This is a genomic window from Flavobacterium sp. CAN_S2 (assembly GCF_015752255.1).
In the GTDB taxonomy this organism is placed as follows: domain Bacteria; phylum Bacteroidota; class Bacteroidia; order Flavobacteriales; family Flavobacteriaceae; genus Flavobacterium.
The window spans coordinates 1,614,801-1,672,471 of sequence record NZ_JADOVA010000001.1; the positions used below are offsets into that span (position 1 = coordinate 1,614,801).

Sequence of the window (57,671 nt, forward strand, 5' to 3'; positions counted from 1 at the left end):
CTGTTTCAGTGGATTATGGATTGGATAATTCAAAAGAGAATCAGACTTATATAAACAATCCCAATGTGTATTGGGATTGTTATTGTGCTTGTTAAGGCTTAAATCAAATAATAGAATAAACTACAAGTTCTAACAATTGCTTATACGGTAACTAAATTCTCAGGCGTAACTACAACGGATTTTCCATTTACAACGATAGCTAATTCTTTATCGCCAACAATTGAGAAAGTAGTTTCATTGTGATTGATTGCTACTTTCAAAATTTGATTTCTGAAATTAATTTTAAACGAGTATCCTTCCCATTCTTTTGGAATTTTTGGAGAGAAATGAAGCGTGTCTTCTTTAACTCTCATTCCGCCAAAACCTTCTACAATACTCATCCAAGTTCCTGCCATAGATGTAATATGACAGCCTTCTTCCACTTCTTTATTGTAATCATCAAGATCCAGACGTGACGTTCTTAAATAGAACGTGTATGCCATATCCATTTTGTCTAATAAAGCGGCTTGAATCGAGTGAACACATGGCGAAAGTGAACTTTCATGAACCGTAAAAGATTCGTAAAATTCAAAGTTGTTTTTTAATTCTTCTTTCGAAAAATGATCTTCAAAGAAATAGAAACATTGTAAAACATCGGCTTGTTTGATGTAAGGCGAACGCAAAATTCTATCCCAAGACCATTTTTGATTGATTGGTCTTTGGCTTTTGTCCAAATCAGCTACGCGAACCAATTCTTTGTCCAAGAAACCGTCTTGTTGCAAATACACGTTATGTTCTTCCGAAAAAGGGAAGTACATATTGTCCGAAACTTTTTTCCAAGATTGTAATTCGGAATCCGATATTTTTACTTTTTCCGTAATTCTTTTGTGGTCTACAGGATATTCCAGAGACACTTTCTGAATTTGTTCGTAGGTATATTCCAAACACCATTTTGCAATATAATTGGTATAGAAATTATTGTTTACGTTGTTCTCGTATTCATTTGGACCCGTAACGCCAAGAATTACGTATTGGTTTAAATTAGTCGAAAAATTAGCTCTTTGATGCCAAAAACGAGCAATTCCTATTAATACTTCCAATCCTTTTTCAGGAATGTAGCTGTAATCTCCAGTGTATCTGTAAAAGTTGTAAATGGCAAATGCAATGGCTCCGTTTCTATGAATTTCTTCAAAAGTAATTTCCCACTCGTTATGACATTCTTCACCGTTCATGGTAACCATTGGATATAAAGCGGCACCGTTAGTAAATCCTAATTTAGCAGCGTTTTCAATGGCTTTGTCCAATTGATTGTAGCGGTACGTCAATAAGTTTCGAGCCACTTCCTGATCTTTCGTCGCCATATAAAACGGAATGCAATAGGCTTCGGTGTCCCAATACGTAGAACCTCCGTACTTTTCGCCAGTGAAACCTTTTGGCCCAATATTTAAACGGGAATCTTTTCCTAAATACGTTTGGTTCAACTGAAAAATATTGAAACGAATTCCTTGTTGTGCTTTTACATCGCCATCAATGGTAATGTCTGACATTTCCCAAATTTTTGCCCAAGCAGCAATTTGGTCCTGTAACATTTGATCATAACCTAATGCTAAAGCGGATTGAATCACTTTTTCGGCAGCAGTAATCGTATTTTCATGGTTTAAAGAAACCGTGTACCCACCAATTTTTTGTATCGATGATTTTTGGCCTTGAGCCACAATTACATCATAGCTAAACTGAATTTTGTCAGCAGTTGCATCAATATTAGAAGGAGAAATTCCTGTTTTTTCACCATTAGTCAAAATGGTGTTTTGCATGAAAGTGGTTGCTTTGAAATGAGTTTTGAACGTTTGAGCAGTTACAAAAGCCTCGTTTCCGGATTTTTTTACGTCAAGCGGTTCCCAAAATTTTTCTTCCCAGTTCGCATCTTCATTGGTTACACCAGCATCAATGTAGGGTTTGTAAATTATTTTGGCATCCTTGTTCAAAGGAGTGATCTCATAATTGATTAGACCAACTTCATCCAAGTTTAACGAAAGGAAGCGACGCACATTTACGGAAATTTCAGTACCGTTTTTTAAAGTCGCTTCAAAAGAACGATGGTACCATCCTTCTTTCATATTTAGTTCACGACGAAAGTTTTTGACATCGGAACAGGTATTCAAATCCAGTTTTTCATCATTGATTTCAATGTCGATTCCAATCCAGTTAGGTGCATTCAAAACTTTGGCAAAATATTCCGGATATCCGTTTTTCCACCAGCCCACTTTGGTTTTATCAGGATAATAAATTCCGGCAATGTAGCTTCCCTGGAATGTTTCACCAGTATAATTTTCTTCAAAATTAGCACGTTGTCCCATGGCACCGTTGCCAATACTGAACAAACTTTCGGATGATTTTACGCTCTCTGCATCAAATCCTTCTTCTATGATGGACCAATTATCCGGTTTTATATAATCTTGATTCATTCTTTACTTTTGTTTAAAGTTTAAAAAGTTTAAGGTTTAGAAGTTTAAAGTTGTTGAAATTTATCACAGTTTTTCTAACCTCTTACTTCTTGTTTCTTTTTATTCTATCTTTTTATTTTCTAATTATTTCTTCTATGAAGTTTGTATCGATGGCTGTAAAATCCTTAAAGATATATTTAGCCTCATGCAAAGTATTTGCTTCACCTATTCCTATGCTGGTCATGTTTCCAATATTTGCCGCTTGAACTCCCGCCACTGAATCTTCAAAAACGATTGAATCCTCCGGTTTTATGTTCAATAACTTTGCAGCCATTAAGAAAACTTCCGGATCCGGTTTGGCATTCGTTACATCATTTCCGTCTACGACAGCATCAAAATAAGATAGCAATCCTGTTTTTTCCAAAATAGGTCTTGCGTTTTTACTGGCTGAACCCAAAGCGATTGGTTGGTTGTTTTCTTTTAAAAACTTTAAAATTTCAAAAACTCCCGGAAGAATCTCGCTTGCATCCATGTCAACTAAATAGGATAAATAGTCCTCATTTTTTTGAACTAACCATCTGTCTTTGTCTTCTTGTGATGCGGTTACTTTTCCTAATTCTAATATGATATCCAAAGAGCGCACGCGGCTGACTCCTTTTAATAATTCATTATGTTCGTGTGTAAATTCGATATTTAATTCAGCAGCGATTTTTTGCCACGCTAAATAATGGTATTTTGCGGTGTCAACAATTACTCCGTCGAGGTCGAATATAAATGCTTTTGTGTTCATTATTATTGTTTTATTACGTCATCAACATCTTTCACTTTAACAACTAAAATTGCAGCAATCAAGAAGCTGACGCCACTGGTCACTAATGCAAATATGGCATTGTCATTGTATACATATTTAACTAATGGTCCGCCAATTAAGGCATTGATAATTTGGGGAATAACGACAAAGAAGTTGAAAATACCCATGTAAACTCCCATTTTCATTGGAGAGATTGATCCGGCTAATATGGCATACGGCATAGATAAAATACTTGCCCAAGCGATTCCAACACCAACCATGGAAAGAATTAACCAGTCTTCATTAGGAACAAAATAGATAGATATTAACCCGATTCCTCCAATAATTAAGGATATAGAGTGTGTTAGTTTTCGACCTATTTTTTTTGCGATATAAGGCAAAGCAAAGGCATAGAATGCCGAAACTAAATTGTAAATTCCAAAAAGGACTCCAACCCAGTCACCAGCGTTTTGGTAAGCTTCACTTTTGCTGTCCGAAATAGGTAAACCATAAATATGATGGGCTATGGCAGGAGTGGTGAAAACCCACATTCCAAAAAGACCAAACCAAGAGAAAAATTGTACCCAGCTTAATTGTCGCATCGTAGTAGGCATTTTTCTGAAATCATCAAAAATGTCCAATAAACTAGATTCTTTTGGATCAGCATCAGTCACTTTAGTTTCCTGATGTGCCATTTCGTCTTCAAATTGTGCTAACTCTTCCGGAGAATATTCTTTGGCAGAAAAAATAGAAACCAGAATAGAAACTACCAGAATAGCCGCTCCTATGACGAAAGATAAAATCAAGTGCATTGGAACCCCGCCATCCTCATCTCTATTTGAAACGCCAAACCAATTCGTTAAAACATAAGGAAGCCAAGACCCGATAACAGCACCAAAACCAATTAATGCGGTTTGTACACTAAATCCAAGAGTTCTTTGGTCGGTTCTTAAGTTGTCTCCCACTAAAGCTCTGAAAGGTTCCATGGCAATGTTGAAAGATGCATCCATAATCATCAGCATTCCGGCACCAACCCATAAGGCAGGTAGAAAAGCGATGAAAATTTCGGCTTGAGGCATTAATATTAATCCAATTGAGGCTAATAAAGCACCTACTAAAAAGAAAGGTTTTCGTCTTCCGAATTTCCCCCACGTTTTGTCGCTGTAATGTCCTATAATGGGCTGAACGATAAGTCCCATAAGAGGGGCAATAATCCAAAACCAGGATAGTTCATGTACATCTGCGCCAAAAATCTGGAGAATTCTGCTGGCATTAGCATTTTGAAGGGCAAAACCCATCTGGATTCCCAAGAAACCGAAACTCATGTTCCAAATTTCCCAGAAACTTAATCTACGCTTTTCCATTATCGTAATTTAAATATTAATACGATAAGCGCTATGCTTATCAAAACTTATCTTATTTTTCGAAGTAAAAGTTAAAGTTTTGAGAGGTAAATATAAAAATATATTTCAAACTTTTGTTTTACGGAAAGAAATTTTGGAGAACTTTTTCTACTACAAGGTTGTAGTAATGAATAATTTAACAAATAATAATTTAATTGGTTGATTCTCTTTCTATCAAATGGGTTTCTATAACTTCGGTTTTGTAGTTTTCATCCTCTTCATCTTCCTCGGATTCGAGTCGGTCAATAAGCATTTTTGCAGCTTTATTTCCCATTTTTATTCCACTCTGACTTACGGTTGTAATAGTAGGAGTAGAATATTTAGAAATTATTCCATCCGTAAAAGCAATAACGGCCAAGTCATTAGGTACATTGAGCCCAATTTTATTAGCGGTTTTGATTATTGTTACTGCAAAAAGTTCATTCACAGCAAAAACAGCATCTATAGCTTTGTCTTCCAATAGTTTTCCAATAGTGATTTCGCAGGTATCTACATCTTCTATTTTGATGATTAGATTCTCATTGAAGGGAATATCGTTGTCCAGCAGTGCTTTGATATAACCATCGGTACGCAATTTTCCTACGCTCACGTAATCAACGGTGGTGACTAATGCGATCTTTTTTCGTCCTTTATCAATCAGGCTTTGTACTGCTTCATAAGCAGCGTATTTATCATCAATAATGACTTTGTCGCAAAGGATATCATTTGTAACTCGGTCAAACATAACAACAGGCATTCCTTGATTGATGACTTCTGTAATATGATGAAAATCGCCTCTGAATTGGGTTTCTTTGGAGAGCGACATGATAAAACCATCGATACTACCGTTGGCCAGCATTTCCATATTTAAGACTTCTTTGTCAAATGAATCGTCTGACAGACAGATGATAACACTATATCCATTTTCATTTGCAACCTGTTCGATTCCATTTATAACTGTCGAGAAAAAATGATGAACAATTTCAGGGATAATAATTCCAATTGTTTTAGTTTTTCTATTTTTTAAACTAAGTGCAATATTGTTTGGTTTATAGTGGTAAAATTTAGCAAATGCCTGCACTTTAAGTCTGGTTTCTTCGCCGATTTCGAGACTGTTTCGTAAGGACTTAGAAACGGTGGAAATGGAAACGTCTAATTCTTTGGCAATTTGTTTAAGCGTTATTTTCCTTTTCATAGTAGTTTTTGGTAAAAATTTATTTCGTAATAAAGGTAAAATTTAATTTTACAAATGGTAATTAAAGTCGTAAAAATTTCAATAAATCAGAAAGTTTTCAACACTATTACGTTTTCGTAACTCAATAAAAAATTGCCTTTGTCGAGCGTGACAAAATTTACATAAATTTAACATTCGAAGTATAAGTTAATGTTAAAAACTCAAAAAAAAATTAAATTAAATTAAACAAAAAGTATGAAAACAATTTATAAAAAGTTGTTAATTTTAGTACTGCTAATCCCTTTTAGTGTTCTGGCTCAGAATACTGTTGGCGGAACGGTTCTTGATAAAGCATCAGGGCAACCAATTCCGGGGGTGAACGTAAATGTACAAGGTGCCGCTAATGGTGTTTCTACTGATTTTGATGGTAAATATCAGTTATCAAATGTAAAAAGAGGAGATAAAATCGTTTTCTCTTACATAGGATATAAGAATACTGTAGTGGATTATGTTGCTCAAAATTCATTAAACGTATCTTTGGAAGAAGATGCTAATCAATTAAAAGAAGTCGTAATTCAAGTGGGTTACGGTACAGTTAAGAAGAAAGATGCTACAGGAGCTGTAACAGTTTTGACTACAAAAGATTTTAATAAAGGGCCTGTAACATCTGCAGATCAAATGATTCAAGGTAAAGTTGCTGGTTTGCAAATCATCAACGGTGGAGGTTCTCCAGGTGAAGGTGCAAGCATAAGAATCAGAAGTGGATCTTCATTATCAGCAAACAATGATCCTTTATATGTAATTGATGGTGTGCCAGTTGCTGCTGGTGGAGTAGAAGGAAGTAGAAATCCATTATCTACGATTAACCAAAATAACATTGAATCTATTTCGGTTTTGAAAGATGCTTCAGCAACTGCAATTTACGGATCTCGTGCATCTAATGGTGTAATTATCATTACTACGAAAAAAGGAAAAGCAGGTGACTTACAAATAAACTACAACGGAAATTTTCAAGTATCTGAAATTACAAACAAAGTAGATGCTTTGTCAAGTACTCAATTTAGAGATTTTGTAACGGCTAACGGAAATGCTGCACAAATAGCTTTAATGGGTGCTGCTGATACAGATTGGCAAAATGAAATCTACAGAACCGCTATTGGTACAGATCATAACATTTCATTAAGTGGTGGTTCTGATAATATAGTATACAGAGCATCTGTAGGATATGCGAATTTAAATGGTATCTTGAAAAGAGATAACATGGAACGTACTACATTATCTGCCGGGGTTACTGGTAACTTCTTAGATAATCATTTAAAAATTGAATTGAATAATAACACGTCTCTTATAAATAGTAATTACAGTAATCGTGGTGCTATTGGTTCAGCGATTCGATTTGACCCAACACAGCCAGTAAGAAATGCTGATGGAACTTTTTTCCAATGGTATACTTCACCAACTGAAATAAACCAATTGTCAGGAAGAAATCCATTGTCTCAAATTGAACAACAAAATAGCTTTGGAACTGCATATAGAAGTATTGGAAACATCCAAACAGAATATAAAATGCATTTTTTACCGGAATTGAAAGCGGTTGCTAATCTTGGTTACGATCAATTAACAGGTAGATCTTTTGGTAATACTGAAGCAAATTTTTTAAATGGGCTTTCAGGTTCTGGATTTAACAATACATACGAAAGAACACAATCTCGTTTCAATAAATTGATGGATTTATTTTTGAATTATAACAAAAAAGTAGAATCAATTAATACCGTTTTTGATGTAACAGGAGGATATTCATACCAAGATTTTAGAGAGTCATTTAATTCTTCGAATTTTAATTTTCAAAGTAAAAATACTACTATTGATCCTAATTTCCCGTCTCGTATCAACTTGCAATCTTTTTTTGCAAGAACAAACATCAGTATTGCTGACAAGTATTTATTGACTTTGTCTTACAGACGTGATGGTACTTCAAGATTTACAGAAGAAAATCGTTGGGCAAATTTCCCTGCTGTTGCTTTAGCTTGGAAATTGAATGAGGAAAACTTCTTGAAAGACGTAACAAGTATATCTACATTGAAACTTCGTGGAGGTTGGGGTATTACTGGACAACAGGATATTGGAATCAGTTATCCTTCAATTCCTTTATATCTTGCTTCTAATAGTGCTGCTCAATACCAGTTTGGAAGTGATTTTTATACTACTTACAGACCACAACCGTATAACAGTAATTTGAAATGGGAACAAACGACTACTGTAAATGCAGGTTTAGATTTTGGATTTGTAAACAATAGAATTACTGGTAGTGTTGATTTATACAAAAGAACTACTGAAGATTTATTATTGTACACGCAAAATCCTTCTTTCTTCGGGTTTTCAAATTTTGACAACTATAACGTAGGAACAATTGAAAATAAGGGTATTGAGATTGCTGGAGAAGTAATTCCAGTTCGTACAGATGATTTTGAATGGAGAGTTGGCGGTAACGTAACATTCCAAGATTCTAAAATTACAAAGTTGACTACTACACAACCAAATACTCCAGGAATTAATGTTGGAGGTTATGAGGGTGCTACTGGAAATTTTATTCAGAATCACCAAGTAGGATATGCGCCAAGTTCATTTTATGTTTATGAGCAAGCGTATGGTGTAAACGGGCAACCTTTAGATGGAGTATTTATCGACAGAAATCAAGATGGAATTGTATCAGAGTTGGATAAATACCGTTTTCACAAACCAGCAGCGGACGTTTTCTACGGATTTAATACTAGCGTAACCTACAAAAACTTTGATATGGGAATGAACTGGAGAGGATCTTGGGGTAACTACAATTACAACAACGTAGATTCAAGTAAAGGTTCTTTCAATAACATTTTAATTAGAAATACAGATTTATCTAATGGTGTTGAAAATCTTTTGGAAACTGGTTTCAGATCAAATGATACCAAACGTTTCGAATCAGATTACTACATTCAAGATGCCTCTTTTATTAGATTGGACAACGTAAGTGTTGGATATACTTTTAATCAAAAAGAGAATGCTTCTTCATTAGTTAAATTGACATTATCAGCGCAAAATGTATTGTTACTAACTAAATATGAAGGATTAGATCCAGAAATTTCTGGAGGTATAGATAGTAATTTATACCCACGACCAATAACTTTCACGTTAGGTTTAAACGTTAATTTCTAATACAAATAAAGAGAAAAATGAAAAAGACAAAAATAAAAGTATTGGGTATTTCTTTGTTACTGTTGGTGATGTTATTCCCATCGTGTACAGATGATTTAAGCCAATCTCCGGAAAGCAATGTTGCTGTTCCTGGAGAAGAATTTTTTAGCACGCCAGAATCGTATAAACAAAATTTAGCGAAACTTTATGCAGGATTTGCTACTTCAGGTCAAACGGCAGCAGGTTCACCTGATATCTCCGGAATTGATGAGGGAGAAAGCCAGTATATTAGAGGTTTCTGGTTAATGCAGGAATTGACAACAGACGAAGCAGTTATTGCATGGAATGACGGAACAATAAAAGACCTACATTCACAAACATGGACTTCTTTAGACCGTTTTATCACAGCAACATTTGCACGTTTTTCGTTCCAAATTGTAAACTGTAATGAGTTTCTAAGACAAACTACTGATGAAAAATTAGCTGCAAGAGGTCTTGATGCTGCTTTGATAGCAGAGATTAAAACCTACAGAGCTGAAGCACGTTTCATTAGAGCATTCACTTATTGGCATTTAATTGACATGTATGGTGGAGGTTCTTTGGTAACTGAAAATTCTCCAACGAGTTTTTACTATCCTGAATATGCTACAAGAGCAGAATTATACAAGTTTGTTGATGAAGAATTAACGGCTATTACTCCAGAATTGAAAGCGCCTAAATCAAATGAGGCGTATCGCGTGGACCAAGCAGCAGCCTGGATGTTACAAGCTAAATTGTACATGAATGCTAAAGTATACATTGGTACTGATAACTATGCAGGAGCATTGCCATTAATCAATAAAGTAATTGGATCAGGTTATGCTTTGCATAATAACTACAACCAATTGTTTTTTGCTGATAATGATAGAAACGGAGCTCAAAACGAATTCATTTTCACAATTGCTTTTGATGGTCTTAGAACGCAAACGTATGGTGGAACTACTTTCTTAACGCATGCACCAGTTGGTGGTTCTATGAAAGCTTCTGAATTTGGAATCAATGGTGGTTGGGCTGGTATCAGAACTACATCAGCATTTGTTGACAAGTTTAGTGCAAATACTACGGATGCAAGGGGTCAATTTTATACCGATGGACAAACTAAGGAAATAGTTGATATTAGTAATTTTACTGATGGTTACGCCATTCAAAAATTTAGAAATATAGATGTAAACGGTGTTCAAGGTTCTGACAAATCAGGAGATTTCTCAGATTCTGATTTTCCAATGTTCCGTTTGGCAGATGCTTATTTAATGTATGCTGAATGTGCGGTAGTTGGTAAAGTAGGAGATCTTGGAACTGCCAGAGGATATGTAAATGCTTTGAGAACCAGAGCAAATGCTTCAACAATATCTTCTCTTACTGCTGATGCTGCAGGTGCAAACTTAATTCTTGACGAAAGAGCAAAAGAACTTCACTGGGAAGGACATAGAAGAACGGATTTAATTCGTTTTGGTAAATTTTCAGGTGGTAGTTATTTATGGCCTTGGAAAGGAAATGTAGCTGGTGGAGCACCAACTCAAGCGTTTAGAAATTTATTTCCTATTCCTGCTACAGCATTGTCATCAAACAGTAAATTACAACAAAACCCTGGATATTAATAACTATAAAAAATAATTAAAAAATGAAAAATATAACGAAATCAGTAATTGCTTTATTTGCGGTACTTGCCTTGTCTTGTAGCGTCGAGGATGTAGAAGATAGACCAGTAATTCAGGGAATTGATACTCCTGAATTAGTTGCGCCAGAAAATGATAAATCATACGTATTATTAGAAGAAAATGCTGATGATGTTGCAGAACGTTTTGTATGGACCAAAGCAACTTATGATGGCGATGTTGAGATAGGATACAAACTTTTAATCGATGTTAAAGGGGGCGATTTTGCTAATGCAATTGAATTAGGAGGAACTTCTGGTGCAACTCAAGTCGAAGTATCTGTAAAAACGTTGAATCAAGCGGTAATTGAATTAGGTGGTACTCCTGATGAGTTAGGCTCTTATGATATCAAAGTAATGTCAAGTTTGGCAGGAATAGAAAAAATGATGTCTGAAACGCCATTAACTATTTTAGTTAATGCTTATACAGGATTAATTCCTTACGAATTCACAGATTGGTATTTTGTAGGTGATGCAACTGCTTCAGGATGGAATAATAACAACAACAACCAACCATTATTTAGAAGTGGAACAAATCCTAATTTATATCAATTCACAGGATTCTTTAAAGCTGGCGCTTTCAAATTGATTTCTACACCTGGACAATGGGCTCCAATGTATGGTAAAGGTGATAATGGAGCTATCGTGGCTAGACCTACAGAAGCTGATCCAGATCCAGCATCTTTTGAGATCGCAACGGAGGGATACTATACTTTCACAATGAATACTGAAACGTTAAAATATACATTAGTAGCTTATAATGCAGCTTCAGCGACAACTTTCACCACGGTAGGTATTATTGGAGATAGCACACCTCTAGGATGGGATGCTTCGACAGCATTAACGCAATCTACATTTAATTCTCATGTTTGGTCATTAAACGTATTGCCGTTGAATGATGGTAAAGCTAAATTTAGAGCAAATAATGCATGGGACGTAAGTTGGGGTGGAAACACTGCTTTTTCTGCATTCCCAAACAACGGAACAAGCTCAGGAGATTTACCAGTTGCTAAATCAAAATATAAAATCTATTTCAATGATTTAGATGGTAGTTATTTGATGATTCCTAATCAAGAATAATTTATTTCAAAAAATTTAAGGGCTATCTGTGGGTAGCCCTTTTTTTTAGTTTTTAATTTAATTAACGCTAAACCATGAAAAAAACTATACTTTATATATTATTTTTTCTCTCTATTGTAGCCACTGCGCAGCAACAGTCGATTCCTTACACAGTGAGTCCGACAACGTTTGAAGAAACAACATCTATTACCATTACGGTCAATGGTGCTTCAGTAAATGAAGGTGCTTGGGGAGTTACCGGAAATGCATTATATATGTGGACCTGGTCTTTTGATATTAATGATGCGAACAGTATTGACTGCCCTACTAATGGCACATGGACCTCATCTAACGAGGCGAATCGTTTTGTCTATAATTCGGCCACAGATACTTATACTAAAACATTCACACCAAATGTTTTCTATAACAGAAACGGAATAGGCAGAATTGGATTTCTTGTAAAAGCTAAGGATGGAACAGGTGATAAAAAATCCCAAGATAATTTTATTGAAGTTGGTGCCTACCAAGTGACACTAAATTTACCAGCAGAAAATGGTTCAACAATTATTGCCTCAGGCGGGAGTTTGAACATTGCAGCTACTAATACAGGTGGAAATGCCAGTTATGTTTTAAAGGCAAATGGGACAACTATAAACACAAATACAGCTACTTCTAGCTACGCTTTTAATCACACAAATATAACAGGGAATCAAAACTACGAATTGCAAGTTACTCAAGGGACAACCGTAATCACTAAAAAGTTTAGTGCTATAGTGAATCCAAATGTGGTTAGTGAAGCTATGCCAGCAGGTTTATTAGACGGAATCAATTATAATTCTGCCGATGCTACAAAAGCAACTTTGGTTTTGGATGCTCCGTTCAAAGATTTTATTTACGTAGCGGGAAGTTTCAACAATTGGCAACCAACAGGTTCTTTTGCCATGAAAAAAGATCCGGCTTCGGGGAAATTTTGGTTAGAATTAACCGGATTGGTTTCAGGAACAAATTATACGTACCAATATTGGGTAGTTGATGCAACACCTATTGCTGGAACGCCTTCTTTAGTAAAAACTGCCGATCCATATTCGACTTTAGTATTGTCTCCTGATGACGATCCTTATATTCCTGCTTCGAGTTATCCAAATCTTCCGGCGTACCCTGCAGGTCAGCAGCGTGAAGTAACGGTTTTGCAAACAGGAAAAACACCTTACGCTTGGAGTAGTGCCACTACAAATTTTGTTAAGCCTGCAAAAGAAAAGCTGGTGGTTTACGAATTGTTAGTACGTGATTTTGATGCTAATAGAAGCTATCAGGACCTAATTGATAAAATCGATTATTTCAAAAACTTGAAAATAAATGCGATTGAGTTAATGCCTGTAATGGAATACGAAGGAAACGAAAGTTGGGGTTACAATACCTCTTTTCACATGGCTTTGGATAAATTCTACGGAACTTCTGATAAGTTAAAAGAATTTGTGGATTTATGCCATCAAAACGGAATTGCTGTAATTCTAGATGTTGCTTTAAATCATGCTTTTGGAAGAAATCCAATGCTTCGTATGTGGATGAATGATCCTGATGGCGACGGCTGGGGTTCTCCATCAACTGAAAATCCTTATTTTAATACAACAGCGATGCACAGTTATAGTGTAGGAGAAGATTTTAATCATCAACAACCAAGAACACAAAACTATGTGCAACGTGTCATTAAACAATGGGTTGAAGAATATAAAATTGATGGTTTCCGTTGGGATTTAACCAAAGGTTTTACACAAAATTGTCCAGCGAACGTAGCAGGCGGTCAAGAAAACTGTACGGGTATCAAACAACAAGATAGAGTAGATGTATTACGAAAGTATGCGGATTATTCTTGGAATTTAGATCCAAATCACTACGTTATTTTCGAACATTTAGGAGTTAATGATGAAGAACAACTATGGGCAAATTACAGATTGAATGAAACGCCAAGTAAAGGGGTGATGATGTGGGGAATAATGACGTTTGATTATAACAACCTTACAAAAGGATATGCGGGTAATATTTCAAGAATGAGTTCATCAAGCCGAGGATTTACTGCGCACCGATTGATGGGGTATGCAGAAAGTCATGATGAGGAGCGCTTAATGTATAATAATTTACAATCTGGAAATAATTCAACTGCAGACCATAATGTAAGAACACTAAATATAGCTTTGTCAAGAATGTCAGCTTTGGGTGCTGTTTCTTTGTTGGTTCCAGGACCAAAAATGATTTGGCAGTTCGGAGAACTAGGATGGGAAAAATCTATTTTTTCTTGTAACAATGGCACCGTGAATTCTCCTTCGGATGCAACATCAGGAGATTGTAAATTAGATACTAAGCCACAACCGCAATGGGCGACTAATTGGCTTGGTGACACCAACAGAAGTAAAATTTATGATGATTGGGCTAAAATGATTACTATGAAGACAATGGAACCTGTGTTTTCAGGAACTGTGACAATAAATAATTCCAGCTCGTTATTTCCAAATATTAAAATTACCAACAGTGCATTAGCATCAACCCAACTGAAAGATGTGTTGATTGTAGCTAATTTTAATGTTATTCCTCAAAACGTTCCTTCAGGATTTCCATACACTGGAACTTGGTACAATTTGATGGATAATACCTCTATCAATGTTATTAGTACATCGGCTGCAATTACGTTACAGCCAGGAGAATTTAAAATCTATGGTAACAAGACAGCATCATTAGCAATAGCGGATTACGAAAAATCACCAACGATTGTGTTGTATCCAAATCCAGCGTCTGATTATTTCACATTGAATGAAACAACTTCTAAAGTGCAGATTTTTTCTATCACTGGACAATTGGTAAAAAGTTTTGATGCTAATAAAACGGCAGGAACTCAATTCTCGATTAGTGATTTGAATCAAGGACTTTACATCGTAAAAGCATTTGATGAAAATAATGAAATGAAAGTATTGAAACTGTTGAAAAATTAAGAATACGTTGAATTAGTGAAAAACGGCTGTCCCTAAAAAGGCAGCCGTTTTTGTATAAAAAAAACTGCTCCAGAAATGAAGCAGTTTTTCAACAACAAATTAAAACTAAAAATTAAATTTTACCGTCTTTGATTTCGTCCACAATTTCAGGATTCAACAACGTTGAGGTATCCCCAAAATTAGAATAATCACCTTCGGCAATCTTACGCAGAATCCTACGCATGATTTTTCCGGAACGAGTTTTTGGTAAACCGGAAACGAACTGGATTTTATCCAATTTTGCAATTGGTCCAATATGATCGGATATGTGTTGGTTAATCTCTTTGCTAAGGTTTTCTCTGTCACGATATTCTCCGGTTTCTTTTAGAATTACAAAACCATACAAAGCATTTCCTTTGATATAATGTGGGAAACCTACAATAGCTGATTCTGCAACTGCAGGATGTTCATTGATGGCATCTTCTATCGGTGCAGTTCCCAAATTGTGTCCGGAAACAATAACCACATCGTCAACACGGCCAGTGATTCTGTAATACCCAACTTCGTCACGCAAAGCACCGTCGCCAGTGAAATATTTACCTGGAAAGGTAGAAAAATAGGTTTCCTTATATCTTTGATGATCGCCCCAAATGGTTCTGGCAATTCCTGGCCAAGGAAATTTAATACATAAACTTCCTGTAACCTGATTGCCTTCGATTTCATTGCGTTTTTCATCCATCAAAACAGGTTGGATTCCCGGTAACGGTAACGAAGCATAAGTAGGTTTTGTTGGAGTTACAAACGCAATTGGCGAAATCATAATTCCTCCGGTTTCGGTTTGCCACCAAGTATCCACAACAGGACATTTCTTGTCTCCTACGTGGTTGTTGTACCAGTGCCAAGCTTCCTCATTGATGGGCTCCCCAACTGATCCAATCACTTTTAAAGAGGTCAATTGGTACCTTTGCACGTATTCGATGCTTTCTTTTGCCAAAGCTCTAATAGCTGTCGGTGCCGTGTAGAACTGGGTAACTTTATGCTTTTCTATGGTTTGCCAAAAACGACTGAAATCCGGATAAGACGGAACGCCTTCGAAAATTACCGTCGTAGCTCCGTTCAATAACGGTCCGTAAAGAATATAAGAATGTCCGGTAATCCAGCCAATATCAGCGGTACACCAGAAAATATCATTGTCTTCATAATTAAAAACGTTCTTAAATGTATAGGCTGAATACACCATATAACCCGCAGTAGTGTGTACCATTCCTTTTGGTTTTCCTGTTGAACCGGAAGTATAAAGGATGAACAAAGGATCTTCGGCATCCATGATTTCTGCCACATTATTATCCGAAGCTTGGTCTAAAAGAGGCTGCAACCATTGGTCACGACCTTCTTTCATGTTAATGTTTGAGTTGATTCTTTTAGCAACTAAAACGTTCTCTACGCAAGGACAATTCAATAAGGCTTCATCAACGATACTTTTCAAATCGATGGTTTTGTTCCCACGATATCCACCATCAGAGGTGATGACCATTTTGCATTCGCTGTCATTGATTCTTGCTGCAACTGCCGAGGCAGAAAATCCTGCAAAAACAACCGAGTGAATGGCTCCAATTCTGGCGCAGGCCAAAGTGGTAATCGCTAATTCAGGAATCATTGGTAAGTAAATACAAACGCGATCTCCTTTTTGTATGCCTTGTTCCTTTAAGACATTCGCCATTTTGCAAACACGTTCGTACAACTCATTGTACGAAATATGCAATGCCTCTTCATTTGGATCATTTGGTTCAAAAATGATAGCTGTTTTATCTCCTTTTTTAGCAAGATGCCTGTCGATACAGTTCTTTACAATGTTTACTTTCGCATTGGTAAACCATTTTATATCGGCTTCAGCCATATTAAAGTCTACAACTTTATCCCATTCTTGGTACCAAGTAAAATTTTCAGACGCCACTTTGTCCCAGAATTTTTTGGGCTCACGAACTGATTTTTTGTAATGTTTAAAGTACTCTTCTAAATTATTAATTTTATAGTAACTCATGATTTTGGTAAATTTTAAATATTATAAACACCTATTTTATACTTTTTTAATGTGGTAACGATTTCCTCCACAATGGTTTCGTCATCAATGGTGGAGGGAATCTGGAATTCCTCGCCATCGGTAATGCTGCGCATCAGTTTTCGGAGGATTTTTCCCGAGCGTGTTTTGGGTAAACGTTGTACAATAACCACATTTCTCAACGAAGCAACTGCGCCAATTTGCTGGCGAACCAGTTTAATGATTTCTTGTTCCAATTGATAATGTTCGATTGCATCTCCTGATTTGGTTACCACCAAAGCCAAAGGGATTTGGCCTTTCAACTCATCTTGAATTCCAATAACGGCGCATTCAGCCACGGAATGGTGGGAAGCAACAACTTCCTCCATTTCTGCCGTTGACAATCGATGTCCCGCTACATTTATCACATCATCCGTTCTTCCGGTGATGAAAATATATCCGTCTTCATCTTTATAGCCTCCATCGCCAGACAAATAATACCCGTCAAATTTGCTGAAATATCCAGCTTTGAAACGGGCTTCGTTTTCCCAAATACCCAACATATTTCCAGGAGGTAAAGGTAATTTTACAACAACCAAACCTTCTTCATTGGCGCTTAATTCGTCGCCGTTTTCATTAAAAATTCGAATATCATATCCGCAAACTGCTTTTGTGGCAGAACCAGATTTTACCGGCAGTTTTTCAATGCCAAGAGAATTGGCAATCATTGGCCAGCCTGATTCTGTTTGCCACCAATGGTCAATTACGGGAATTGGAATGTGTTGTTGGTACCATTCCAATGTGGCATTATCGCAGCGTTCTCCCGCCAAAAATTGGTTTTTAAGAGCGCTCAAATCATATTGTTTGATGAATTCTCCGTCAGGATCTTCTTTTTTGATGGCTCTAATGGCGGTTGGAGCGGTAAACATGGTGCCTACTTTATGTTCTGAAATTATTCTCCAAAACGTACTTGCATCTGGAGTTTTTATCGGTTTGCCTTCAAAAATTATGGTGGTATTTCGGTTTAATAATGGTCCGTAAAGAATGTAGCTGTGCCCAACTGCCCAACCCATATCCGATGCTGCCCAAAAAGTCTCATCTTCCTTTACATTGTAAATGTATTTCATCGAAAATTTCAATGCCACGGCATATCCACCAGTATCTCTAACAATTCCTTTTGGTTTTCCAGTAGTTCCAGATGTGTACAAAATATACAGCGGATGATTAGAATTTACAGGGACACAAGGCGTTTCTTCGGAGCCGTAAACCAACGCATCGTAATCTACATCATATTTCTTAAACGGAATTCTGGCTCCTAATTTTCTATTGAAAACGATTACTTTTTTTGGTCGGTGACTCGCCAATGCAATTGCTTCATCCACCAAAGGTTTGTATGCAATTAGACGGTCGACTTCAATTCCTGACGATGCTGTTATAATCGCTCGGGGTTTGCAATCGTCAATTCTGATGGCCAATTCATGTGGTGCAAAACCTCCAAAAACAACCGAATGAATCACTCCAATTCTCGCGCAAGCCAACATCGCAAAAGCAGTTTGAGGAATCATGGGCATATAAATTATGGCGGTATCGCCTTTCTTTAATCCCAATGATTGCATGCCTCCCGCGAGTTTTGCGACTTCGGTTTTTACTTCCGAAAAAGTATATTTTTTTACGGTTTGTGTCACCGGAGAATCATAAATAAAAGCGACCTGATCTCCATAACCATCTTGAATGTGCTTATCTAACGCCAGATAACAAATGTTCAATTCTCCATCTTTGTACCAAAGCGGATATCCATTTTCATCTTTCGATAAAATTGTCTCCGGTTTATTGTACCACTCAATTGCATCAGCTTGTTCTGCCCAGAATTTTTCTGGATGCGCAATGCTGTCCTCATAAATTTCCTTGTATTCCATTGTGTTGAATTTGTTTCTTATTGAATTAATTCATGAACTTGATCGACTAATTTTTTAACTGAAAAAGGCTTCACAACATATAAATTAGCGCCTAATGAAAGTCCTTTTTCAATATCTTTTTCCTTATTTTTTGCCGAAAGGAAAATGACCTTGCAATGCCGCAGTCGTTCGTCTTTTTTTATTTGTTCCAATGTGGCAAAACCATCCACCATGGGCATCATGACATCCAGAATTATGACATCCGGAAGTTGTTTTTGTAAAATATCCAGTGCTTCCTGGCCGTCACGTGCTATGAAAACTTCAAAATTGTTCTTTTTGAATGTATATTCCAGTGACATTACAATGTTTGGTTCGTCATCTACAATTAAAATCTTTTTCATTTTTTAACTATTTTCTGCTGTATTATAATTGGGTAATGTGAAGATGAGAGTGGCTCCTTCAACCACATTATCTTCAGCCCAAATTTTACCTTTATGATGTTCAATAATTTGTTTACAAATGGCTAAACCCAGTCCGCTTCCTATGGGTTTTTTTACGTTTTGGTTTCGAGATTGATAGAATTTATCAAAAATGGCTTCGAAATCTTCCTTCTTAATTCCCTTCCCGTTGTTGTGTATTTTGACTTCGATATTGTCTTTATTTTCATCAATTGAAATCACTATTTTTCCGTTTGTTTCCGAACAGAATTTTATAGCATTTGAAACTAAATTATGGATGACCTGAACGATTCGCTCTTCGTCATAAAAAGCTTTTATTTCTTTGGATGCATCCTTAAATTCAATGCTGATATTTTTGTTTTTTATTAATTGTTGGAGAGAACCTAATGTGTTTTTAATCGTTTTTGTGATGTTATTTTTAGACAAATAAATCTTCTGTTTTCCAGTTTCAAATTTTTCTAAATCTAAAATTTTATCAATCAAACGGTTCAAACGGTCCGACTCGGAAATGATGTTTTGCAAAAACTGTTTTCTCAGCTCTTCGGGAATGTCGTCATCATCGTGAAGGATTTCGCTTGCGGCACGAATAGCGGTTATTGGCGTTCTTAATTCATGGGTAACGGTATCTAGAAATTCATCTTTTTGAATGTCTTTGTTGACTAATTCCTGATTCGCATTTTTGAGTTGTTCCGATATTTTTTTTAATTCATTCGAAGTGTCCGTCAACTTTTTGTTTATGATGATGTTTTCTTTGGATTCCTCCAAAATGCGCAAGACTTCCGGCAAACTGATTTTGTCTTCTTTGACCACACTCGATATTAATATTTTGGCGGAAGCCGTACCAATGTGTCCCGTCAATAAATTCTCGGCAAACTTTATAAATCGGGCATCGGCAGTGGTAATGTCTTTGTCTATATTATATTTTAAATTAAAAATAGTCAAAGCGCGCTTGGTTCTTTCTTCACCAAGAAATCGCTGCAACACTTTTTGAATATCAGAAATATACGCAGTTCCTTTCCATACAAAAGCGTTTTCGTGATTAGTGATGTATTTGTCAATATCCACAAACATTTCTGCATAATTGCGTTCTCTGTAATTGCCTTTGAAACTCACTGAAACCGCAGCATAACTAAGAATATTTATTAATAAGCTCCAAAAAACAGCGTGCGGGATTGGTTCTAAATAATCCAATCCAAATAGTTGAAAAGGCTTTAGCAATTCAATTCCCCAAGGCCCTTCCTGAATAAACAGGCTGGTTGATTTTGTGATTCCAATAGCGTACGGAATTAACAACGTGTAAAAACAGGTTAAAAACCCAAGAATGATTCCGGTAACCGCACCATATTTAGAACCTCTTTTCCAGAATAATGCACCAAAAAAGGAAGGAGCCAGTTGTGCTATAACGACAAAGGAAACCAGTCCGATGGAAACCAACGAATAATCCAAAATGAATATTCGATAGATGGCATACGCCAAAATGATTAGAGAAAATATTCCAATTTTTCGGCTATTTACAATCCGTTTACTGTTCTTTTTCTGAGAAGAATTTTCAAGTGAACCAATGAAGCCATACGGAATCAGTAAGTTGTTACTCAACATGGTAGCGAGTGCAATTGAAGATACTATAATCATCGAAATGGCTGCCGAAAATCCACCCAGAAAAACCATTACTGTCAATACATTATTGTCAAAAAACTGTGGAATTAATAAGGAATACGTATCTGAATTATGGCCTTTTCCTTCAAAAAGAATATTGCCACCCCAAGCAATTGGAAAAACAAAAAGGTTGAAAAGTAGCAGGTACAACGGAAAAAGCCAAATCGCTGTTCGGATGTGGGTTTCTTTGTTGTTCTCGACAATAGCAGTGTGAAATTGTCTCGGCAAAAGGAAAATAGCAAACATCGATAGAATACAAAGAAAGAACCAGTTGATCCCGTTTGTGATGCCGCCAATTGTATTTTTTTTATCGAAATCTTTAAGGACAGCCGCTTTTTGATAAATGTCATCAAAACCGTCAAAAACAAAATAGGTAACATAAATCCCCACAATCAAAAAGAAAACTAACTTCAAGATAGATTCCATGGCCACGGCGGTTACTATTCCGCGTCTTTTCTCGGAAGCATCCACATATTTGGTACCATAATAAGAAGCAAATAAAGCCAGTGCTATGCAAACATAGGTTGTGGTGTCAGTGAAAATATTAGAACTAGCCTGTGTTTTGGTAACAATATGAAAAGTATCAGAAATTGATTTTAACTGTAAGGAAATGTATGGTAAGATTCCAAAAATACAAATCATAGTTACCACTGCTCCTAAAAATCTACTGTTCCCATATCGTAAAGAAATAAAATCTGCAATGCTGGAAATTTTATTTACTCTCGAAATTCGGATGATTTTTTTGAGAATAATCATCCACGTTGGGATAATTAATATGGGTCCTAAATAAATGGGTAAATAACTCAAACCGGATTCTGCAGCAACACCAATACTTCCGTAATAGGTCCAAGCTGTGCAATATACGGCTAATGAAAAGGAATAGATGTAGGGATTATTTGTCCATTTAGAATGGCTTCTTTTTTCGGACCAATAGGCAATGTAAAAAAGAATTGACAAATAAAGCACCAATATTAATAAGAGTCCAATGCTATTCATAATATCTTTTTATGATTAGGTACGATATGGCGATCGAAAACAGCCATGCCGAGAAGATATAAATGTAGATAATTGGGAATCCAAAAAGTGGTTGCGAACTGTCAAATAACAGCAAGAGTGGCACGTTCAAAGCTAATAACATTAGCATTGAAAGAATAACCAACTTTTGTTCATGTCTCTTTTTCATAAGAAGATGCAGTTTGCTTTGCAGCGGAATGTGCTTTTATTTTTAAAGATTCTGTATATGAATCTCTCTTTTAAAGTAAAAAATAAACAATCTCTGCAAATTCATGCAGAGACTGTCTATTGGAAATTTAATTATTTTTTTTCGTCATAATCTCCCATTAAGGCATAGTAACCAAAGGTTCCTAATCCTAAAACGATTAATGGTGTAAGTATGAACAGGATGATAATCCCGAATACTAGATCCTCTTGTTTTCCTGACATAAATTTTGGTAATCCAAAAGTGAAGATGCAGAAATACGCTGCAGCAGCAGCACAAGCAATCCAAACTAATCCTAAAACTCTTTTTATCTGATTCATATGTTGCTATTTATTGTTTTTTTATCGGTCATATGTAATTCGCATATCATCATTGGTATCTGCGACCCAATTGCCGTCATGCTCATTTCATAGCTGTGTTTTTATACGTGAGCGTTTTTATCTTTATTTTTAATGTAAACCATTCCAACTACAAAACTGACTGCAGCAATAACAATTGGATACCAAAGACCTTCAAGGTAAAACTCCGGATGACCTAAGTCTTTTGCATTGGTTACAAAATAGGTTGAAATAGCTGGAAGTAGTCCTCCAAAAATTCCATTTCCTACGTGGTATGGCAATGACATCGAGGTATATCTAATTTTTACCGGGAACATTTCAACCAAGAATGCTGCAATAGGTCCGTAAACCATCGTCACAAATATTACTTGTACAAATACTAGAAATATCAATGCCCAATTGTCGCTGGAGTTAATTTTAATAGTTGTTTTGGTGTCCACTTTTGGTTTACCATCCACGACTATTACTGCTCCGTTTTCTAAATGTACGGTTTTTATTTCTTGAAAAGTAGTTCCATCCACATACTCTTTGTTGGTCGTATAGATAGAATCCATGGTTTGCTTTTTATTTTCTTTCAATTCAGCAAGTACCGTAGTTTTTTCGACCATTTCGGTTTTGTTTTTTACCGATGTGGTTTCGTACATTTGTTTGTAGATTGGTCTGTATAATAAAATAGCTAATAACATACCGCCCATCATTATGTACTTTCTTCCTACTTTATCACTCAACCAACCAAAGAAGATGAAGAATGGTGTTCCAAGAATTAATGCAATTCCTAGTAGTGTGTCTACTTGAGAAGAGTCTATCGACATTACCGTTTTCAAGAAACTCATCGCGTAAAATTGACCGGTATACCATACAACTCCTTGTCCCATGGTTGCCCCAAATAAAGCCAACAATACAAATTTCAAGTTGTAACGGTTTCCAAAACTTTCCTTTAAAGGATTGGTACTTGTTTTTCCTTCACTTTTCGCTTTAGCAAAAACGGGAGATTCATCCATGTTTTTACGAATCAAATACGAAACCCCTACCATTACGATAGAAACCCAAAACGGAACTCTCCATCCCCATTCGTCAAATTGTTCTGGTGTAAGAATATTTCTTGTGGCTAAAATAACCATCAAAGAGATAAATAAACCCACTGTTGCAGTCGTCTGAATCCAAGAAGTCCAATATCCTCTTTGTCCGACGGGAGCGTGCTCGGCCACATAGGTTGCTGCTCCACCATATTCACCACCCAAAGCAAGACCTTGAAGCAAACGAAGAATTAATACTAATAAAGGCGCCATGAATCCTATGGTTTCATAACTCGGGATACATCCAATCAGGAAGGTTGCACCACCCATTAATAACAACGTAACCATGAAAGTATATTTTCTTCCAATTAAATCTCCTAATCTTCCGAAGAAAAGAGCTCCGAAAGGACGAACTACGAATCCGGCTGCGAATGTTGCCAAAGTCGATAAGAAGGCTGCTGTAGGATTATCCGAAGGAAAAAATTTTGTTGAAATTACAACGGCTAAACTTCCAAAGATGTAGAAATCATACCATTCGATCATTGTACCCATTGAGGATGCGGAAATGACTTTCCAAATTCCTTTTGTTGATTTAGTACTCATAAATTATATTTTTTTAAAATTAGATTATAGATAGATTTGAAGTTGTACTACGAATTCCCCTTTTGATCCTGAGATGTTAGATGGAGTCGTGTAAACGGGTCTTGTTGAATATTGTGCGGTGATTTTAGCATGTTGTCCATCTAAGAAAAAGTTGGTTCCAAGGTCAAATTGAGTGCTGGACTTATCTAAGGCGTCAAAGTTTTTATAGGTAAAAGCTCCAAAAGGTTGTACTCGCACTTTAGGTTTGTCTACTTTGCTAGGTAGTAATATTCCGGCTTGTGTGTACCAGATATTTCCTGATCCAATAGTAGCTTGAGCATTTCCAGGTCCGGCTAATGCTCTGCTTCCTGTAAAGTTTGGGTCAACGGACCCAATATTCATAATGGCTACGTTACGCAAATAGTTTGGACCGAAATCATAATCGTAGAAAACGCTATATCCGGTTACAGCCATTTTGTTTTCTTTTTTTCCAATAGGTAAATCAAGGAAAACATCTGCAGCAAAAAGATTGATGTTGTGCTTGTCAATAGCGTTATTAACAGAAGTTCTGGTAGCCTCTGGCGCAGTATAAAAACCAGCACCAATATTGAATACTTTTTTAGTTCCAAGATAACTTCCTACTTTATAAGGCAATAAATTAGCTTCCTGATCTAAGAATTGGTATTCGAAATAACCGGCTTTTGACCATTTTGTATTTCCGCTGTTATCTACTGCTACAGCATTATCTGCAGATGTTACATTAGCAGGAGCTAAGTTGGTGGCAAAAGGTTTGTTGTAACTCAAACGGTATTCTAATTTACCATATTTTCCTTTTGCAAATAAACCCATTTGTCTGGCAAACTGATCTGAATTTTCAATTAAAGGCCAGTTGAAGATGGGAGCGTCAATTGTCAAAAAGTTTAATGTTGATGCCATTGTAGCTCTTGATAATCCCATGTAATAATGCAATCCTCCACCAAGAGACAAACTGAATTTTTTATCTTTTTCAGGTAATACTAATGCGTATTCATTCCAGGCATCGTGAAAAAATAAACCTGGTTTTTTCCCGGCTCCGTATCCGCCAGTTCCAGAAGTTCCTGCTGCTCCGCCATTTGTAAAAGTTTGGTTATTGATTCCAAAATGAGTTACAATCATGTATCTTTTAGATAATTGAGAGTAGGCAAGAAAACGCAAACGTCGATTCCCAATGTCGGTTCCTGTGGTTGCCGCTTCATTCCCAATCATTGTTCCGGGATTCATTTGGCTGGAACGAAACCATATTTGATTCCATGCAATAAAACGCATGTATTTTGAACCATCTTCGTTCAAATTAAATTTCATTCCGCTACCGTAATCTGTGGAGCCTTGTGAAAATCCTTCTAGAGACAATAAGACTATTGCCGCTGTAAAAAATATTTTTTTCATAAATAGGATTTGGTTATTAAATGGTTAGTTAATAAAGTGCCAAATTCAGATATTTAATTCTAGAAAAAAATTTTGATATATTTTTGTGTAAACTAATATAGCTAATCTTTGAATCGTTCCCATTTTATTAACATAAACTTATCTCCCAGCTCGGTGATAATCATGCCTGCTCCTGAGAGTAATTCTTTGTTTTTTAAATACTCAACTAATTCTAAGTGGCTAAAAATCTTGTAGGTAGGGTGGTAATTAGCGTGAGAAGGTTTTTTTATATTGTAACTCTTTACCCAGTTGCTCACTGTGACATGTGAAACCCCGATAATTCGCTCGATTTCACGAAAACTCAAGCCTTCGAGATACAGTTGCAATGCTTTGGTTACATAGTAATCATCTATCTTTTTGCCGATTTTATTAACTGTAAAAAAATAATTACACTTTTTGCATAGGTACCTTTGTTTACTGTTGATTATACCGCTTTTTATGATGTGATTGCTTTGGCATTTCGGGCAGGTTAAAATCTCCATATATATAAATTTTGCATAAATATAGTAATTTTGCAACTATTGCTATTTTAATTTCGCAAAAAAAGTAGAAAAAAAATGCGAACACTTTATTTTTATTGGATTATCGATGCGTTTTTGGTAAATTAAATTGCTTTGTGAAAAGGCTTAGATTTTTAAATCCATTCGTTATCTGACGAAATAATGCTTTAACAAATTAAGAAGTAAGGTTGTAATCGATCTAAAAGAAAAAGGTTTGGGACTGTCGCATTTGTTCGAAAACTGAAAATAATGTGGGTTTAAAGCTTTCAATACAATTTCAAAATCTGTAATAAATTATTACCAAGCCATATTGAACTATTTTGATAACAGGAGAACAAGTGTATCAGCAGAAATAAAATTCAAGAACTCATTTAAAAGAAAATTAATAAGTTGTGAGTGATCTTTTAATACTGAAATAAAAGCTTTTAGAGCACAATTCAGAGGGGTAAAAAAATAGAATTGTTCCTTTTTAGGCTAACTAATATTTATGCCTAATTTTTACTACTCTACAGGTTTTAGGATTGATCTAGGATTATAATGTTTTAACAAAAGGTATAAAAACAAAAAACCCGAATCCCGAAGCTTCGGGACTATTCGGGTTTTGCGGTACCTCCAGTCCCGACGCTTCGGGAGAACTAGGGACACGTTTTATTTTCTTTTAGATAGAATATCAGTCAGAATAGAGGGGTTACTGATAATTTTTTCGATGAAAACTCTGCTTTTCATTTTTTTTATAAATTTTTCAAGAAAAGTGGCTTCTTCTTTGTTCGAGCAATTAAAGAAAAGAATTAATTCCCAATCATTAGCAATTTTTGTAAATGAGTCTGAGTAGGAATGCTTATTGTGTTTTATAATTCGTTCATCAATGTTGTGTGTTTCTCCGATGTAGAATTTATTAACTAATTTCGAATAAAGAATATAAAGGTAATGCATTTTCAAAAATAGATTAAAAACAAAAAACCCGAATATTTCTATTCGGGTTTTGTGGTACCTCCAGGGATCGAACCAGGGACACATGGATTTTCAGTCCATTGCTCTACCATCTGAGCTAAGGTACCTCGCTATTGCGGGTGCAAATATAGAATGATTTTTAGTTTATCCAAAACATTTTTTAAAAAAAATCAATTCGTACCTTCGCCACATCAAAAAATAAATTATGATTTTAGTTGTAGATGTTGGGAATACCAGAATTAAAGCAGCTGTATTTGAGGGTGCTACCCTTTTTGAAATTTTTGTTTTTTCGAAAATGGAACTTCAAAAAAATATTGAAAATATTTTAGAAAAATTTCAAAATGTAACTGATTTGGTCATTTCCTCTGTTGGTGATGTCGAAAAACAGTCTTTTCTTGATTTTAATAAAGTGTTAAAAGTATATTTCATTTCACATGAAGATTCTTTTCCGTTCCACAATTGCTATGCGACTCCTAAAACGTTGGGAATTGACAGAATGGTTCTTGCTGCAGGAGCGACACTACAGTTTCCGAATCAGAATCGGTTGGTGATAGATGCTGGGACTTGTATTACTTATGATTTTATTGATGAGAAAGATAATTATCTGGGTGGAGCCATTGCGCCAGGATTGCGATTGCGCTACGAAGCCTTAAATAATTACACGGCGAAACTTCCTTTGTTGTCATTGCAAACTCCGGAGGATTTTATTGGCAACTCCACTTCTGAATCAATTCATTCTGGCGTCGTTAACGGTTTCGTGTATGAGATTGACGGTTTTATCGATGAATATAAAGCTAGATTTCCAAATTTTATAATAATTTTAACGGGTGGCGACACAGATTTTTTGGCTAAACGATTAAAAAATACCATATTTGCCAATTCAAATTTTCTTCTGGAAAGTTTGAATCAAACATTTCAATATAAAATCAAAAATGATTAAAAAAATTGTAGTAAGCGCTTGTTTGCTTTTGTCATTAGTATCTTTTGCTCAAGAAGGAACATCTTCGCCTTATTCTTTCTACGGTATAGGTGATGTGAGGTTTAGAGGAACATTGGAAAACCGCTCTATGGGAGAAATCGCTATCGAACAAGATAGCATTCACATGAACTTACAGAATCCGGCGAGTTATGCAAATTTGAAGTTGACAACCTTTACTTTGGGCGGGACTCATGCTACTACAAAATTGAAAACGGACACTGAAACTGCAAATGCTCGTAGAACAACTTTAGATTATCTAGCCGTAGGTTTGCCTTTGGGGAAATGGGGAGTTGGTTTCGGTTTGATTCCATATTCTTCTGTTGGATATAAAATTTCATCCGTTTCAGATGATCCGGCAGTGAATAACAGACGATTTAATGGTTCTGGTGGTATGAATAAAGCTTTTCTTGGTGTAGGATATAAGATTACTCCTAATTTTAATATTGGTGCTGATGTAAGTTATAATTTTGGTAAAATTGAAACCAATAATTTTGAATACATCACTGATATTTCTATTGGTACAAGAGAATTAAATACGGTGGATTTATCTGGGGTAAATTTTAACCTTGGGATGATGTACAAAACTAAAATCAACAAAAAGACCTCTTTTTTTAGTAGCGTAAATTATTCATTAGAAAGCACTTTGAAAACTGAAAATACCAGAAACATTTCAACGGCACTTTATAATTCAAATTTTGATTTATCAATTGTTGATGTTTTAGATGATGTAAAAACCGAGAAAAATTTCAAAATCCCAAGTAAGTACACTGCGCAAGCGGGTATTGGTGAAGCCAGAAAATGGTTAGTTGGAGTAGGGTATACGTTTCAAGGAGCTGGTTTTTTAGATAATAGTTACAATTCACTTGATAATGTAACTTACGAGAAACATTCGAAATACAGCATTGGTGGATATTATATTCCAAATTATAATTCATTTTCAAGTTATGCTAAAAGACTTGTTTACAGAGCTGGTTTCAGATTTGAAAATACCGGTTTAGTAATTAATTCAGAGCCTATTGAGGACATGGCGTTAACAGTAGGATTAGGAATGCCATTGACGGGAACGTTTTCAAATGTAAATATTGGTCTTGAATTTGGTAAAAGAGGAACTACCGCGGCAAACTTAGTGGAAGAAAATTATGCTAACGTTAGTGTAAGTTTCTCACTAAATGAAAGATGGTTTGAAAAACGAAAATTCAACTAGTATATAGATTGTTTGCTACAACTTCTTTGTAAGTTCATTGTATGACTTTATTCAAAAAATATTATTTTAAATGGTTTGTCACGGCTTTTGCTGTGACACTGTTTTTTGGGTGCGAAAGTAATTTTAAAGAAGTACAAAAAATCAATTTTTCTGAATTTGTGCCAAGTAGTGATGCAGACATGGTGAATCTAAAATACACGGATTCAGGACGTATTACGGCTGTTTTGGTAAGTACAAAAATGCTGGATTACGCCAGTGTTGAATTTCCTTTTACAGAATTTCCCAAAGGAATTGATGTGACTTTGTACGATAAAAAAGCAAAAAAAACTTTTATCAAATCAAATTATGCAATCTCTTATAAAGGAACGAATATTATTGATTTGCAAGGTAAAGTGAGAATTTTTACGGAACAAGGACAGACTCTGGAAACAGAACAGTTGTATTTTGATCAAAAAAACGAGTGGTTTTTTACCGAAAGAAGGTTTAAATTGACTGATCCAAAAGGAGTTTCTAATGGACAGGGAATTGATTTCAGTGGGGATTTTAAAGTGATTAACTCTCAAAAAATAACAGGCGAAATAGAATCTGCCGATTAATATAAATACAAAATGAATTACTTAAAATATACACAATACGTTTATCTTATTTTTGGTGCGTATTTCATTTATGATGGTTTTACTAAAGTGAATGAGCCAGCATTAGGAAACCCTTGGTTGAGTTTTATGATTGCAGGATTGGCAGTTTTTATGTTTTTCTTCAGGAGAAAATTTGCTAAAAAATTCGAAGATCGCAACAAAAATTCCTAGTTGATGGAAGTTAGTATTATCATACTATGTCTAATACTAAGTGCTTTTTTTTCAGGAATGGAGATAGCCTTTGTCTCTTCGAATAAAATATATCTTGAAATTGAAAAAAAACAAGATAATTTTCTATCAAAAATACTGACCAAGCTTACTGAGAAACCAACAAATTTCATTGTCACCATGCTTATTGGGAATACCATAGCAATGGTGGTTTACGGTTTTTTTATGGGCGATGTAGTATTACAATGGTGCATTGCTCTGGGATTTCATTTTCCCGATTGGTTAAATCTGCTGTTGCAAATCTTTATTTCGGCACTGATTATTTTGGTTACCGCTGAGTTTTTTCCAAAAGTTTTTTTTCAGATTTATGCCAATTCCCTAATAAAGTTTTTTGCAGTTCCCGCGTACATTTTTTATAAAATTTTCTACTATATCTCTACTTTTTTTATTGTGATTTCCGATTTCATTTTGAGGAAGTTCTTCAAAACCGAGGGAGATACTATTCAGTTGTATTTTAGTAAAATTGAACTTGGAAATTACATTACGGAACAAATGAGCAGTGTGGAGGATAATGAAACCGTAGATTCTGAAATCTTGATGTTTCAAAATGCATTGGAGTTTTCGGGTGTAAAAGCCAGAGATGTAATGAGTCCTCGCACAGAGATAATTGCAGTTGAGGTTTTTGATTCCATTGAAGAACTGAAGCAATTATTTATAGAAACGGGCTATTCTAAAATTGTGGTATATCAGAATTCCCTTGATGATATTGTGGGATATGTACATTCTTTTGATTTGTTTAAAAAACCAAAAAATATCAAAGAAATTGTGATTGCTGTTGAATTTGTGCCTGAAACAATATTCATCAAAGATGCCATGAATTTGCTTACCAAAAAGCGGAAAAGTGTCGCTGTTGTTTTAGATGAATATGGCGGAACTTCAGGAATTATTACGATTGAAGATATTGTAGAAGAACTTTTTGGTGAAATTGAAGACGAACATGATTCAGATGAGGAATTGATAGAAAAAGAGTTGGGCGAAGGTGTTTTTATATTCTCGGCTCGTTTAGATGTGGAATATTTAAATCAAACCTACAAACTTCAAATTCCAGAAGGAGATTCTTACGGAACACTGGGCGGTTTTATCGTCGATTTTACGAAAGAAATTCCACAAAAAGGAGCTGAAATTACCATAGGTAGCTATCATTTTATAATTGAAGAAGCCACAAATAAGAAAATTGAATTGGTGAAAATGACCGTGCAAGAGTGATTTTTATTATGAAAATAAAATTTCTTGCAAAATAAAACGCTACTAGTATAATTATTAATTAGATAATTGTATTTTCGCAAACTGAATATAAAAATTAACAACAATAAAATGGCAGTTTTACAAAAAATTAGACAACGTTCACTTCTTCTGATACTCGTTATCGGGTTTTGTTTATTAGCATTTATCATAGGTGATATATTCAATAGCGGTGGTTTCAACAGTACATCAAAAGATGTAGGAAGCATCGATGGAAAAGATATTGCATTCGAAGATTTTAGAGTTAAAGTTAGTAATGTTGAAAAAAGTGGTCAAGGGATAACTTCAACTGAAGCCGCAAACAGAGTTTGGGAGCAAGAGGTTTCTGTGGCTTTGTTAACTTCTGAATTTGAAAAATTAGGACTTAGAGTAGGTGAAAAACACTTATTGGAAGTTTTGAAATCAGATCAAAATATTGGTGGGAATCCATTGTTTTTGAATGCTGCCGGAGTATTTGATGTTGCTAAATTCAAAGAATATTTCAAAGCGAATCCTGCACAAGCTCAATTCTTAAAAGACAGAGAGAAAGATGCAGATCTTAACGCAAAATACCAAATCTACAATACATTGATCAAAGCTTCAGTTTTTACAACGGAAAGTGAAGGGAAAATGAAATATGAAATGGAAGCAAACAAAGTGAATTTTGCGTACGTTGCTGGTTTATATTCAACAATTAAAGACAGTGAAGTGAAAATTTCTGATGCTGAAATTGTTGATTTCATGAAGAAAAATGAAAAAAAATACAAAGCTGACGAATCTCGTGAAGTAGAATATGTTTTGATAGAAGACAAAGCATCTCCATCGGATGAAGCTGAAGTAAAATCGAAAATTACTGCGTTGTTATCAGGAAGTGTGGTGTACAACCAAGCTACAGGTAAAAACGATACGGTAGCAGGATTTAGATCAACAACTAATACAATTGACTTTGTAAATTCAAATTCAGATGTTCCTTATGATTCTACTTATATCGCTAAGAAAGATTTGCCTGCAGTAGATGCTGATAAATTGTTCAACTTAGCTCCAGGTGAAGTTTATGGTCCATATATGTTTGGAAAATACTACTGTATTTCTAAATCTATGGGAATGAAACCAGGAGTAAATGCTAAAGCAAGTCATATTTTAATTGGTTACGAAGGTACTCAGGTTCCAAATCAAAAAGAGAAAAGAACTAAAGAACAAGCTAAAGCTAAAGCTGAAAGTATTTTGGCACAAGTAACCGCAAATCCTGATAGTTTCATGATGTTGGCTTTCACAGCTTCTGATGATTCATCTGCTCAACAAGGTGGTGATTTAGGTTATTTTGGTCCAAACCAAATGGTAAAACCTTTCAATGATTTTGTTTTTAGTAATGGAATTGGTAAAATAGGTTTAGTTGAAACAGATTTTGGTTTTCACGTTATTAAGATTACTGACAAACAAGACGGAATCCGTTTAGCTACTGTAGCTCAAAAAGTAGAAGCTTCAGAAGCAACTTCTGATAAAATATTTACACAAGCAACCAAATTAGAAATGGATGCAGCTGATAAAGATTTTAATAAAGTAGCAAAAGAATTGGGTCTTACAGTTGCTCCGGCTGTTTCTGTAAAAGGAATGGATGAGAACTTTGGAACATTAGGAAATCAAAGAACTATCGTAAGATGGGCTTTTGAAGATGGAGTTAAAGAAGGATCTGTAAAAAGATTTGAAGTAGCTAATGTAGGTCACGTTATTGCAAAATTGAAAAGTATTGATAAATCTGGTTTAGTTGCCGTTTCTGTAGCGAGACCTTATGTAGAACAAATACTAAAAAACAAGAAAAAAGCAGAACTGATCAAAGCTAAAATGACGGGTTCTTCACTTGAAGCAATCGCGAAATCAGTAGGAGGAACGGTACAACAAGCAACTGGTCTTACTATGGAAAATACAATGTTACCAAATGTTGGTCCAGAGCCAAAAGTAGTTGGAAATGCATTTGCTTTAGCAGCAAATAAAATGTCTGCTCCAATCGAAGGAAATACTGGAGTTTATGTGGTAAAAAACACAAGTACAGTAAAAGCGCCAGCATTGAAAAGTCATGCGCCATACGTTGCTAAGTTGAAAGCACAAAGTGCTTCAGATGCAAATAGAGTAATTCCTGCCTTGAAAGGAAATGCTAAAATTGAAGATAACAGACAAGATTTTAATTACTAGTCAAAAAGTAATTAATCACAATAAAAAATCCCGATACATGTTGAATGTATCGGGATTTACTTTTATTAAATGGATGTAATTATAAAAACTAAGATAAAATCATTTCGTCATAAGGGATTATAGTTTGATATCCTTTTGAAATAAAATAATCGCTCGGATTTTCAGTTGCAATTGCCATAACAAAATCACCTCCCCAAGCACCAAGGCTTTTTATCACGCCATTAAAATCAGGAAACAAGGATTCTTTTATCGTTTGTGTTTCCAGTATATTACTCATTTGCACCTCGTGTTTTTGTATTGCTGCAGTAAAAGATTGAATTGTAGTAGCATTTAAAACTTCAGAAGTAATCAGGTCATTTATAGCGATTGTTCTCGGCAGATTATTCTTTTTATTCATGTTGTAAGCAGCTATTGCGCTTTTACTGCTTTGCTTTTTGTTGAGATATACAAAGTATAGGTCTTGTATGAATTCAGGGTTAAAAGTTACTTTTTCAATGACTGGATTTCCTTGTTCCAATTTATATACAATTGGACTGTCGTTTTGCGCGCACGCAATATCATAACCACTACCTCCAAAACTGTTTTTAAGCAATGTAAAAGCATCAATGTTCAGCCATTGTGCAATGTTGTTTATCAAAGTCGATGACGTTCCCAAACCCCAGCTTTTCGGAAAACCAAGTTCAGTAGTGATTGTGTATCCGTCTGAATTTAAAATAAAGTCAGGATTTAGTTTAAAAGCTTCGTGCAAAATGGTCGTAAGTGTAGCTTTGACCGATTCGTTTTCAGGATTAACTTCTTTAGAAATATCAGAGAATAAAAGAGGGTCTTCAAACCAAATGCTTCCATCAAAATCAAAACTTTTCCAGTTGATTTCATTGTTGCTTCCTTCTTTTATAATGAGATTTTGTCCCATTTTTGTGGGTAAAGCAAAGGCTTTGGCACCATCAAGAACCAGATATTCTCCTGTGATTAAAAGTTTTCCGTTACTGTAGAATGTTTTTTTCATTAGTCTTATTTTAATCACTATCAGGGTTCTAAGCCCTGATAGTGATATCGATAATCAATATTATTTTCTTAAACTTTCAATATAAGTTACCACAGCGCTATGCGATACGGTATTTTTTTTGAAATATTTCTGAATTAAAATGCGTTCGTCATCGGTGGCTTCAAACTGGTTGATGATGTTATTCAAATGCATTTTCATGTGTCCTTCTTGAATTCCGGTTGTAGTCAAGGAACGTAAAGCGGCAAAGTTTTGTGCTAAACCCGCTACGGCTACAAACTGCATTAATTCCTTGGCTGATGGTTTTTCTAACATTTCCAAGGACAATTTTACTAACGGATGTAGGGAAGTCAAACCTCCAACAGTTCCTAATGCTAAAGGAATTTCCAGCCAAAAAGTAAAAATATCGTTTTCGATTTTGGCATGGGAAAGACTGGAATATTTTCCGTTTCGGGAAGCATAGGCGTGAATTCCGGCTTCGACGGCACGGAAATCATTTCCTGTTGCCAGAACTACGGCATCCACTCCGTTCATGATTCCTTTATTGTGCGTTACAGCACGATATGGCTCGACTTCGGCGATTTGAACGGCTTGCACAAATTTCTCGGCAAATTCTTTAGGGTTTAGAATGTGTTTTTCTTCTAAATCAGCAATCGGGCAAGAAACTTCAGCTCTTACGATGCAATTTGGAACATAATTCGAAAGAATACTCATCACAACTTCAAGGTCTTTTTCAGTTTCCGTGAACAATTCATAATTATGTGCTTCTTCTTTTAATGTTTTGGAAAATTGTTCCAGACATGAATTGATGAAATTGGCTCCCATGCTGTCTTTGGTTTCAAAAGTAGCATGTAGCTGAAAATAATTAGGCAACAAATCGGTTTTGTCTTTTAGAACAATGTCTAAAATTCCGCCACCGCGTTTTTGCATATTTGTGGTAATCGATTCGGTTTCTGAGAAAAATTTGCTTTTGTTTTGGGCAAAAAACAAGTTCAATTTTGAAACATCACCTTTATAGATAAAATGAACCTGACCAATTTTTTCGGTATTGATTACGGTTGCTTTAAATCCGCCACGCGTGGACCAAAATTTAGCGGCTTTTGCAGCAGCAGCAACGACCGAACTTTCCTCGATAGCCATGGGAATCGTGCTGTATTTTCCATTAATCAGGAAATTAGGAGCAACTCCTAGTGGAATGTAGAAATTGGTTATCGTGTTTTCGATGAATTCATCGTGTAATTTCTGTATTTTTTCATCAGAATTCCAATAGTTTTTCAGCAAGGCGACGGCTTCTGTAGGTGTTGAAAAATATTGATTGGCAATCCATGTAATTTTTTCTTCTTTGGATAATTTAGAAAATCCGCTAATAGCCTTGTTCATTCTCAATTGATTATGGTGTAATTAGTTGCAAATATACGGTTTTAGCCGTTTTATTTACAATCAAATTATATTCAGTGAAAGGTTATTTTTCATATTGCTTTTTACATTTAACATATAAAATGACCGATAATTGTAATTTTTTCACTAAAATTGACGGTTTTTATCTTTAAATAAATAGTATGTATTCGAAAAAAATTATAGCATTATTTTTATTCTTGTGTTTTACGGTTGTTGGGCAACAAAAAATCACAATTGATGAACTTTATAACGGTACATTTCGTGCTCAGGGAATGGATGAATTGCAATCGTTGAAAAACACAAATCAGTACACTGTTTTGAATGCTGACAGGCAGTCCAGAAGCATGCAAATCGATTTATATGATTTTGCAACACTAAAAAAAGTATCTACATTAATAGATACAAAATCCCATAGAGAATTATCAGACGGGATTGACAGTTATACTTTTGACGCTTCAGAAAAAATGATTCTATTGGCTTGCAATACAAATCAAATCTTCCGTCACTCGTTTACTGCTGATTATTATTTATATGACATCGCCAATAAAAAATTAAAAAAACTATTTGATTTTCAGGTTCAGGAGCCTACTTTTTCACCTGATGGAAAAAAGATTGCTTACGCCAAAGAAAATAATCTGTATGTATATGATTTAGCTTCGAATAAATCGACTCCAATTACTACAGACGGACAAAAAAACAGCATTATTAACGGTATTACGGATTGGGTTTACGAAGAGGAATTCGCTTTCGTGAAAGCTTTTGACTGGAGCGCTGATAGCAAAAAAGTAGCCTACATTCGTTTTGACGAAAGTCAAGTGCCGGAATTTTCGATGTCCATGTTCGGAAAAGAGTTGTATCCAATGATGCAAACATTTAAGTATCCAAAAGCAGGGGAGAAGAACGCCGTTGTATCGTTGCACGTTTATGATGTAAATGCAAATGCGGTGAAAAATGTAAATCTTGGTAATTATAATGATTTTTATATTGCCAGAATGAAATGGACAAATGACGCGAATACATTGTCTGCGCAAGTATTGAATCGTCACCAAAACAATTTGGATTTGTTATTTATCGATGGAAATTCAGGAGTTGCAAAAGTTGTTTTGAACGAAAAAGATAAAGCCTATGTTGATGTGACAGATAATTTGACTTTCTTGAAAGACAACAGTTTTATTTGGACCAGCGAAAAAGACGGTTTCAATCATATTTATTTATATGACAGAAACGGAAAATTAAAAAATCAAGTGACCAAAGGAAAATGGGAAGTAACGAATTACTATGGTTTAGACGAAAAGACAAATATAGTTTTCTATCAGTCTGTAGAAAATGGATCTATTAACAGAGATGTTTACAGAATAGGACTTGATGGAAAAAACAAAGTGCGTTTGTCACAATTTACAGGAACTAATGCGGCGACATTCAGTCCTAATTTTCAATACTACATTAATACGTTTTCTAGCGCAGCTCAACCTACGACTTACACGTTGAACGATGCTAAATTTGGCAAACAAGTTCAGGTTATAGAAAATAATGAATCTTTGGCTGCAAAGCTAAAAAGCTACAATTTACCTTCAAAAGAGTTTTTTGTTTTGAAAACAGCAAAAGGGAATGAACTAAATGCCTGGATGATTAAACCGAAAGATTTTGATCCGGCAAAAAAATATCCTGTTTTCATGTACCAATATTCTGGTCCGGGTTCCCAGCAAGTAAACAATGAATGGAATAGCACGGATGATTATTGGTTTATGATGTTGTCACAACAAGGATATATTGTAGCTTGTGTTGACGGGCGCGGAACTGGTTTTAAAGGAGCTGATTTCAAAAAAGTGACTCAATTGCAATTAGGGAAATACGAAGTAGAAGACCAAATAGATGCTGCTAAAGTATTAGGAAATTACGCATTTGTGGATAAAGCTAGAATTGGTATATTTGGCTGGTCGTACGGTGGTTTTATGGCATCTAATTGCATCATGAAAGGGAATGATGTTTTCAAAATGGCAATTGCTGTGGCTCCGGTAACGAACTGGCGTTTTTATGACAGTGTGTATACGGAGCGTTACATGACGACACCGCAAGAAAATGCGAGCGGTTACGATGATAATTCACCAATAAATCATGTTGATAAATTGAAAGGGAAATTCCTTTTGATTCACGGTTCAGGAGATGATAATGTGCATGTTCAAAACTCCATGCAAATGATGGAAGCTTTGATTCAGGCTAACAAACAATTTGATTCCCAAATTTACCCAGACAATAATCACGGGATTTACGGCGGAAAAACCAGAATTCAATTGTACACAAAAATGACTAATTTTATCAAAGAAAATTTATAACAGCGCTTTATGACAAACGACGCATTGAATAAGGAAGAATTTTTTGGACATCCAAAGGCGCTTTTTATATTGTTTTTTACCGAAATGTGGGAACGATTTTCGTTTTACGGGATGAAAGCTTTGTTGATTTTTTATTTAACAAAGTACCATTTGTTTTCCGATTCTTCAGGTAATTTATTGATCGGAAGTTACGCTGCTTTAGTCTATGCCGTTCCAGTATTAGGTGGTTTTATAGCCGATAAATATTTAGGATTTAGGAAAGCTATCGTTTTCGGAGGTATTATGTTGGTATTGGGTCATATAGGAATGGCTTATGAAGGAAATGCCGCAACTCAATCCATTACAGGTGAAATTACGCGGGATGAAACCGCATTGCAAATATTTTACTTTTCATTATCCTTAATTATTGTTGGGGTTGGTTTTCTAAAAGCCAATATCTCGTCATTAGTGGGGGAATTATATGATAAAGGCGATAAGAGAAGGGATTCCGGATTCACGTTGTTTTACATGGGAATCAATTTAGGTTCTTTTATGGCTACACTAATTTGTGTTTGGCTAGGCGAAAAATACGGTTGGAGCTATGGTTTTGGTGCGGCTGGAGTCGGAATGTTTTTTGGATTATTGACTTTTATTTCCGGAAGGAAATTATTGATGGGAAAAGGAGAGTCAAACAACCCATCTTTCCTGGAAAACAAATCATTTGGACTTAAAAATGAATGGTTGATTTATATTGGAAGTGTTTTGTCAACGTTATTGTTTTGGCAAATGGTTCAAAATCACGATGCAGTTTCATGGGCTTTGAAAATTGCAGGTGGAATTTCTTTTATCTATATCGTTTATTACGCAGCTACGCAACTCGATGGTAAAGCACGTCATCAATTGATTGCTTTAACCATTCTTATTGTATTTACGATTGTCTTCTGGGCATTGTTTGAGCAAGCGTATACCTCCATGAATTTATTTGCCGACAGAATTTTAGACCGAACTATATTTGGTTACGAAGTATCTGCTGGACAATTCTTAAGTTTTAATGCCTTATTTATAATATTGCTTGCGCCAGTTTTTGCTTGGATATGGCCAAATTTAGGAAAATACAATCCGAATACAGCCGTAAAATTTGCTTTCGCATTAGCTTTCGTTGGTTTAGGATTTGGAGCATTAGTGATGGGGATAAATCTTTCCGGAGCAGGAAAAGTTGCTGCGATTTGGTTGATATTAGCTTACTTTTTACACACTTGTGGCGAATTAAGTTTGTCGCCGGTAGGACTTTCTGCGGTGACTAAATTATCACCGGCAAAAATAGTTGGTTTCATGATGGGCGTTTGGTTTTTGGCAACAGCCAGCTCCGAATTTATTGCTTCCATTTTAGCGAATATAGCTTCTGTCGATACTTCAAATGGTACAGCACCTAATTTGAATTTAGCAAAACAGAGTTATTTAGTGCTTTTTGAATATTTATTTTACACAGGACTTGGTTTCGGACTGCTACTATTAGTACTTTCGCCAGTAATAAAAAAATTAATGCACGGAGTAGATAAAGAATTAAACAATTAATAATATGAGTCAAAATACTACAGATCAATTTTTTAAAAGTACCGTTTTAGGGCACCCTGCGGGATTATTCGTTTTGTTTTTCACAGAGATGTGGGAACGTTTCTCATTCTACGGAATGCGTTCTTTATTGATATTATTTTTAACAGCTTCATTTACAGATGGTGGTTGGGAATGGACTCGTGAAAATGCTTCTGCATTATTTGGATCCTATGTAGGTTTGGTTTATTTATCGACCATGTTGGGTGGTTATTTCGCCGATAAAGTAATTGGTTTTAGATGGGCTGTTGTTGTTGGAGCCACTTTAATGACTTTAGGACACGCTTCTATGGCTGTCGAAACTGAATTTTCTATTTATTTAGGATTAGTATTATTGGTTTTTGGAAATGGTTTCTTTAAACCAAACATGACTTCAATCGTATCTGAAATGTATAAAGACCGTCCTGAAAAGAAAGATGGTGCGTATACTTTGTTTTACATGGGTGTAAATGCCGGCGCATTCTTTGGGATTTTGCTTTGTGGTTATTTAGGTGAAAAAGTAGGTTGGACATACGGATTTGGTTTAGCCGGAATCTTCATGTTCTTTGGAATGTTACAGTTTTGGTTGTCTCAAAATATCTTTGGAGATATTGGTTTGAAACCAAATAAAGAAAGCAAAGCAAAAGCAGAAGCTTTGGATACCGATAAAAGAAATCCTTTTTCTCCAATACAATTAGCAGCAATAGGTTTTTCTTCTATTTTAGCATTATTGTGGTTATTGAACGATCCTGCTTCCAAAATATCTGGAGGTAAAGTGAATATTTTTTCATTCTTAGGACCTAATGGAAACTCTATTGCTATTGTTTCAGCATTAGTTGTATTCATTATCTTATTGGTTTACAGATTTACTCAATATTCTAAAATCACTAAGGAGAAATTAATTGCGGTTACATTTTTCGCATTTTTGACTATTTTCTTCTGGGCAATTTTTGAACAATCACCAAACAGTTTAACGATTTTTGCCAGTGATTATACGGATCGTGTTTTAACAGGTAATTGGAGCGTAGTGTTTTTAGTGATGAATTCGTTGATTACTATTTTACCTTTAGTAATTATCACTTGGGTTTTAATTTTATTATTCAAACAAACTTTTAAGCTGTATGCTGTTGCAAATGTTATTCTGAGCATCAGTTTTATTATTATTTGGGCAATAGCAATCTGGATGTTAACTAAAGATTACTATACAGCGGGATATTTATCATTGTCAGATTCAACTTTGCAAGCTTTGAAAATTGACAAAGTTACTACGGCGTTAACGGAAGTTCCTGCAACTTGGTTTTCGACCTTAAACTCTTTGTTTATTATTTCATTAGCGCCGTTATTTTCTAAATGGTGGGAAAGTAAATACAATCCTTCTGCAAACTTGAAATACGGAATTGGAATGGGATTATTAGCGCTTGGAATGGCTTGCGTAGCTTTTGGCGCAAGCGGAATCGAAGCAGGTGCAAAAACCGCTTCAGTAAGTATGATTTGGTTGATTCTAGTGTATCTTTTCCATACTATGGCTGAATTGTGTATCTCTCCGGTTGGATTGTCTTACGTGAGTAAATTAGTTCCGGCTCGTATGATTGCGTTCATGTTTGGTGTTTGGTACTTAGCGGTAGCAATCGGGATGAAAGGTGCAGGTATGTTTGGAGAAAATATTGATAAAATTGCCAATGAACACGGATTGAGTTACTTCTTTTGGATGTTAACAATTATTTCCATTGTTGTTGCTTTATTCTCTGTTGCGATGACTCCGGTTATTAAAAAATTGATGCACGGTGTGCGATAAATTTTAGGCATCATTTTTGATTTTGAATCAATAAAATTATAAATATGAAGAAAATCATAGTTGCTTTGTTATTGTTTGTTGGCTCATTTGCCGCCGAAGCACAAGAATTAGTTTGGGAAACGAATGTCACAAAGGCAATGGCAATTTCTACTGAAACCAAGAAACCGTTATTGCTATTTTTCACAGGTAGCGATTGGTGTGGATGGTGTATCCGTTTGCAAAAAGAAGTTTTGAGAACACCTGAATTTGCGGCTTGGGCCAAGGAGAATGTGGTTTTAGTAGAATTGGATTATCCAAGGAAAGCGCCACAGACGGAGGAAATTAAAAAACAAAATAATGAATTGCAAATGGCTTTTGGAATTCAAGGGTTTCCAACCATTATCTTGGCAAATGCTACCACAAAAGAGGGCAAAGTCAATTTTGAAGGCATTGGAAGTACCGGTTATGTTGCCGGTGGACCTTCAGCTTGGTTAGCTGTAGCAAATGGTTTTCTAAAAAAATAAAAATTCTTAATTCAATTTATAAAATCCCTTTTCACCAGTTGCGTGAAAAGGGATTTTCTGTTTTTTACAACTGGATTTCCATAGTTTTTGTATGTTTTTAAAGTTGGATGCATCAGCGATAACTAATTTGGGTTTCATTATTTGGAACAAACGGTCTGCATTTATTTTAGCGGATTGTGTCAATACGATTATATCAGGTTGTATATTTTTTGGATAAATTCCGGAGCTGTCTAATACAAAAATCTTTTTCCCATTAAAGAAGATGAAATTTTGTAGCCGTTTTTTCTGTTCCAAAGTGCTAAATTTTCCAATGCGATAGGATTTTAAAATACTGTTTTTTTGAGCGGTTTTCAAAATGCTGTCATTAGCATAAATTAAAATGTTTTCTCCTTTTCTTTCCGCAATCAAGGTGTTTTTTCTGCTGTTGAAAACTACTAATTCTTGTTCAGTTTGAATTTTCCACTGTATTTTAAAATAAGAGAATTGTAAAATGAGAATGGAAATTAAAACCAAAGTCAATTTATTGAAACTCGGTTTTTTGAACCAAAAAATTACCGTAAACAGTAGTAAATAGCCGCCGATCAACAAATAAAAATGAAGCGGAATGTCCTGAATAATGAACTGTTCCAAAGAGGCAATTGCATTGATAATTTTGTTTAAATAGTAAATACTCCATTCCAATAGTTGTGACAACAATACGGGAATCATATTTAACGCCGCCAAAAGCATCACCAAAACGCCTAAAATCATTATGATGCTCAGTAACGGAATAATTATCAGATTGGTAACAAAAAACAAACCTGGAAACTGATGGAAATAGTAAATGCTGAGCGGTAAAGTACCTATTTGAGCTGCAAAAGAAACGGTTAGAATATCCCAAATATATTTTGAAATTTTGTGTTTTGGTTTCCAAATGGAGGATAAAAGTGGCTGCAGCCAAATGATAAAAAACAACGCAATGTAGCTTAATTGAAAACCAACATCAAATAGGAAAGAAGGTTCAAAAAGTAAAATCAACAACACAGAAACTAACAGCGTGTGGTATATATTGACACTTCTGCGAAGGTGATTTCCTATGGCAACAAAGGAAAACATCGTTACGGAACGAACCACTGAAGGTGCTAAACCCGCAATAATCCCGAACATTGATAATGAGATAAGGATTGTGATTAGTTTGATAAAAGATCCTCGTTTTGTGTTGGGAATTGGTTTTAGAATAAAGGTGACAAAAAGCAATATAAATCCAATGTGTAATCCTGAAACGGATAAAATATGAACCGCTCCGGCAAATTGATAATCTCGAATAATATCAGGTGAAATATCTTGTTGTTGTCCCATTATTAAGGCAATGGCAACGTTTAATTCTGTTTTGTTGAAGTTATTTTTTTCTAAATTCCGAATAATCCTTGTCCGTAATTTGGATGAATAATACCAAATGTCTTTCTCTATTTCAGTTCCAATTTTTATGTCTATAACATCAGCATATAGTTGTGCATAGATTTGTTTGTTTTCCAAGTATTTGCTGTAGTCAAATTGATTGGGATTATTGGGCGGTTTGTTTTTTGTTAATGTGCCTTTTATCAGCAGCGAATTTCCAACTTGTAGATTATGATGCAAACTGTCATTTTGTATGTTCAAAATGATTCTGCCGCTTTGTTCTTTCTGATCGATATGATTCACAATGGCGAGGTAACGATCGCTAAACGGAGAACTTTTCATTTTTTCTCGAATCGTTAAAGAAATGAAATGAGGTTGTTCAAAAATAGCGGTATTGTGAATGTAATTGCTTTTTTGGAAATAATCGGTATGTGCTATTTGGGTTGAAATACCGATTATAAAAGACAAGAGATAAGTTCCGACACCAAAATAAAGGGAGAGTTTTGTTCTTTTTTTCGACAAAAAATAGAACAAAACAAAAATACTGACGGATGTGATAAGTGCAATAAAAACAGCTGATATAGAAGGTCGCAGGTAAAAAGCAAAAAGTAAACCAAATATAAACCCTATTGTTATTCTTGCCAGTGGGAAATGTAGTACTTTCATAGTTCTAAAGTACACATTTTTAGTAAGAAACGGATTTGTTTTTTTAATTTAAAAACAAATAAATTTTAGCTAAAAGACTGTTATTTAAAGTACACGATTAATCTGGACAAAGGTTTTTTGGTAATAAGGTTCTTTGGTCGAGGAAATAATTACTCCTTTTGATGTCGAAGAATGAATGAATTTTATTTCGTCATCAGTTGCTTCAATCACAATTCCAACGTGATTTATTTCTCTGTTTTTATTGGTTTTAAAAAATATCAAATCGCCTTTTTGAGCTTGATCTTTTTTTGGATTTAAAACAACCCCTATTTTTGATTGTTGTAATGAGTTGCGCGGAAGAGTAATGTTTTCTGCATTAAAGATGGTGTAGATTAATCCTGAACAATCATAACCCGCTCTTGTTGTTCCTGCATATTTATATTTTACACCCAAATTATCAGCAGCTGCGTCAATTAATTGTTCTGCTAATTGGTTTGTTTTTCTCTTTTCAGATCGCGATAATTTCTCTTTTGGTGCTCCTTTTTTCGAAGTAACAATGGGTGATGTGGATTTACAAGCCGTAAAAAAGATGACAATTAATAAAAGGAATGCAAAACGTTTCAAAAGAGTTTTTTTAAGTTGATATTAAAGTCGGAAATAAACCGTAGATTATTTTAAATCATTTACAATCAATGTAGCCGTTTTTTCACTGGCTCCAATTCCGCCCAATTGCTCTTCTAATAACGCATATTTTTCTAAAAGCGTATTGCGATGGTCCGTTTTTAATATTTTTTCGAGTTCTTCCCGAATGCGTTTTGTATTGCATTCTTCTTGAATTAACTCGGTTACCACTTCTTCATCCATGATCAAATTCACTAATGAAATGTATTTGAGTGTAATGATTCGTTTTGCGATTTGGTAGGAAGCCCAACTTCCTTTATAACAAACAACTTCAGGAACTTTGAATAATGCGGTTTCCAGTGTTGCAGTTCCGGATGTGACTAGCGCTGCAGTCGCATTTCGTAATAAATCATAGGTTTTATTAGAAATAAATTTTATGTTTTCCTGAGTGATAAAATTTTGATAGAAAGAAAATTCCTGACTTGGAGCACCCGCAATTACAAATTGATAGTCAGGGAAATCTTTGACAACGCTTAGCATTACGGCTAACATTTTTGTAATTTCCTGTTTTCTGCTACCCGGTAAAATAGCGATAATTGGTTTGTCATTCAGTTGATTTTCTTTTCTGAAAAGAACTGGATCAACTGGTGGTTGGTTATGAATAGCATCAATTAAAGGATGACCAACAAATTCCACTTGAAATTTATGTTTCTCTTCGTAAAACTTTTTTTCGAAAGGCAAAATCACATACATTTTATCAATATCACGCTTGATATCTGTTATTCTGCTTTCTTTCCAAGCCCAGATTTGCGGCGAAATGTAGTAATGGGTTTTCATTCCCAATGATTTTGCCCATTTTGCAATACGCAAATTAAAACCAGGATAATCGATGAAGATAAGTACATCAGGCTGAAATTCAAGAATGTCTTTTTTGCAGATTTTGATGTTGTTCAGAATCGTTTTTAGATTAAAAATCACTTCGATAAATCCCATGAATGCTAGTTCACGATAGTGTTTTACTAAAGTTCCGCCAACATTTTTCATTAAATCACCACCCCAAAATCGGATGTCAGCAGTTGGATCTTTTTTGTACAGCTCTTTCATTAAATTAGAACCGTGTAAATCACCTGAAGCTTCTCCCGCAATTATATAATATTTCATGTTTTTTCGATTTGGAATTTTTAAAATCAAACGGATAAAATCATTTTCGCTGCAATCATTTTATTCTTCTACAAAGATAAACTTAAATAAATAAAGTGAGTATTGCCAAAGCAATGACTGCCAAAACAACACCACGAGCCATCATTTCTTTATTCATTTTGAGTAAAATTCCAAATGCTATCAATGTCAGAATGGATCCCAATGTGATTATTTTGCCTAAATTACCTTGTGATTTCATTATTTGAATTCCGGCGATAAATTTAAACTCCGTAAAAAAGGTTATAAATAGATACGATCCAAGTAGGGTAGTTGCAATCCCTATTAAAAATCCGAGCAATACATCTTTTTTATTCATTCCATTTCCAGGTATTAAGTTGTTGAATAGCGTGATGCGCAGTTAAGTCAAATTGTACCGGAACCACGGATACAAAACCGTTTTCTAAGGCCCATTCATCTGTATCTTCTCCTTTATCTTGGTTTACAAATTCCCCGGCAAGCCAGTAATAGTCTCTTCCTTGCGGTGTTTTTCTTTTGTCAAATTTCTCTACCCAGATTGCTTTCGCTTGACGGCTAATTCGAATCCCTTTGATATCTTCTTCTTTTAATTTTGGAAAATTAACATTCAGAACTACGCCTTCTGGCAATCCGTTTTCTAAAACTTCAATCGAAATTTTGCGGATAAAAGATTTTATAGTATCAAAATTGGCGTTCCAATCGTAATCCAATAATGAGAAACCAATGGCGGGAATTCCCTCTATTCCTGCTTCAACGGCGGCGCTCATTGTCCCTGAATAAATCACATTTATGGAAGAATTTGAACCATGATTCACACCGGAAACACACAAGTCAGGTTTCCTTTTTAAAATTTCGTTAACGGCCAGTTTTACACAATCTACCGGTGTTCCGGAACAACTGTATTCTAAATAAGGATCATTATCTTTTGACAATTTATTCAAATATAAAGTATTGTTGATGGTGATGGCGTGGCCCATGGCGCTTTGCGGCGTGTCTGGAGCAACCACAACAATTTCTCCCAATTCAGACATTACTGATATTAATGCTCTTAGTCCTGGCGCCGAAACACCGTCATCATTCGTTATTAAAATTAAAGGTCTAGTTTTTTTCATTATTATTTTGGCAAAAAAAGATTGATTTTATGATATTGATGGCAAATGTAAACACACAGAATGGGATTAAGTAAACAAAAGATAAAAATATGTTATCTTGATTCATTTAAGATAATAAAAAAAAACATTTTTATATCTTTAACAAAAATTTAGGGGAGCTCTGCTACTGTTGGCATAGTTTTTACCGTACATTAGAATAAAAATTCATGAATACTATTCTTAACTTTATGAAAAGAAATTATAAAATTATCCTTGTTGTCGTGTGTATTTCGGTGACATTATTTGCCTTCAAAATGAATGCCTCGAAAGCAAATGATCCAGAAAAAGACAAACTGCTTTTGGAGTTATTAACTTTTGTTATTGAAAAAGGTCATTACAGTCCAGCAACAATCGATGATACTTTTTCGAAAGGTATCTACAAAGATTACATAGAAGCTTTGGATCCATCGAAGCGATTTTTTTTACAATCGGATATTGATGAATTTTCAAAATTTGAGTTGCAATTAGACGATCAGTTATTGAATAAAGATTTGTCTTTCTTCAATTTGACTTATGAGCGATTGATGAAAAGAATGGATGAAAGCACTAAAATTTATAAGGATGTTTTAAGTAAACCTTTTGATTTTACTACGGATGAAAGTTTTAATATTGATTATGATAAAGCTCCTTATCCAAAAAATGTTGCAGAACTAAATGACAAATGGCGTAAACAAATCAAATTGTCTGCTTTATCATCACTAATTGATAAACAAAAATTAGAAGAAGATAAGAAGAAAAATGATGCCAGTTATGTTGTCAAATCTTTTGATGTCATAGAAAAGGAAACTAGAGAAAGCTCTCAAAAATCTTTGGATGAGTATTTTGGATTTATTAAGGATTTAGATAGAAACGATTGGTTTTCTGTGTACATAAATTCTATAACAGCACGTTTTGACCCGCATACAAACTATTTTGCAGCTGAAGAAAAAGAACGTTTCGATGTAAGTATAAGCGGTAAATTAGAGGGAATCGGTGCGCGTTTGCAAAAGAAAAATGACTTGACTGAAATTTCAGAACTTATATCTGGTGGTCCAGCATGGAGAGGTAAACAGCTTGAAGCTGGGGATTTAATTATGAAAGTTGCCCAAGGAAATGGCGAAGCTGTTGATGTTGTTGGGATGCGTCTTGATGATGTGGTGAAAAAAATCAAAGGACCAAAAGGTTCAGAAGTTCGTCTTACCGTTAAAAAAGTAGATGGAACCATCAAAATCATTTCAATTATCAGAGATATTGTTGAAATCGAAGAAACGTACGCGAAATCCAGTATTGTAAACAAAAACGGATTGAAGTACGGAGTAATTTATTTACCTAAATTTTATATTGATTTCGAAAATGCTGATGGTAGAGATGCTGGAAAAGATATCGCCTTAGAAGTGGATCGATTGAAAAAAGCAGGAGTTAACGGAATCGTGTTAGATGTACGTGATGATGGTGGTGGATCTTTGTCGACTGTTGTTGATATTGCAGGATTGTTTATTGAACAAGGACCAATTGTTCAGATTAAATCTGCCGGTAGAAAAAAAGAAGTTTTGTACGACAGAGATAAAAAAATCGAGTGGGACGGACCATTAGTTATTATGGTTAATAGTTTTTCAGCTTCAGCATCAGAGATTTTGGCAGCAGCCATACAAGATTATAAAAGAGGAATTATCATTGGAAGTAAACAAACTTATGGTAAAGGAACGGTTCAAAATGTGATTGATTTGAACCAATTTGTCCGCAGTAGTTCTGTGGGGGATTTAGGAGCGATTAAAACAACAACACAGAAATTTTACAGAATTAATGGTGGTTCTACTCAATTAGAGGGTGTACGAAGCGATATCGTAATGCCGGATAGATATGCTTACCTAAAAATGGGCGAGCGCGATGTTGATAATGCAATGCCATGGGACAAAATTGATCAAGCTGATTATCAAGTTTGGAATAACAACACTAATTTTAATCAAGCAATTACTAACAGTAAAAATAGAATTAGTAAAAACCCACAATTTCAATTGATCGAGGAAAATGCGAAGTGGATTGATAGTAGAAGTGAAGAGAATGTTTATAGTTTGAATATTGATAAGTTTAAAATTGCTCAATCTGAAATTGAAGAGAAAGCAAAAAAATACAAGCCAATTGTAGATTATAAAAATTCATTGACATTTACATCATTGCCTTATGAAACTGATGCAATGAATAAAGATGTTACTTTGAAAGAAAAAAGAGAAAGATGGCATGAAGCTTTGTCAAAAGATATTTATGTTGAAGAGGCTCTTAATGTTTTAGATGATTTACAATCGAAAGCAGTTTCTAAAAAGAACATGCCAGTTAAGATTAAAAAAGATAAGTTGGCTAAATCTTAAGTATTTTTATAAAAGGTTTAGGTTATAGTAATGAAAATGCCCTATGAATTCGAAAGAATGTATAGGGCATTTTATTTGTGTAAAACTATCGTTTTAATTTTATGTATCTCTTTGGAGGAAAATTAAATAAGAAGATTAATACTGTTTAGCTGTCAATTAATTTTGTTGAAATTATCTGACTATAAACCTTGTTTATTGCAAATCACTATCTGAATTACGGTAAAGAATCAACAACTTTAGGATTCAGTTGAAATTAGTAATAAGATAAATTAATTTCTTGTTTAGATCTTTTATTCAAAAACAAATAATAATATTCAATAGTGAGTTACTGTGGAATTTAGTTTAGATTAAAGCTGCCAAATTACCATTCGTTTACTTTGTTCGCATCCATTTTTATGAATATGAACAACAATATAGTAAAGCCCCAAAGTCCGGAACCTCCGTATGAAAAGAAGGGCAGCGGAACACCAATTGTTGGAAAAATACCAACAACCATAGCAATATTTACAAAGAAGTGCGTGAATAAAATTCCGGCAACACAATAGCCGTAGACTCTGCTGAACTTTGTTTTTTGTCTCTCGGCTAAGTATATTATTCTAAGAAACAAACCTGTAAAAAGTCCTATTACAACTAAAGAACCCGCAAATCCCCATTCCTCGCCCACAGTAGTAAAAATGTAATCCGTATGTTGTTCTGGTACAAAGCCACCTTTAGTTTGTGTGCCTTCCAGAAATCCCTTTCCTAACCAACCTCCAGAGCCAATTGCAATTTCGGACTGATTCGTATTGTATCCAATACCTTTCATGTCAACAGTTTTTCCTAAAAGAATATTAAAACGGTCTCGGTGATGTTGTTTAAATACATTGTCAAAAACATAGTCTACTGATAATACAAATCCTGAAAGAAGCACAAAAAGAATACTGCTCAAAACGATATTCCTATCGGCTAATCTAGATTTGAAGTGAATTATTAAAAGAACCAAAAAGCCGATAAGGATTACATATTGTGGTTCTAATACCAGTGTTAATACAAACAGAAGAATGGTTACGAAACCGGTCCATACATACCAAGCCGGCAGTCCTTCACGATATAGAACGATGATAAATATGCTGTAAATTAAAGCACTTCCCGGATCGGGCTGTGGTAAAATTAGCAATACGGGTAATATGATTATCGCAAGTGCCTGCCATTGACGGGTTACATCTTTGAGATTAATTTGCGTGTCACTTAAATATTTAGCTAATGCCAATGCTGTTGCTGCTTTTGCAAACTCAGAAGGCTGAATGGTAAAACTTCCAATGGCATACCAACAACGCTGACCTGCTATTGTCTTTCCAAACAAAAATAATCCTGCTAATGACAATAAAGAAATCCCAAAAATAATACTTGCGTATTTTTCGTAAAATTTCCCATCTACTGAGAGGACTATGAAAATTAAAGGAATGGTTAGCACGATGAATATCAACTGCTTCTCGTAAGTGTCTTCCATAGAAGATAACGACGAGGAATAGATGTTAAGCCAGCCCAAAATAACCAGTAGCGCATAAATGATTATGCTTATCCAGTCAATATTATTTGATACACTTTGGTTTTTCATCGGAATTAAATAGCTTGTTTTTTCTCTTTGGTGGAATCAATTTTCACTTTCAAAACTGGAATTACGGTTTTCTTTTTTAGAAGAGAATCACTAATTCTTAATTGTAATTTCACTGCTTCCGAAAGTCCACCTAATTTAGCATATCTACCTTGTAAACTTGTGGCAAGTATTCTTTTTTCTAAATCTAGTCTAGTTATTTTCTGTCTGAGGTACTTTTCAATCATTAAACTGGCAATTGGCCCTGCTATCGTTGCTCCGTAACCTCCATTTTCTACCATAACAGCTATCGCAATTTTTGGATTGTCTTTTGGTGCAAAAGCTACAAATATAGAGTGATCTTCCATTTTTACTCGTACTCCGCCAATTTTAGCGAAATTCTCAGCAGTTCCTGTCTTACCACAAATATCAATTCCTTCTACTTTTAGCGATCTCGCAGTTCCTAAATTATAAACGTCAAACAAACCACTGATCATTGGCTTAAAGTGCCTTTTGTCAATTGTGGTTTCATGTTTGGTAGTAAATTTTTTGTCTATCGTGTGGCCTTCAATTCTTTTGATGATGTGAGGTGTATAATAATAGCCTTCATTCGCAACTGTTGCCATCATGTTGGCCAGCTGAATCGGAGTCATCAAAACTTCTCCTTGTCCTATAGAGTTTGAAACAATTGTGGTGCTTCTCCATCCACCGTTAGGATAAATTCTCTTGTATGTTTTTGAGTCGGGTATGTTTCCTCTTTTACCAGTTGGCAAATCATATCCCATAAATTGTCCAAGACCAAAACTTTTAACATGTTTACTCCACACATCAACTGCTTGAGCTGGTTTAGCATATTTATTAATGGTTTGCATGTAAGCCGTGGCAAAATAGGAATTGCAAGACTCAAATATTCCTCTGTGCAATTGAAGTGCACCACCGTGACAGTGACATCCCATAAAACGTCCTCTGGCGTAACTGAAGCCACGATTACAAAATACAGTTGTGTTTTCATCAATTACCCCTTCTTGAAGCGCAACAAGTCCTGTTAGAATTTTGAAAGGTGAACCTGGAGGATATTCGGCTAAAAGTCCTCTGTCGTAAAGTGGTTTTGCGATTGAGTCATGGTAAAGTTTAGTGTAATTTTTAGATCGTTGTCTCCCAACCAATATAGAAGGGTCATAGGATGGTGCTGTTACTAAAGCTAAAATTTCTCCTGTGCTAGGTTCAATTGCAACAATTCCACCTCTTTTATTAATCATTAACTCTTCACCGTATTTTTGAATTTCGGCATCTATGGTAAGATTTATATCTTCTCCTTGAACGGCAATAGTGTCGTATTTTCCGTCTTTATACGAACCAATTTCACGGTTGTATTTGTCTTTCTGAAAATATTTCACTCCTTTTACACCTCTTAAAATATCTTCATAGCTTTCTTCAACACCTTGTCTACCAATTAAATCACCGCTATTATAATACGGATTTTTAGCGACTAGTTTTTCATTTACCTGAGTTATACCCCCAAAAACATTGGCTCCGAAATCTACTTCATAATCACGAAGAGAACGTTTTTGAAAATAAAAACCTTCGTATTTTCGTATTTTTTCCTGAAAAGCAGCAAATTCACTTTTGTTTAACTGCGATAAGAAAACAGAGGGTAATCTAGGGCTATAAACTTTAGCCTTTTCAATTTTTTTTATAAAATCTTCTTTGGTGATATTCAATAATTGGCAAAACTCTAAAGTATCTGTCCCTTTAACTTCTCTCGGTACTACCATAATGTCATAAGAGGCTTGATTAGCTACTAATAACTTTCCTTTTCGGTCATAGATGTAGCCTCTTTCAGGATATTCGTATTTTTTTTTAATGGCATTATTTTCAGATTTTAACTTTAAAGTATCGTCAACAACCTGCAAATAAAATATTCGCATTACAAGTAAAGTAGTAGCAAGAATGATTAAGGAAGGCAACAAGACTTTTCTCATCGTTTGTTTGGCTTAATAAGATATATTATGATAATGCAAATAATGATCGTAAATACTGTACTCAATAATGTTGTAATCAGTGTGTCTAATATAAAACTCAGTTGGAATGCCTCCAATAAAAATAACGTGAAGTGATGAATTACAACCGACAATAATATAAAAGAAAATCGCTGTGGTGTTAGTACGTCATTCAGTTTTATGGTTTGATATTCATAGCTTAAACCAAATGCAAATTTAAAAATTGAAGGTCTGAAATAAGCTAAAACTAAACAAGCCGTAGCGTGCGTTCCTCCAGAATTACTAAATAAATCCATGATGATTCCAAGTAAAAAACTGGCAGCCACTAATCCTGATTTGTTACCATTTACCGGGTAAAGGATAATGAATAAGATATATGGAAATGGGCTGATGTAACCCAAAAAATTCATATTGTTGAATATGATGATCTGAATTGCCAATAGCAGAATAAATCGGAAAATATTGACTAACAAGGTGCTATTCATCCTTTTCTCTTTTTTCTAGATTAATGATCTCTTCACGATCTTTCCTTTTTATGATATACACATGGCCTAAATTGGTCATGTCGTTAAACAATCTAACATCTAAAGTGTAAAAATTGGTTTGTTTGTCTCTGTAGATTTTTGCGATTGTTCCAATGTTGATGTTTTCTGGAAAAATAACCGACTGTCCTCCGGTGACAATAGTATCTCCAATCTTTATTAATGCTAATCGTGGTAAATCTGTCAATTGAACATATCCAGTACTTTTACCGTTCCAGTTCAGTGAGCCAAAATGATTTGACTTTTTAATCTTAGCATTAATTTGTGTTCTTTTGTTCAAAATACTAATTACTGTCGAATATTTTGGAGAAGTGTTTTCAATAATTCCTACAATACCTAAATCGTTTATTACTCCCATATCAGGTTTTACACCGTCTATTTCACCTGAATTTAATGTCAGATAATTTTCATACACGTTATAGGAGTTGTGGATTACTTTAGAAACAACTATATCCTCAGGTTTAACACCTTTCAGACTGTCTAATTTTTTAACAGCTGTTGTGTCTTTTCGATTGAATAAGAGACTTTTTAGTTTTGCATTTTCCAGTGCAAGCGCTTCGTTTTGAGTTTTTAAATTCAAATATTCATGTAGGTTGTTTACTCTTTCATAAACACCGCCGCTTAAAAAGTTTGCAGAACTTATAATTTTGCTTCTGTGGAAGGAATGGGACTGAATCGTAAGTGCTAACGATATACCCAAAAGCAGCAAAAACAGTATTCTGTTACTGTTTTTAAAAATAAAATTAAATATTTGCTGCATTGTTTAAAGTTAAATATTTAAATAAATCAAAAATCAAATTCTAAATTCCATTGTACTGACAAATTGCAGTAAAGTTGGAATTTAGAATCTATTTTTTGTTATTTTATGAGGATACTTTTAAATTTCACGATGTTTTTTAGTGCCATACCGGTTCCTCTGACAACAGCTCTTAATGGATCTTCGGCAATGTAAACAGGTAAATCTGTTTTTTGCGAAATTCTTTTATCAAGACCTCTTAACATTGATCCTCCACCAGCAAGATAAATACCTGTATTGTAAATATCAGCAGCTAATTCTGGAGGTGTTTGAGATAAAGTTTCCATTACTGCATCTTCAATACGTTGTATCGATTTGTCTAATGCTTTTGCAATTTCTCGGTACGAAACTTCAACTTGTTTTGGTTTACCAGTCAATAAATCTCTACCTTGAACAGACATGTCTTCAGGAGGAGTTTCTAAATCTTCGATAGCGGCACCAATTTGAATTTTTATTTTTTCAGCGGTAGTTTCTCCAACAAAAAGATTGTGTTGGGTGCGCATGTAATAAACGATGTCATTTGTAAATACATCACCAGCAATTTTTACTGACTTGTCACATACAATCCCACCTAATGCAATTACTGCGATTTCAGTTGTTCCACCACCAATATCAACAATCATATTTCCTTTAGGCTGCATGATGTCAATTCCAATACCTATTGCCGCAGCCATAGGTTCGTGTATCAAATAAACTTCTTTACCATTAACTCTTTCGCATGATTCTTTTACCGCTCTCATTTCCACTTCGGTAATTCCAGAAGGAATACAAACCACCATTCTTAGCGCGGGAGTAAACATTCTTTTCTTTAATGCTGGAATGCTTTTTATGAATAAGCTTATCATTTTTTCAGAAGCATCAAAATCAGCAATTACACCATCCTTCAAAGGTCTAATCGTCTTAATGTTTTCATGTGTCTTACCCTGCATCATGCTGGCTTCTTTACCTACAGCAATGATTTTGCCCGATATTCTATCGCGGGCAACTATTGAAGGGCTGTCAATTACTACTTTATCATTATGTATGATTAAAGTATTAGCGGTACCAAGGTCTATCGCAATATCCTCGGTCATGAAATCAAAAAATCCCATAAGTTTTTTAAGGGTTAAAATGTTATAAATTTGAAACGAGCAAAGTTAAACAAATTAATGTTTAAAATGACGCGTTCCCGTAAATACCATTGCAACTTTATTTTCATTGCAATAGTTGATGCTTAATTCGTCTTTAATAGATCCACCAGGCTGAATTACTGCTGTTATTCCTGCGTTTTTAGCTATTTCCACACAATCCGGAAAAGGAAAAAAAGCGTCACTTGCCATTGAGGCTCCGTGCAAATCAAATCCGAAATTTTTAGCTTTTTCAATAGCTTGAAGCAAGGCGTCAACTCTTGATGTTTGTCCAGTACCTGAAGCAATAAGTGTACCGTTTTTTGCAAAAACAATCGTGTTAGATTTTGTGTTTTTACAAATTTTTGAAGCAAATATTAAATCTTGAATCTCTTGTTCTGTAGGCGTAGTTATAGTAACGGTTCTTAACGCCTCTTTATTGTCAGTGATGTTGTTTCTTTCCTGAACTAAGATTCCGTTTAAGCACGTTCTTACTTGTTTTTGTGGCAAAGCAACCTCATTTTGCACTAATATGATTCGGTTTTTCTTTTCTTGTAAAATCGCGGTAGCTTCAGCATCATATTCTGGAGCAATTACAACTTCGCAAAACAATTTGTTTATTTCAGTAGCAGTTGCTACATCAATTTTAGTATTGGAAATCAAAACACCTCCAAAAGCTGAAGTTGGATCACACGCTAATGCTGCTAAGTATGCTTCATTAATTGTAGTTCTTGTAGCTAAACCACAGGCATTGTTGTGTTTTAATATGGCAAATGTAGGGCCATCATTCTTAAATTCATTAATCAAATTTACGGCAGCATCTACATCTAATAAATTGTTATATGATAATTCTTTTCCGTGAACTTTGTTGAACATGGCGTCAAAATCCCCAAAGAAAAATCCTTTTTGATGTGGGTTTTCGCCGTATCTCAAAACTTGTCCATTTGCAATACTTTCTTTGTAAATCGTTTCGTCTGTGTTGAAATAATTAAAAATTGCAGTGTCATAATGAGACGAAACATGAAATGCTTTGGTAGCTAGTAATTTTCGGTCTTCTAATGTAGTCGCGCCGTTTTGTTCTGTAATTAAATCCAAAAGTAAACTGTATTGATCAACCGAAGCTACAATTACAGTGTCCTTGAAGTTTTTTGCAGCAGCACGAATTAATGAAATACCACCAATATCTATTTTTTCAATGATATCTGCTTCACTTGCTCCTGAAGCTACCGTTTTTTCAAAAGGATATAAGTCAACAATTACCAAATCAATTTGGGGTATGTTGAATTCGATCATTTGCTGCACATCACTTTCATTATCTTGACGATTTAGGATTCCGCCAAAAACTTTTGGGTGTAATGTTTTTACTCTTCCACCCAAAATAGATGGGTAAGAGGTCACATCTTCAACGGGTATAACAGGGATTCCTAAGTTTTTTATGAAATCCTCTGTTCCACCTGTAGAATAAAGTGTAACATTTTGACTGTTTAGTTGTCTTACTATAGGTTCCAATCCTTCTTTAGAAAAGACGGAGATTAATGCAGATTGAATTGTTTTAGTTGTGCTCATTATGTAGTTATAGTTATAAAGTGCAAAAATAGTTTTTTAATGTTAAAATTAAGCCATTTGAAATTTAGATAATTGTAATTTTTAATGCTATTTCCACGACAGGCATAAAATAATGGCGCATCGCAGGAACGAAATGATTTTTCATTAGGTTTTTGAATAATATTTATAGAATTTTACTTAAACAAATAGATTATATGTTAGTTTATCTTCGATTATTAAAAGAGAGTTTTGGGTTTGCAATGAATGCGTTACGAAATAATAAATTAAGAACCTTGCTTTCTTTGTTAGGAGTGACGATAGGTATTTTTTCGATTATTGCGGTTCTGGCTGCAGTAGATTCTTTGGACAAAAAAATTAAAAAAGATTTGAGTAGTCTGGATAAAAATACTATTTATTTGATGCGCTTTTCTTTTGGTCCTTCCGAAATTCCGCAATGGAAAAGAGAGCAATTTCCGGATGTTAAATACGATGAATACGAATATCTGAAAAGTTCTATGAACGATTTAGACCAAATGGCATATCAGTTTTTTGTGGGTAGAGAATCCTTAAAATTCGAATCGGAATCTGTGAGTGATGTGAATATTGTTCCGGTATCGCATGAATTTATAGAAATCCAAGGTCTTGAGTTTGATAAAGGAAGGTTTTATAATGAAGCGGAATCTAATTCTGGTGCTCCGGTAATTGTTCTGGGCTTTGATATTGCTAAAAGTCTTTTTGGCGAAAGCGAACCAATCGGAAAAAATATTCGTCTTTATGGGCAGCGTTTCACAGTTATTGGAATGTTGAAAAAGCAAGGAGAAGGAATGTTTGGGGATAGTAATGATACGTCAGCTTTCATTCCGGTGAATTTTTTAAGAAGGTTGTATGGAGATAATAATGATGCATTAACGCCGGTAATCCTTGTAAAACCTGAAAAAGGAGTTGACATGGATGCTTTTAA

Annotated in this window: 43 protein-coding genes and 1 tRNA gene (1 of these 44 only partly in view); 16 read left to right on the top strand and 28 right to left on the bottom strand. The window is 34.9% G+C overall.

Features of this window, described 5'->3' with window-relative positions; genetic code table 11:
• Window positions 1-140: 140 nt before the first annotated feature.
• The 4 genes from IWX80_RS07275 to IWX80_RS07290 form a co-directional block, all read right to left on the bottom strand.
• A complete protein-coding gene (locus IWX80_RS07275) occupies window positions 141-2,444 on the bottom strand; it encodes a glycoside hydrolase family 65 protein (RefSeq protein WP_196852810.1) in 2,304 nt (767 codons plus the stop codon).
• Between the two features lie 112 nt (window positions 2,445-2,556).
• On the bottom strand, window positions 2,557-3,213 hold the full coding sequence (gene pgmB / locus IWX80_RS07280) for a beta-phosphoglucomutase (protein WP_196852811.1): 657 nt from the start codon (window positions 3,211-3,213) through the stop codon (window positions 2,557-2,559).
• Window positions 3,214-3,215: 2 nt separating this feature from the next.
• A complete protein-coding gene (locus tag IWX80_RS07285) occupies window positions 3,216-4,577 on the bottom strand; it encodes an MFS transporter (protein WP_196852812.1) in 1,362 nt (453 codons plus the stop codon).
• Window positions 4,578-4,767: 190 nt separating this feature from the next.
• Entirely contained in the window at window positions 4,768-5,790 is a 1,023-nt protein-coding gene (locus IWX80_RS07290) for a LacI family DNA-binding transcriptional regulator (protein ID WP_113637605.1), read from the bottom strand.
• A 234-nt stretch (window positions 5,791-6,024) separates the two neighbouring features.
• On the opposite strand from IWX80_RS07290, the gene IWX80_RS07295 reads away from it, so the two are divergent.
• The 4 genes from IWX80_RS07295 (at window position 6,025) to IWX80_RS07310 (ending at window position 14,679) form a co-directional block, all read left to right on the top strand.
• Window positions 6,025-8,964, top strand: coding sequence for a SusC/RagA family TonB-linked outer membrane protein (locus IWX80_RS07295; protein WP_196852813.1), 2,940 nt, complete (start codon window positions 6,025-6,027; stop codon window positions 8,962-8,964).
• 17 nt (window positions 8,965-8,981) lie between these two features.
• Window positions 8,982-10,580 carry a RagB/SusD family nutrient uptake outer membrane protein gene (locus IWX80_RS07300; protein ID WP_196852814.1) on the top strand — a complete coding sequence of 533 codons (1,599 nt, stop codon included), beginning with the start codon at window positions 8,982-8,984 and terminating at the stop codon, window positions 10,578-10,580.
• A 23-nt stretch (window positions 10,581-10,603) separates the two neighbouring features.
• Complete coding sequence (locus IWX80_RS07305) at window positions 10,604-11,716, top strand: SusE domain-containing protein (RefSeq protein WP_196852815.1); 1,113 nt, start codon at window positions 10,604-10,606, stop codon at window positions 11,714-11,716.
• A 74-nt stretch (window positions 11,717-11,790) separates the two neighbouring features.
• A complete protein-coding gene (locus IWX80_RS07310; RefSeq protein WP_196852816.1) occupies window positions 11,791-14,679 on the top strand; it encodes an alpha-amylase family glycosyl hydrolase in 2,889 nt (962 codons plus the stop codon).
• Window positions 14,680-14,791: 112 nt separating this feature from the next.
• On the opposite strand, the gene acs is transcribed toward IWX80_RS07310, so the two are convergent.
• The 11 genes from acs to IWX80_RS07365 all read right to left on the bottom strand — a co-directional run bounded on the left by acs (window position 14,792) and on the right by IWX80_RS07365 (window position 26,882).
• Window positions 14,792-16,699: an acetate--CoA ligase gene (gene acs, locus IWX80_RS07315; protein WP_196852817.1), complete on the bottom strand. Its 1,908-nt coding sequence runs from the start codon at window positions 16,697-16,699 to the stop codon at window positions 14,792-14,794.
• A 14-nt stretch (window positions 16,700-16,713) separates the two neighbouring features.
• Window positions 16,714-18,612 (bottom strand): acetate--CoA ligase, encoded by a 1,899-nt coding sequence (locus IWX80_RS07320; protein ID WP_196852818.1) that lies wholly within the window; start codon window positions 18,610-18,612, stop codon window positions 16,714-16,716.
• Between the two features lie 17 nt (window positions 18,613-18,629).
• Entirely contained in the window at window positions 18,630-18,992 is a 363-nt protein-coding gene (locus IWX80_RS07325; protein WP_113637591.1) for a response regulator transcription factor, read from the bottom strand.
• Window positions 18,993-18,995: 3 nt separating this feature from the next.
• The gene (locus tag IWX80_RS07330; protein ID WP_196852819.1) at window positions 18,996-21,701 is read right to left on the bottom strand and encodes an ATP-binding protein; all 2,706 of its coding nucleotides are present in this window, start codon (window positions 21,699-21,701) and stop codon (window positions 18,996-18,998) included.
• On the bottom strand, window positions 21,694-21,888 hold the full coding sequence (locus tag IWX80_RS07335; protein WP_091173041.1) for a hypothetical protein: 195 nt from the start codon (window positions 21,886-21,888) through the stop codon (window positions 21,694-21,696). Before IWX80_RS07335 ends, IWX80_RS07330 begins: the two co-directional genes overlap by 8 nt.
• Window positions 21,889-22,019: 131 nt before the next feature.
• Window positions 22,020-22,244: a DUF6814 family protein gene (locus tag IWX80_RS07340; RefSeq protein WP_121363788.1), complete on the bottom strand. Its 225-nt coding sequence runs from the start codon at window positions 22,242-22,244 to the stop codon at window positions 22,020-22,022.
• 101 nt (window positions 22,245-22,345) lie between these two features.
• A complete protein-coding gene (locus IWX80_RS07345; RefSeq protein WP_121363787.1) occupies window positions 22,346-23,881 on the bottom strand; it encodes an MFS transporter in 1,536 nt (511 codons plus the stop codon).
• A gap of 24 nt (window positions 23,882-23,905) precedes the next feature.
• Complete coding sequence (locus IWX80_RS07350) at window positions 23,906-25,285, bottom strand: porin (RefSeq protein ID WP_196852820.1); 1,380 nt, start codon at window positions 25,283-25,285, stop codon at window positions 23,906-23,908.
• Window positions 25,286-25,386: 101 nt separating this feature from the next.
• Window positions 25,387-25,806 carry an IS1/IS1595 family N-terminal zinc-binding domain-containing protein gene (locus IWX80_RS07355; RefSeq protein WP_132067274.1) on the bottom strand — a complete coding sequence of 140 codons (420 nt, stop codon included), beginning with the start codon at window positions 25,804-25,806 and terminating at the stop codon, window positions 25,387-25,389.
• Between the two features lie 666 nt (window positions 25,807-26,472).
• Window positions 26,473-26,757: a GIY-YIG nuclease family protein gene (locus tag IWX80_RS07360; RefSeq protein ID WP_196852821.1), complete on the bottom strand. Its 285-nt coding sequence runs from the start codon at window positions 26,755-26,757 to the stop codon at window positions 26,473-26,475.
• A gap of 52 nt (window positions 26,758-26,809) precedes the next feature.
• Window positions 26,810-26,882, bottom strand: a tRNA-Phe gene (locus IWX80_RS07365).
• Window positions 26,883-26,980: 98 nt separating this feature from the next.
• Between IWX80_RS07365 and IWX80_RS07370 the strand changes: the two genes are divergently transcribed.
• From IWX80_RS07370 to IWX80_RS07395, 6 genes are all read left to right on the top strand, one after another.
• Window positions 26,981-27,715, top strand: coding sequence for a type III pantothenate kinase (locus IWX80_RS07370; protein ID WP_196852822.1), 735 nt, complete (start codon window positions 26,981-26,983; stop codon window positions 27,713-27,715).
• Window positions 27,708-28,958, top strand: a complete 1,251-nt coding sequence (locus tag IWX80_RS07375; RefSeq protein WP_196852823.1) for a hypothetical protein — start codon at window positions 27,708-27,710, stop codon at window positions 28,956-28,958. The genes IWX80_RS07370 and IWX80_RS07375 overlap by 8 nt, the downstream gene beginning before the upstream one ends.
• 41 nt (window positions 28,959-28,999) lie before the next feature.
• Window positions 29,000-29,554, top strand: coding sequence for an LPS export ABC transporter periplasmic protein LptC (gene lptC / locus IWX80_RS07380; protein ID WP_196852824.1), 555 nt, complete (start codon window positions 29,000-29,002; stop codon window positions 29,552-29,554).
• Between the two features lie 12 nt (window positions 29,555-29,566).
• Window positions 29,567-29,764 carry a hypothetical protein gene (locus tag IWX80_RS07385; RefSeq protein WP_196852825.1) on the top strand — a complete coding sequence of 66 codons (198 nt, stop codon included), beginning with the start codon at window positions 29,567-29,569 and terminating at the stop codon, window positions 29,762-29,764.
• Window positions 29,765-29,767: 3 nt separating this feature from the next.
• On the top strand, window positions 29,768-31,027 hold the full coding sequence (locus tag IWX80_RS07390) for a hemolysin family protein (protein ID WP_196852826.1): 1,260 nt from the start codon (window positions 29,768-29,770) through the stop codon (window positions 31,025-31,027).
• 108 nt (window positions 31,028-31,135) lie between these two features.
• Window positions 31,136-33,232: a peptidylprolyl isomerase gene (locus IWX80_RS07395; protein ID WP_196852827.1), complete on the top strand. Its 2,097-nt coding sequence runs from the start codon at window positions 31,136-31,138 to the stop codon at window positions 33,230-33,232.
• An 88-nt stretch (window positions 33,233-33,320) separates the two neighbouring features.
• On the opposite strand, the gene IWX80_RS07400 is transcribed toward IWX80_RS07395, so the two are convergent.
• Window positions 33,321-34,238 carry a GYDIA family GHMP kinase gene (locus IWX80_RS07400; RefSeq protein ID WP_196852828.1) on the bottom strand — a complete coding sequence of 306 codons (918 nt, stop codon included), beginning with the start codon at window positions 34,236-34,238 and terminating at the stop codon, window positions 33,321-33,323.
• A 60-nt stretch (window positions 34,239-34,298) separates the two neighbouring features.
• Entirely contained in the window at window positions 34,299-35,615 is a 1,317-nt protein-coding gene (locus IWX80_RS07405; RefSeq protein WP_196852829.1) for a hydroxymethylglutaryl-CoA reductase, degradative, read from the bottom strand.
• A gap of 179 nt (window positions 35,616-35,794) precedes the next feature.
• Between IWX80_RS07405 and IWX80_RS07410 the strand changes: the two genes are divergently transcribed.
• From IWX80_RS07410 to IWX80_RS07425, 4 genes are read left to right on the top strand one after another with little or no spacing between them, the layout of a single operon-like run.
• Window positions 35,795-37,966, top strand: a complete 2,172-nt coding sequence (locus tag IWX80_RS07410; protein WP_196852830.1) for a S9 family peptidase — start codon at window positions 35,795-35,797, stop codon at window positions 37,964-37,966.
• A 9-nt stretch (window positions 37,967-37,975) separates the two neighbouring features.
• Window positions 37,976-39,520, top strand: coding sequence for a peptide MFS transporter (locus IWX80_RS07415; RefSeq protein ID WP_196852831.1), 1,545 nt, complete (start codon window positions 37,976-37,978; stop codon window positions 39,518-39,520).
• A gap of 4 nt (window positions 39,521-39,524) precedes the next feature.
• Window positions 39,525-41,330 (top strand): peptide MFS transporter, encoded by a 1,806-nt coding sequence (locus IWX80_RS07420; protein WP_196852832.1) that lies wholly within the window; start codon window positions 39,525-39,527, stop codon window positions 41,328-41,330.
• A 44-nt stretch (window positions 41,331-41,374) separates the two neighbouring features.
• Window positions 41,375-41,833, top strand: coding sequence for a thioredoxin family protein (locus IWX80_RS07425; RefSeq protein ID WP_196852833.1), 459 nt, complete (start codon window positions 41,375-41,377; stop codon window positions 41,831-41,833).
• 6 nt (window positions 41,834-41,839) lie between these two features.
• On the opposite strand, the gene IWX80_RS07430 is transcribed toward IWX80_RS07425, so the two are convergent.
• From IWX80_RS07430 to surE, 5 genes are all read right to left on the bottom strand, one after another.
• A complete protein-coding gene (locus IWX80_RS07430; protein ID WP_196852834.1) occupies window positions 41,840-43,876 on the bottom strand; it encodes a ComEC/Rec2 family competence protein in 2,037 nt (678 codons plus the stop codon).
• 84 nt (window positions 43,877-43,960) lie between these two features.
• On the bottom strand, window positions 43,961-44,479 hold the full coding sequence (locus IWX80_RS07435) for a C40 family peptidase (RefSeq protein ID WP_196852835.1): 519 nt from the start codon (window positions 44,477-44,479) through the stop codon (window positions 43,961-43,963).
• Window positions 44,480-44,524: 45 nt separating this feature from the next.
• Window positions 44,525-45,637, bottom strand: a complete 1,113-nt coding sequence (gene lpxB, locus IWX80_RS07440) for a lipid-A-disaccharide synthase (RefSeq protein WP_196852836.1) — start codon at window positions 45,635-45,637, stop codon at window positions 44,525-44,527.
• Window positions 45,638-45,719: 82 nt separating this feature from the next.
• Window positions 45,720-45,992 carry a hypothetical protein gene (locus tag IWX80_RS07445; RefSeq protein WP_196852837.1) on the bottom strand — a complete coding sequence of 91 codons (273 nt, stop codon included), beginning with the start codon at window positions 45,990-45,992 and terminating at the stop codon, window positions 45,720-45,722.
• Window positions 45,985-46,764 carry a 5'/3'-nucleotidase SurE gene (gene surE / locus IWX80_RS07450; RefSeq protein ID WP_196852838.1) on the bottom strand — a complete coding sequence of 260 codons (780 nt, stop codon included), beginning with the start codon at window positions 46,762-46,764 and terminating at the stop codon, window positions 45,985-45,987. Before surE ends, IWX80_RS07445 begins: the two co-directional genes overlap by 8 nt.
• 206 nt (window positions 46,765-46,970) lie before the next feature.
• Here surE and IWX80_RS07455 point away from each other — a divergent pair, with 206 nt between their 5' ends.
• Window positions 46,971-49,148 (top strand): carboxy terminal-processing peptidase, encoded by a 2,178-nt coding sequence (locus IWX80_RS07455; protein WP_196852839.1) that lies wholly within the window; start codon window positions 46,971-46,973, stop codon window positions 49,146-49,148.
• A gap of 361 nt (window positions 49,149-49,509) precedes the next feature.
• On the opposite strand, the gene rodA is transcribed toward IWX80_RS07455, so the two are convergent.
• The 6 genes from rodA to purH all read right to left on the bottom strand — a co-directional run bounded on the left by rodA (window position 49,510) and on the right by purH (window position 56,731).
• Window positions 49,510-50,745: a rod shape-determining protein RodA gene (gene rodA / locus IWX80_RS07460; protein WP_196852840.1), complete on the bottom strand. Its 1,236-nt coding sequence runs from the start codon at window positions 50,743-50,745 to the stop codon at window positions 49,510-49,512.
• A 5-nt stretch (window positions 50,746-50,750) separates the two neighbouring features.
• A complete protein-coding gene (gene mrdA / locus IWX80_RS07465; protein ID WP_196852841.1) occupies window positions 50,751-52,703 on the bottom strand; it encodes a penicillin-binding protein 2 in 1,953 nt (650 codons plus the stop codon).
• Window positions 52,700-53,206, bottom strand: coding sequence for a rod shape-determining protein MreD (locus IWX80_RS07470; protein ID WP_113637539.1), 507 nt, complete (start codon window positions 53,204-53,206; stop codon window positions 52,700-52,702). Before IWX80_RS07470 ends, mrdA begins: the two co-directional genes overlap by 4 nt.
• The gene (mreC, locus tag IWX80_RS07475; protein ID WP_196852842.1) at window positions 53,199-54,023 is read right to left on the bottom strand and encodes a rod shape-determining protein MreC; all 825 of its coding nucleotides are present in this window, start codon (window positions 54,021-54,023) and stop codon (window positions 53,199-53,201) included. Before mreC ends, IWX80_RS07470 begins: the two co-directional genes overlap by 8 nt.
• 98 nt (window positions 54,024-54,121) lie before the next feature.
• Window positions 54,122-55,150: a rod shape-determining protein gene (locus IWX80_RS07480; RefSeq protein ID WP_091204281.1), complete on the bottom strand. Its 1,029-nt coding sequence runs from the start codon at window positions 55,148-55,150 to the stop codon at window positions 54,122-54,124.
• A 54-nt stretch (window positions 55,151-55,204) separates the two neighbouring features.
• On the bottom strand, window positions 55,205-56,731 hold the full coding sequence (gene purH, locus IWX80_RS07485; RefSeq protein WP_196852843.1) for a bifunctional phosphoribosylaminoimidazolecarboxamide formyltransferase/IMP cyclohydrolase: 1,527 nt from the start codon (window positions 56,729-56,731) through the stop codon (window positions 55,205-55,207).
• Between the two features lie 194 nt (window positions 56,732-56,925).
• Here purH and IWX80_RS07490 point away from each other — a divergent pair, with 194 nt between their 5' ends.
• A protein-coding gene (locus IWX80_RS07490; RefSeq protein WP_196852844.1) for an ABC transporter permease crosses the window boundary here: on the top strand, window positions 56,926-57,671 show its 5' portion. Its footprint extends 505 nt past the window's final position; the window shows 746 of its 1,251 coding nt (coding positions 1-746); it begins with the start codon at window positions 56,926-56,928; its stop codon lies beyond the right edge, outside the window.

Excerpts from the sequence above, each read along its gene's own strand:
- IWX80_RS07415 (WP_196852831.1), top strand. The coding sequence starts at position 37,976 with ATGACAAACGACGCATTGAATAAGGAAGAATTTTTTGGACATCCAAAG.
- acs (WP_196852817.1), bottom strand. The coding sequence starts at position 16,699 with ATGAGTTACTATAAAATTAATAATTTAGAAGAGTACTTTAAACATTAC.
- IWX80_RS07305 (WP_196852815.1), top strand. The coding sequence starts at position 10,604 with ATGAAAAATATAACGAAATCAGTAATTGCTTTATTTGCGGTACTTGCC.
- IWX80_RS07340 (WP_121363788.1), bottom strand. The coding sequence starts at position 22,244 with ATGAATCAGATAAAAAGAGTTTTAGGATTAGTTTGGATTGCTTGTGCT.
- IWX80_RS07320 (WP_196852818.1), bottom strand. The coding sequence starts at position 18,612 with ATGGAATACAAGGAAATTTATGAGGACAGCATTGCGCATCCAGAAAAA.
- lptC (WP_196852824.1), top strand. The coding sequence starts at position 29,000 with ATGACTTTATTCAAAAAATATTATTTTAAATGGTTTGTCACGGCTTTT.
- IWX80_RS07385 (WP_196852825.1), top strand. The coding sequence starts at position 29,567 with ATGAATTACTTAAAATATACACAATACGTTTATCTTATTTTTGGTGCG.
- IWX80_RS07355 (WP_132067274.1), bottom strand. The coding sequence starts at position 25,806 with ATGGAGATTTTAACCTGCCCGAAATGCCAAAGCAATCACATCATAAAA.
- mreC (WP_196852842.1), bottom strand. The coding sequence starts at position 54,023 with ATGCAGCAAATATTTAATTTTATTTTTAAAAACAGTAACAGAATACTG.
- IWX80_RS07375 (WP_196852823.1), top strand. The coding sequence starts at position 27,708 with ATGATTAAAAAAATTGTAGTAAGCGCTTGTTTGCTTTTGTCATTAGTA.
- IWX80_RS07350 (WP_196852820.1), bottom strand. The coding sequence starts at position 25,285 with ATGAAAAAAATATTTTTTACAGCGGCAATAGTCTTATTGTCTCTAGAA.
- IWX80_RS07300 (WP_196852814.1), top strand. The coding sequence starts at position 8,982 with ATGAAAAAGACAAAAATAAAAGTATTGGGTATTTCTTTGTTACTGTTG.
- lpxB (WP_196852836.1), bottom strand. The coding sequence starts at position 45,637 with ATGAAATATTATATAATTGCGGGAGAAGCTTCAGGTGATTTACACGGT.
- rodA (WP_196852840.1), bottom strand. The coding sequence starts at position 50,745 with ATGAAAAACCAAAGTGTATCAAATAATATTGACTGGATAAGCATAATC.
- IWX80_RS07330 (WP_196852819.1), bottom strand. The coding sequence starts at position 21,701 with ATGAATAGCATTGGACTCTTATTAATATTGGTGCTTTATTTGTCAATT.
- IWX80_RS07445 (WP_196852837.1), bottom strand. The coding sequence starts at position 45,992 with ATGAATAAAAAAGATGTATTGCTCGGATTTTTAATAGGGATTGCAACT.
- IWX80_RS07430 (WP_196852834.1), bottom strand. The coding sequence starts at position 43,876 with ATGAAAGTACTACATTTCCCACTGGCAAGAATAACAATAGGGTTTATA.
- IWX80_RS07360 (WP_196852821.1), bottom strand. The coding sequence starts at position 26,757 with ATGCATTACCTTTATATTCTTTATTCGAAATTAGTTAATAAATTCTAC.
- IWX80_RS07370 (WP_196852822.1), top strand. The coding sequence starts at position 26,981 with ATGATTTTAGTTGTAGATGTTGGGAATACCAGAATTAAAGCAGCTGTA.
- IWX80_RS07345 (WP_121363787.1), bottom strand. The coding sequence starts at position 23,881 with ATGAGTACTAAATCAACAAAAGGAATTTGGAAAGTCATTTCCGCATCC.
- IWX80_RS07285 (WP_196852812.1), bottom strand. The coding sequence starts at position 4,577 with ATGGAAAAGCGTAGATTAAGTTTCTGGGAAATTTGGAACATGAGTTTC.
- IWX80_RS07310 (WP_196852816.1), top strand. The coding sequence starts at position 11,791 with ATGAAAAAAACTATACTTTATATATTATTTTTTCTCTCTATTGTAGCC.
- surE (WP_196852838.1), bottom strand. The coding sequence starts at position 46,764 with ATGAAAAAAACTAGACCTTTAATTTTAATAACGAATGATGACGGTGTT.
- mrdA (WP_196852841.1), bottom strand. The coding sequence starts at position 52,703 with ATGAGAAAAGTCTTGTTGCCTTCCTTAATCATTCTTGCTACTACTTTA.
- IWX80_RS07335 (WP_091173041.1), bottom strand. The coding sequence starts at position 21,888 with ATGAAAAAGAGACATGAACAAAAGTTGGTTATTCTTTCAATGCTAATG.
- IWX80_RS07395 (WP_196852827.1), top strand. The coding sequence starts at position 31,136 with ATGGCAGTTTTACAAAAAATTAGACAACGTTCACTTCTTCTGATACTC.
- IWX80_RS07420 (WP_196852832.1), top strand. The coding sequence starts at position 39,525 with ATGAGTCAAAATACTACAGATCAATTTTTTAAAAGTACCGTTTTAGGG.
- IWX80_RS07275 (WP_196852810.1), bottom strand. The coding sequence starts at position 2,444 with ATGAATCAAGATTATATAAAACCGGATAATTGGTCCATCATAGAAGAA.
- IWX80_RS07410 (WP_196852830.1), top strand. The coding sequence starts at position 35,795 with ATGTATTCGAAAAAAATTATAGCATTATTTTTATTCTTGTGTTTTACG.
- IWX80_RS07455 (WP_196852839.1), top strand. The coding sequence starts at position 46,971 with ATGAATACTATTCTTAACTTTATGAAAAGAAATTATAAAATTATCCTT.
- IWX80_RS07470 (WP_113637539.1), bottom strand. The coding sequence starts at position 53,206 with ATGAATAGCACCTTGTTAGTCAATATTTTCCGATTTATTCTGCTATTG.
- purH (WP_196852843.1), bottom strand. The coding sequence starts at position 56,731 with ATGAGCACAACTAAAACAATTCAATCTGCATTAATCTCCGTCTTTTCT.
- IWX80_RS07405 (WP_196852829.1), bottom strand. The coding sequence starts at position 35,615 with ATGAACAAGGCTATTAGCGGATTTTCTAAATTATCCAAAGAAGAAAAA.
- IWX80_RS07325 (WP_113637591.1), bottom strand. The coding sequence starts at position 18,992 with ATGAAAAAGATTTTAATTGTAGATGACGAACCAAACATTGTAATGTCA.
- IWX80_RS07295 (WP_196852813.1), top strand. The coding sequence starts at position 6,025 with ATGAAAACAATTTATAAAAAGTTGTTAATTTTAGTACTGCTAATCCCT.
- IWX80_RS07425 (WP_196852833.1), top strand. The coding sequence starts at position 41,375 with ATGAAGAAAATCATAGTTGCTTTGTTATTGTTTGTTGGCTCATTTGCC.
- IWX80_RS07400 (WP_196852828.1), bottom strand. The coding sequence starts at position 34,238 with ATGAAAAAAACATTCTACAGTAACGGAAAACTTTTAATCACAGGAGAA.
- pgmB (WP_196852811.1), bottom strand. The coding sequence starts at position 3,213 with ATGAACACAAAAGCATTTATATTCGACCTCGACGGAGTAATTGTTGAC.
- IWX80_RS07290 (WP_113637605.1), bottom strand. The coding sequence starts at position 5,790 with ATGAAAAGGAAAATAACGCTTAAACAAATTGCCAAAGAATTAGACGTT.
- IWX80_RS07480 (WP_091204281.1), bottom strand. The coding sequence starts at position 55,150 with ATGGGATTTTTTGATTTCATGACCGAGGATATTGCGATAGACCTTGGT.
- IWX80_RS07390 (WP_196852826.1), top strand. The coding sequence starts at position 29,768 with ATGGAAGTTAGTATTATCATACTATGTCTAATACTAAGTGCTTTTTTT.